The 57,671-nt window shown below is 72.0% G+C and carries 43 protein-coding genes, 1 tRNA gene and 2 pseudogenes (2 of these 46 cut by a window edge); 28 read left to right on the top strand and 18 right to left on the bottom strand.

What is annotated here, in order from left to right; translation table 11 throughout:
- Together GPA10_RS21245 and GPA10_RS21240 are read right to left on the bottom strand one after the other, a co-directional pair.
- Nucleotides 1-1,662 carry the 5' portion of an AMP-dependent synthetase/ligase gene (locus GPA10_RS21245; protein ID WP_157166870.1) on the bottom strand. 162 nt of this gene lie to the left of the window's left edge, so the window shows 1,662 of its 1,824 coding nt (coding positions 1-1,662); it begins with the start codon at nucleotides 1,660-1,662; the stop codon falls past the left edge of the window.
- A gap of 203 nt (nucleotides 1,663-1,865) precedes the next feature.
- On the bottom strand, nucleotides 1,866-3,371 hold the full coding sequence (locus tag GPA10_RS21240; RefSeq protein WP_157166869.1) for an MFS transporter: 1,506 nt from the start codon (nucleotides 3,369-3,371) through the stop codon (nucleotides 1,866-1,868).
- 119 nt (nucleotides 3,372-3,490) lie between these two features.
- On the opposite strand from GPA10_RS21240, the gene GPA10_RS21235 reads away from it, so the two are divergent.
- Nucleotides 3,491-4,474 carry an Lrp/AsnC family transcriptional regulator gene (locus GPA10_RS21235; RefSeq protein ID WP_157166868.1) on the top strand — a complete coding sequence of 328 codons (984 nt, stop codon included), beginning with the start codon at nucleotides 3,491-3,493 and terminating at the stop codon, nucleotides 4,472-4,474.
- A 99-nt stretch (nucleotides 4,475-4,573) separates the two neighbouring features.
- Here the strand turns inward: GPA10_RS21235 and GPA10_RS21230 are convergent, their stop codons facing one another.
- A complete protein-coding gene (locus GPA10_RS21230; protein ID WP_343041175.1) occupies nucleotides 4,574-5,443 on the bottom strand; it encodes a LysR substrate-binding domain-containing protein in 870 nt (289 codons plus the stop codon).
- A gap of 148 nt (nucleotides 5,444-5,591) precedes the next feature.
- Here GPA10_RS21230 and GPA10_RS21225 point away from each other — a divergent pair, with 148 nt between their 5' ends.
- A complete protein-coding gene (locus tag GPA10_RS21225) occupies nucleotides 5,592-6,668 on the top strand; it encodes a bile acid:sodium symporter family protein (RefSeq protein ID WP_343041174.1) in 1,077 nt (358 codons plus the stop codon).
- Here the strand turns inward: GPA10_RS21225 and GPA10_RS21220 are convergent.
- The 5 genes and pseudogenes from GPA10_RS21220 to GPA10_RS21200 all read right to left on the bottom strand — a co-directional run bounded on the left by GPA10_RS21220 (nucleotide 6,604) and on the right by GPA10_RS21200 (nucleotide 11,957).
- Nucleotides 6,604-7,842: a glycoside hydrolase family 183 protein gene (locus tag GPA10_RS21220; RefSeq protein ID WP_343041193.1), complete on the bottom strand. Its 1,239-nt coding sequence runs from the start codon at nucleotides 7,840-7,842 to the stop codon at nucleotides 6,604-6,606. The two genes, GPA10_RS21225 and GPA10_RS21220, sit on opposite strands and share 65 nt — an antisense overlap.
- A gap of 76 nt (nucleotides 7,843-7,918) precedes the next feature.
- On the bottom strand, nucleotides 7,919-9,904 hold the full coding sequence (locus tag GPA10_RS21215; RefSeq protein ID WP_157166867.1) for a sialidase family protein: 1,986 nt from the start codon (nucleotides 9,902-9,904) through the stop codon (nucleotides 7,919-7,921).
- 223 nt (nucleotides 9,905-10,127) lie between these two features.
- Complete coding sequence (fdhD, locus tag GPA10_RS21210; protein ID WP_157166866.1) at nucleotides 10,128-10,994, bottom strand: formate dehydrogenase accessory sulfurtransferase FdhD; 867 nt, start codon at nucleotides 10,992-10,994, stop codon at nucleotides 10,128-10,130.
- 5 nt (nucleotides 10,995-10,999) lie between these two features.
- Nucleotides 11,000-11,146, bottom strand: a pseudogene (locus GPA10_RS21205) (2Fe-2S iron-sulfur cluster-binding protein); the annotation flags it as partial.
- 67 nt (nucleotides 11,147-11,213) lie between these two features.
- Nucleotides 11,214-11,957, bottom strand: a complete 744-nt coding sequence (locus GPA10_RS21200) for a TSUP family transporter (RefSeq protein ID WP_343041173.1) — start codon at nucleotides 11,955-11,957, stop codon at nucleotides 11,214-11,216.
- 227 nt (nucleotides 11,958-12,184) lie between these two features.
- Between GPA10_RS21200 and GPA10_RS21195 the strand changes: the two genes are divergently transcribed.
- From GPA10_RS21195 to GPA10_RS21095, 21 genes are all read left to right on the top strand, one after another.
- The gene (locus tag GPA10_RS21195; RefSeq protein WP_343041172.1) at nucleotides 12,185-13,168 is read left to right on the top strand and encodes a LysR family transcriptional regulator; all 984 of its coding nucleotides are present in this window, start codon (nucleotides 12,185-12,187) and stop codon (nucleotides 13,166-13,168) included.
- Complete coding sequence (locus tag GPA10_RS21190) at nucleotides 13,165-14,535, top strand: OFA family MFS transporter (protein ID WP_157166865.1); 1,371 nt, start codon at nucleotides 13,165-13,167, stop codon at nucleotides 14,533-14,535. The genes GPA10_RS21195 and GPA10_RS21190 overlap by 4 nt, the downstream gene beginning before the upstream one ends.
- Nucleotides 14,507-14,656: an MFS transporter small subunit gene (locus GPA10_RS41750; RefSeq protein WP_198351661.1), complete on the top strand. Its 150-nt coding sequence runs from the start codon at nucleotides 14,507-14,509 to the stop codon at nucleotides 14,654-14,656. Before GPA10_RS21190 ends, GPA10_RS41750 begins: the two co-directional genes overlap by 29 nt.
- A gap of 122 nt (nucleotides 14,657-14,778) precedes the next feature.
- On the top strand, nucleotides 14,779-15,726 hold the full coding sequence (locus tag GPA10_RS21185) for a beta-ketoacyl-ACP synthase III (RefSeq protein WP_058851336.1): 948 nt from the start codon (nucleotides 14,779-14,781) through the stop codon (nucleotides 15,724-15,726).
- A gap of 147 nt (nucleotides 15,727-15,873) precedes the next feature.
- Nucleotides 15,874-16,551: a GntR family transcriptional regulator gene (locus tag GPA10_RS21180; protein ID WP_058851337.1), complete on the top strand. Its 678-nt coding sequence runs from the start codon at nucleotides 15,874-15,876 to the stop codon at nucleotides 16,549-16,551.
- Between the two features lie 276 nt (nucleotides 16,552-16,827).
- A complete protein-coding gene (locus GPA10_RS21175) occupies nucleotides 16,828-18,009 on the top strand; it encodes an ROK family transcriptional regulator (RefSeq protein WP_157166864.1) in 1,182 nt (393 codons plus the stop codon).
- 155 nt (nucleotides 18,010-18,164) lie between these two features.
- Nucleotides 18,165-19,868, top strand: coding sequence for a sugar ABC transporter ATP-binding protein (locus GPA10_RS21170; protein ID WP_157166863.1), 1,704 nt, complete (start codon nucleotides 18,165-18,167; stop codon nucleotides 19,866-19,868).
- The gene (locus tag GPA10_RS21165; protein WP_157166862.1) at nucleotides 19,865-20,884 is read left to right on the top strand and encodes an ABC transporter permease; all 1,020 of its coding nucleotides are present in this window, start codon (nucleotides 19,865-19,867) and stop codon (nucleotides 20,882-20,884) included. The genes GPA10_RS21170 and GPA10_RS21165 overlap by 4 nt, the downstream gene beginning before the upstream one ends.
- A gap of 120 nt (nucleotides 20,885-21,004) precedes the next feature.
- Nucleotides 21,005-22,051 (top strand): substrate-binding domain-containing protein, encoded by a 1,047-nt coding sequence (locus GPA10_RS21160; RefSeq protein WP_157166861.1) that lies wholly within the window; start codon nucleotides 21,005-21,007, stop codon nucleotides 22,049-22,051.
- A 225-nt stretch (nucleotides 22,052-22,276) separates the two neighbouring features.
- A complete protein-coding gene (locus tag GPA10_RS21155) occupies nucleotides 22,277-23,806 on the top strand; it encodes a Gfo/Idh/MocA family protein (RefSeq protein ID WP_157166968.1) in 1,530 nt (509 codons plus the stop codon).
- 12 nt (nucleotides 23,807-23,818) lie between these two features.
- Nucleotides 23,819-24,835 (top strand): sugar phosphate isomerase/epimerase family protein, encoded by a 1,017-nt coding sequence (locus tag GPA10_RS21150; RefSeq protein WP_157166860.1) that lies wholly within the window; start codon nucleotides 23,819-23,821, stop codon nucleotides 24,833-24,835.
- A gap of 255 nt (nucleotides 24,836-25,090) precedes the next feature.
- Entirely contained in the window at nucleotides 25,091-27,574 is a 2,484-nt protein-coding gene (locus GPA10_RS21145) for a PQQ-dependent sugar dehydrogenase (protein ID WP_343041171.1), read from the top strand.
- 15 nt (nucleotides 27,575-27,589) lie between these two features.
- On the top strand, nucleotides 27,590-29,005 hold the full coding sequence (locus GPA10_RS21140; RefSeq protein WP_157166859.1) for a ThuA domain-containing protein: 1,416 nt from the start codon (nucleotides 27,590-27,592) through the stop codon (nucleotides 29,003-29,005).
- Nucleotides 29,006-29,108: 103 nt separating this feature from the next.
- Nucleotides 29,109-30,626 (top strand): inositol-3-phosphate synthase, encoded by a 1,518-nt coding sequence (locus GPA10_RS42585; RefSeq protein WP_343041170.1) that lies wholly within the window; start codon nucleotides 29,109-29,111, stop codon nucleotides 30,624-30,626.
- A gap of 274 nt (nucleotides 30,627-30,900) precedes the next feature.
- The gene (locus GPA10_RS21125; protein WP_246259513.1) at nucleotides 30,901-32,118 is read left to right on the top strand and encodes a UbiA family prenyltransferase; all 1,218 of its coding nucleotides are present in this window, start codon (nucleotides 30,901-30,903) and stop codon (nucleotides 32,116-32,118) included.
- A 209-nt stretch (nucleotides 32,119-32,327) separates the two neighbouring features.
- Nucleotides 32,328-33,296: a sugar phosphate isomerase/epimerase family protein gene (locus tag GPA10_RS21120; protein WP_425505795.1), complete on the top strand. Its 969-nt coding sequence runs from the start codon at nucleotides 32,328-32,330 to the stop codon at nucleotides 33,294-33,296.
- Nucleotides 33,293-34,021 carry an EboA domain-containing protein gene (locus GPA10_RS21115; protein WP_343041169.1) on the top strand — a complete coding sequence of 243 codons (729 nt, stop codon included), beginning with the start codon at nucleotides 33,293-33,295 and terminating at the stop codon, nucleotides 34,019-34,021. Before GPA10_RS21120 ends, GPA10_RS21115 begins: the two co-directional genes overlap by 4 nt.
- On the top strand, nucleotides 34,021-34,869 hold the full coding sequence (locus GPA10_RS21110; protein WP_157166857.1) for a TatD family hydrolase: 849 nt from the start codon (nucleotides 34,021-34,023) through the stop codon (nucleotides 34,867-34,869). Before GPA10_RS21115 ends, GPA10_RS21110 begins: the two co-directional genes overlap by 1 nt.
- 3 nt (nucleotides 34,870-34,872) lie before the next feature.
- Nucleotides 34,873-36,081 (top strand): metabolite traffic protein EboE, encoded by a 1,209-nt coding sequence (gene eboE, locus GPA10_RS21105; protein WP_157166856.1) that lies wholly within the window; start codon nucleotides 34,873-34,875, stop codon nucleotides 36,079-36,081.
- The gene (locus tag GPA10_RS21100; protein ID WP_157166855.1) at nucleotides 36,078-37,478 is read left to right on the top strand and encodes an alkaline phosphatase family protein; all 1,401 of its coding nucleotides are present in this window, start codon (nucleotides 36,078-36,080) and stop codon (nucleotides 37,476-37,478) included. Before eboE ends, GPA10_RS21100 begins: the two co-directional genes overlap by 4 nt.
- Nucleotides 37,479-37,830: 352 nt before the next feature.
- A complete protein-coding gene (locus GPA10_RS21095) occupies nucleotides 37,831-38,901 on the top strand; it encodes a sugar phosphate isomerase/epimerase family protein (RefSeq protein ID WP_246259512.1) in 1,071 nt (356 codons plus the stop codon).
- On the opposite strand, the pseudogene GPA10_RS42580 reads toward GPA10_RS21095, so the two are convergent.
- From GPA10_RS42580 to GPA10_RS21070, 6 genes and pseudogenes are all read right to left on the bottom strand, one after another.
- A pseudogene (locus tag GPA10_RS42580) lies at nucleotides 38,825-39,100 on the bottom strand (MFS transporter); the annotation flags it as partial. The gene GPA10_RS21095 and the pseudogene GPA10_RS42580 sit on opposite strands and share 77 nt — an antisense overlap.
- A 1-nt stretch (nucleotide 39,101) precedes the next feature.
- Entirely contained in the window at nucleotides 39,102-40,490 is a 1,389-nt protein-coding gene (locus GPA10_RS21090) for an OFA family MFS transporter (protein ID WP_157166854.1), read from the bottom strand.
- Between the two features lie 124 nt (nucleotides 40,491-40,614).
- Nucleotides 40,615-42,771 (bottom strand): acetate--CoA ligase family protein, encoded by a 2,157-nt coding sequence (locus GPA10_RS21085; protein ID WP_157166853.1) that lies wholly within the window; start codon nucleotides 42,769-42,771, stop codon nucleotides 40,615-40,617.
- Nucleotides 42,772-44,001: a formyl-CoA transferase gene (frc, locus tag GPA10_RS21080; protein ID WP_343041168.1), complete on the bottom strand. Its 1,230-nt coding sequence runs from the start codon at nucleotides 43,999-44,001 to the stop codon at nucleotides 42,772-42,774. It abuts the gene before it with no gap.
- Between the two features lie 12 nt (nucleotides 44,002-44,013).
- Complete coding sequence (locus tag GPA10_RS21075; RefSeq protein ID WP_157166852.1) at nucleotides 44,014-45,711, bottom strand: thiamine pyrophosphate-binding protein; 1,698 nt, start codon at nucleotides 45,709-45,711, stop codon at nucleotides 44,014-44,016.
- 435 nt (nucleotides 45,712-46,146) lie between these two features.
- Nucleotides 46,147-47,481, bottom strand: a complete 1,335-nt coding sequence (locus GPA10_RS21070) for a DUF2254 domain-containing protein (protein WP_157166851.1) — start codon at nucleotides 47,479-47,481, stop codon at nucleotides 46,147-46,149.
- A 150-nt stretch (nucleotides 47,482-47,631) separates the two neighbouring features.
- On the opposite strand from GPA10_RS21070, the gene GPA10_RS21065 reads away from it, so the two are divergent.
- Nucleotides 47,632-47,719 (top strand) — tRNA-Leu (locus GPA10_RS21065).
- Between the two features lie 14 nt (nucleotides 47,720-47,733).
- Here the strand turns inward: GPA10_RS21065 and GPA10_RS21060 are convergent.
- Complete coding sequence (locus GPA10_RS21060) at nucleotides 47,734-49,002, bottom strand: hypothetical protein (RefSeq protein WP_157166850.1); 1,269 nt, start codon at nucleotides 49,000-49,002, stop codon at nucleotides 47,734-47,736.
- Between the two features lie 115 nt (nucleotides 49,003-49,117).
- Between GPA10_RS21060 and GPA10_RS21055 the strand changes: the two genes are divergently transcribed.
- On the top strand, nucleotides 49,118-50,443 hold the full coding sequence (locus GPA10_RS21055; protein ID WP_246259510.1) for a DUF3987 domain-containing protein: 1,326 nt from the start codon (nucleotides 49,118-49,120) through the stop codon (nucleotides 50,441-50,443).
- Between the two features lie 77 nt (nucleotides 50,444-50,520).
- Here the strand turns inward: GPA10_RS21055 and GPA10_RS21050 are convergent, their stop codons facing one another.
- Nucleotides 50,521-51,165: a class I SAM-dependent methyltransferase gene (locus GPA10_RS21050; RefSeq protein ID WP_157166849.1), complete on the bottom strand. Its 645-nt coding sequence runs from the start codon at nucleotides 51,163-51,165 to the stop codon at nucleotides 50,521-50,523.
- Between the two features lie 69 nt (nucleotides 51,166-51,234).
- Complete coding sequence (locus tag GPA10_RS21045; RefSeq protein WP_157166848.1) at nucleotides 51,235-51,678, bottom strand: glycine-rich domain-containing protein; 444 nt, start codon at nucleotides 51,676-51,678, stop codon at nucleotides 51,235-51,237.
- A 712-nt stretch (nucleotides 51,679-52,390) separates the two neighbouring features.
- On the opposite strand from GPA10_RS21045, the gene GPA10_RS21040 reads away from it, so the two are divergent.
- Nucleotides 52,391-53,164 (top strand): helix-turn-helix domain-containing protein, encoded by a 774-nt coding sequence (locus GPA10_RS21040; RefSeq protein ID WP_157166847.1) that lies wholly within the window; start codon nucleotides 52,391-52,393, stop codon nucleotides 53,162-53,164.
- A 332-nt stretch (nucleotides 53,165-53,496) separates the two neighbouring features.
- Here the strand turns inward: GPA10_RS21040 and GPA10_RS21035 are convergent, their stop codons facing one another.
- Complete coding sequence (locus GPA10_RS21035) at nucleotides 53,497-55,026, bottom strand: glycoside hydrolase family 3 protein (protein WP_157166846.1); 1,530 nt, start codon at nucleotides 55,024-55,026, stop codon at nucleotides 53,497-53,499.
- Nucleotides 55,027-55,527: 501 nt separating this feature from the next.
- Here GPA10_RS21035 and GPA10_RS21030 point away from each other — a divergent pair.
- Nucleotides 55,528-56,550, top strand: a complete 1,023-nt coding sequence (locus tag GPA10_RS21030; protein ID WP_343041167.1) for a zinc-dependent alcohol dehydrogenase — start codon at nucleotides 55,528-55,530, stop codon at nucleotides 56,548-56,550.
- An 81-nt stretch (nucleotides 56,551-56,631) separates the two neighbouring features.
- Nucleotides 56,632-57,671 carry the 5' portion of a Gfo/Idh/MocA family protein gene (locus GPA10_RS43735; RefSeq protein WP_157166845.1) on the top strand. 94 nt of this gene lie beyond the right edge of the window, so the window shows 1,040 of its 1,134 coding nt (coding positions 1-1,040); the start codon lies at nucleotides 56,632-56,634; the stop codon falls past the right edge of the window.

The raw sequence follows: 57,671 nt of genomic DNA, 5'->3' as shown, positions 1-57,671 counted from the left end.
GGCCACCACGGCCCGTCGCACCTCGGTCTCCAGGTCGGGGTCGTGGACGAGGTCGCGTGCGGGCATCGACGGCTTGTTGCGCATGGCGAGCCAGTGTTCGACGGCCTCCGCGTCCAAAGTGACGAGCGCGGCCACGTAGGGCCGGTCGTTGCCGACGACGATGCACTGCGCGACCAGCGGATGGTCCCGCACCCGCTCCTCCAGCCGCACCGGCGAGACGCTCTTGCCGCCGGAGGTCACCAGGATCTCCTTCTTGCGCCCGGTGATGGTGAGATAGCCGTCCTCGTCCAGTGAGCCCAGGTCGCCGGTGGCGAGCCAGCCGTCCCGCAGCGTGGCGTCGGTCGCCTTGGTGTCGTTGAGGTAGCCCTGGAAGACATGGCCGCCGCGCAGCCACACCTCGCCGTCCTCGGCGATGTGCACGGTGGTGCCGGGGATGGCCTGGCCCACGGTGCCGTAGCGGGTGCGCTCGGGCGGATTGGCGGTCGCGGCGGCCGAGGACTCCGTCAGACCGTACCCCTCGAAGATCGTCACGCCCGCGCCCGCGAAGAACAGGCCGAGCCTGCGGTCCATGGCGGAGCCCCCGGACATCGCGTGCCGCACCCGGCCGCCCATGGCCTCGCGGACCTTCGCGTACACGAGCTTGTCGAAGACCTGGTGCTGCATGCGCAGGGCCGTGGAGGGCCCCGGGCCGGTGCCGAAGGCCTTGGCCTCCATGGCGTCGGCGTAGCGCACCGCCGCCTCCACGGCCTTGTCGAAGGGGCCCGTCCTGCCGTCCCGTTCGGCCTTGCGGCGGGCCGCGTTGAAGACCTTCTCGAAGATGTACGGCACGGCGAGCACGAACGTCGGCCGGAACGCCGCCAGGTCGGGGATCAGCGCGGCGGCGTTGAGGCTCGGCTGATGGCCGAACTTCACCCGGGCCCGCACCGCCGCGATCTGCACCATCCGGCCGAAGACGTGCGCGAGCGGCAGGAACAGCAGGGTCGAGGGCTCGTCGCCGCGCCGGCCGCGGAACACCGGCTCCCAGCGCTCGACGAGCGTGTCCACCTCGAACATGAAGTTCGCGTGGCTGAGCACACAGCCCTTGGGGCGCCCCGTGGTGCCCGAGGTGTAGATGACGGTGGCGACGGAGTCCGGCGTCACCGCGCGGCGGTGCCGGTGCACCACCTCGTCGTCCAGGTCGCGCCCGGCCTCGACGAGTTCGCCCACCGCGTCGCCGTCGAGCTGCCAGAGGCGGCGCAGGTGCGGAAGCCGGTCGACGACCGAGCCGATCGTCATCGCGTGGTCCTCGTGCTCGACCATCGCCGCCGTCACCTGCGCGTCGTGCAGCATCCACAGGACCTGGTCCGCAGACGACGTCGGATACACGGGTACGACCTGCGCCCCCACGGTCCACAGGGCGAAGTCGAACAGCGTCCACTCGTAGCGGGTGCGGCACATGATGGCGACGCGGTCGCCGAACCGGACGCCCTGGGCGAGCAGCCCCTTGGCGAGCGCCAGGACATCGTCGCGGAACCCGGCGGAGGTCATGTCCTGCCAGACGCCGTCGTGCTTGCGGCCGAGGACGACGCGGGCCGGGTCCTCGGCGGCATGGTCGAACACGACGTCGGCAAGACCGCCCACCCGTGGCGCCGACGCCATGGGAGGGTTCGTGAACTCGCGCAATGGTGCTCCTTGTGGCGCTCCGCACAGCGCCGGTGACGGTACCCCACCCCGTTCCGGTCCGGGAGGGGGTGGGAAGCGCCCCAACAGGGACGATCGTCACAGGTCAGCGGTCCAAATGCGGCCACAAGGGTAAGGGCGGGACACATTACTGACGGATGAGTAAGTTTCGGTGCCGTAATCTCCACCGAATCTGTACGCGGCAGTTACCCCTGGGGTTGCTTCCCCGGGGTCCGCACGGCGGGCGCCGAGGGTGTCTGACCTGCGACGGGTGCCGATTTGGTCCGGACCATCAGAAGGACCGCGAGGCCCGCCGCGAGCCCCACCGCACCGGCCGTGAGGGAGGCCCCGTTGAGGCCTGCCGCGAACGCCTCCCGCACGTCGTGCCCGGACACCGTGGAGTGCAGTGCGGCGGCCCCGCCCCCGGCCGCCGTGTGCGCCGCGTCGTGGCCGAGGGCGTCCTGCATCCGCGAAGTCAGGACCGTGCCGAACCCGGCCACGCCGAGCGCGTACCCGAGCTGCCGGAAGGTGTTCACCGCGCCGCCCGCCATGCCCGCGTTCTCCTGCGGCACCGCGGCGAGCGCCGCCCCCGCGAGCCCCGGCGAGACCAGGCCCGTACCGATGCCCGCGAGCGTCAGGCCGGGCACCAGGGCGGGCCACGACGACCCGGCGTCGAGGACCGCCGTCGCCAGGCAGCCCGCGCCGATCAGGAGCAGCCCGCCACCGATCACGTACCGCGGGGAAGCCCCGTGCAGCAGCCGCCCGCCGACCGCCGCCACCACGAACGCCGTCGCCGCGAGCGGCAGGAGCACCAGGCTGCCGCGCACCGGGCTCATCCCGAGCACCGTCTGGAGCCAGATCGAGAAGTACGGGATCACACCGAACGCCGCCGCGTTGTACCCGATCGCGCCGAGCAGGATGCCCGTGAACGCGGGCTTGCGCAGCAGCCGCAGATCGATGAGCGGATGCGCGGCACGCCGTTCGACGACCACGAAGGCGATCAGCGCGAGCGCCGCCACCGCGAGCGTCACCCCGGTGCGCGCCGAGGTCCACCCCACGGTCGACGCCCGCACCCCGGCATACGTCAGCGCCCCCGCGAACAGCGCGAACGTCGTGGTGCCCGCCCAGTCCACGCGCCGCGCCGACGACCCCTCGGCCCGCGCGGGCTCCGGTATCACCCGCAGCGTCAGCCACACCGCGGCCACACTCACCGGCAGGTTCACGAAGAAGATCCACCGCCAGCCGGGCCCCGCCGTGAGCAGCCCGCCGACGACCGGGCCGAGGGCCGCCGCGCCGCCGCTGACCGCGCCCCACACGCCGAGCGCCAGCGAGCGCTGCCGCCCCTGGTAGGCGGCGCCGAGCAGCGGCAGCGTCGTCGCGAACATCGCGGCGGCGCCGAGCCCCTGGACGGCGCGCGCCGCCACCAGGACCTCCGCGTTCGACGCGAGCCCGCAGCCGAGCGACGCGAGCGCGAACACCACCGTGCCCGCCACCTGTGTCCGGCGCCGCCCGATGACGTCGGCGGCGGCGCCGACGCCGAGCAGCAGCGCGGCGAGCGCCAGGGCGTAGCCGTCGATGACCCACTGCAGATCGCTCAGCGACGCGTCCAGGGCCCGCGCCATGTCGGGCAGCGCCACCACCACGATCGTCACGTCCAGCAGCAGCATGAAAGTGCCCAGGCACACCGCGGTCAGCGGCCCCCATGTGCGCATGATCGTTCCCCTCTTTCCTCTCGGTTCCGTTCGACGCCGTACGATCCGTCGGGGGCGGACGATCGCGGTGGCCGGCGGGCGGGTACCGTCCGAATCCGACATCAGAAGGGCGGCAGGCGATGGAAAGCCACACCCCGGGCCCGGTGGACGACCTGGATCTGAAGCTGCTCCAGGCCCTGGAGACCGACGGGCGCGCCTCCTTCAGCAGGATCGGCGCGGTGCTCGGTGTCTCCGACCAGACGATCGCCCGCCGCTACCGGCGGCTCACCGCCGAGGGCGGCCTGCGCGTGGTGGGTCTGCGCAACGCCGAGCGCCTCGGCCGCGACCACTGGATGCTGCGGCTGCGCTGCGCGCCCGACTCCGCCACGACCATCGCGAACGCGCTCGCCCGCCGCCCGGACACCTTCTGGGTGGGCCTGACGTCCGGTGGCACCGAAGTGGTCTGCCTGACCCGGCCCCGCACCCCCGGCGACCACGAGGACCTGCTGCTCGGCAAGTTGCCGCGGACGCCGAGCATCGTCGAGATCCGCGCCCACCAGCTCCTGCACACCTTCTTCGGCGGGCCCCGCGGCTGGCTCGGCAAGCTGGCCCCGCTGACCGCGGAGCAGCGCGCGGCCCTGACCCCGGACACCCCGCGGCCCGGCGCGGGACCGGCCCGGATCACACCCCGGGACGAGCCCTTGGTGGCCGCGCTCGAAGCGGACGGCCGTGCCACCTATCCGCAGCTCCAGCGCGCCACCGGCCTGTCCGAGTCCGCCGTGAAGCGGCGCCTCGGGGCGCTCCTCGCCTCGGGAGCGGTCTTCGTCGACATCGAGTACACCCCGGAGATGCTCGGATACCGCAGCGCCGCCGTTCTGTGGATCACGGCCGCGCCGGGCGCGCTGCACTCCGTGGGGCAGGCGCTCGCCGAGCACTTCGAGATCGCCTACGCCGCGGCCACCGCGGGCCCTTCGAACCTCGTCGCGACGGCCGTCGCCGCGGACACGGCGGGCCTGTACGCCTACATCAGCGGGGACCTCGGGCGCCTCGACGGGGTCCAGCACGTGGAGACTGCGCCGTTCCTGCGCCGGGTGAAGCAGTTGACGTACCGGCCGCAGCGCTGACTCGATGGCCGCGGTGCGGCCGGGCCCCGAAGGGGCGCGGGGAACTGCGCGCCCAGCCACGAAGCGCCCGCAGACGGCACCTGGAGCGCGCGGAACCGCTCACCCCCGGCCGCGCTGCAAGCGATCCCCGCCGGTGAGGATCGCCGCCGCGAGGGCGTCGGACGCGCCCCGCGCCGCCGTGTCCCGGTCGCCGTGCCGCAGCACGAAGTCCACCGAGCCGAGCTCGGGCAGCCCCGCCCGGTCGGGGAGCCGCGCAAGACCCGGCGGTACGAGGCCCCGCGAGTGCGCCATCACGCCGAGTCCCGCGCGGGCCGCGGCCACCAGCCCGCTCAGGCTGCCGCTGGTGCAGGCGACACGCCAGGGGCGGCCGTCGCGGTCCAGGGCCTCCATGGCCACCGCGCGGGTGATGCCCGGCGGCGGGTACACGATCAGGGGCACCGGCAGGGCCGGGTCGAGGCGCAGCCGGGGCGCGCCGATCCACACCAGGTCGTCGCGCCACACCAGTTCGCCGCGCGGGTCCTTCGGGCGCCGCTTGGCGAGGACCAGGTCGAGCTTGCCCGCGTCCAGGCGCTCGTGCAGCGTGCCGGAGAGTTCGACGGTCAGCTCCAGGTCCACCTCGGGGTGGCCGCGGCGGAAGGACTCCAGGATGTCGGTCAGCCGGGTGAGGACGAAGTCCTCGGAGGCACCGAAGCGCAGCCGTCCGCCGGGCCGCGCCCCGGTGAAGTACCTCGCCGCCTGCTCGTGCACCTCCAGGATGCGGCGGGCGAATCCGAGCATCGCCTCGCCCGCCTCCGTCAGCTCCACCCGGTGCGTGTCGCGGGCGAACAGCGGCCGGCCCGTCGCGTCCTCCAGACGGCGCACGTGCTGGCTCACCGTCGACTGGCGCAGCCCGAGGCGCCGCGCGGCCTGCGTGAAACTCAGCGTCTGGGCCACCGCGAGGAAGGTGCGGAGCTGACCGGGGTCGTACACACCCCCCACGTTATCGCGCTGCGTGATGACAGTCAGAGCGGTGTACGGGATTCCCGATCGCTCCGGAAGGGAGGAGCATGGAGAGGGCACGTACCGCCTCCAGTCCCGGAAGTCCCCGAACAACCCGCCCCCGAGCGTATGGAGCCCTGTGAAACGCCCGTCCTGGCCGTCCTGGATGCCGATCGACCCGTACATCGCGGCGCTGCTCGGCACCGTGGGTCTCGCCGCGCTCCTGCCCGCCAGGGACACGGCCGCGGATGTGGCGTCCGGAGCCTCGACCGCGGCGGTCGCGTTCCTGTTCTTCCTCTACGGGGCGCGGCTCTCCACCGGCGAGGCGCTCGAAGGACTGCGGCACTGGCGGCTCCACCTCGCCGTGCTGCTCTGCACGTTCACGCTCTTCCCGCTGCTCGGACTCGCGGCCAGGGGCCTGGAGACCACCCTCCTGACGCCGGAGCTCTACAGCGGCCTGCTCTTCCTGACCCTGGTGCCCTCGACGATCCAGTCGTCGATCGCGTTCACCTCCCTGGCGCGCGGCAACGTCCCGGCGGCGATCTGCGCGGGCTCCTTCTCGTCGCTGGCAGGGATCGTGCTCACCCCGCTGCTCGCGGCCGGACTGCTCGGCCACAGCGCGGGCGGGTTCTCCGCGGACTCGCTCCTGAAGATCGTGCTGCAACTGCTCGTGCCGTTCCTCGCCGGGCAGTTCCTGCGCCGCTGGGTGGGCTCCTTCCTCACCCGCCACAAGAAGGTGCTGGGCCTCGTCGACCGGGGCTCGATCCTGCTCGTCGTCTACACCGCGTTCAGCCAGGGCATGGTGCAGGGCATCTGGCACCAGGTCAGCCCGGCGCGGCTCGGCGCGCTGCTCGGCGTCGAGGCGGTGCTTCTCACCGTGATGCTCACGCTGACCTGGTACGGGGCGAAGTGGCTCGGGTTCGGGCGCGCGGACCGGGTGGCCATCCAGTTCGCGGGGTCGAAGAAGTCCCTCGCGGCGGGACTGCCCATGGCCAGCGTCCTGTTCGGGGCCGGGGCCTCGCTCGCCGTGCTGCCCCTGATGCTGTTCCACCAGATGCAGCTGATGGTCTGCGCCGTCATCGCCAAGCGCCGCTCCCGGGAGCCCGCGGCGCCTTCCCCGGAGTCGGAAGTGCTCGCAACCGACCCGCCGCTCAGCCCTCCCGTGCGAACCGCAGCGACACGAACCGCGGCCGGTACAGCTCGACGTTCCGGTTGATGTGCGCCTGCGCGTTCGTGGCCGTCGGGTCGAGCCAGTTGACGTCGTACGACACCACCAGACACCCCGGGCCGCTGACGGCCGGGTGCGCCTGCGGGTTGTAGGGGGCCGCGGCGGCCGTGCCCGAGGGGCCGTCCGCGGTGTCCTTCGGCAGCGGCGGCGCGAACGCCCTGGCGGGCCCGTGCCAGGGCCCGGTGGGGGAGCAGGACCAGTAGGACGTGACCTGCGCCAGGCCCTCGGCGCCCGCGGCCATGGTGAGCAGGACGTAGGTGCCGCCGGTGCGGACCACGGTGAAGGCGCTGCCCACGCCCTTGCGGTCGCCGTTGCCGAGCACCGGGCGCGGCTCGCCCGTACGGGAGAACCCGGAGCCGTTCCAGTACTCCCAGGCGGCGGGGTCGGCGAGGCCCCCGCGCGGGACGCGGGCGACGTAGGCGTGCGAGGTGGGGCGGGCGTTCGCCTGGGCGTCGGTGCCGCCGAAGACATAGGTCCACTCGCCCTCGTCGACGGTCGTCGTGCCGTAGAGGACGCGCCGCGCGGGGTCGGGGACGCCGCGCTGGTCCGAGATCTGCGTGATGCCCTCGACGCGCAGGTCGGGCAGCGAGAGCGTGGCGACCTCGGTGGCGGCGGGCACGCCGTAGATCCACGGTCCGGTGCCGGTGGCCCGGGTCCACAGGAGCACCCGCAGCACGTCCTCGTCACCGCCCGGGAGCCGCGGCTCGACCTTCGCGGCGACCGGCCAGCGCCACTGCCCCGGCGCCGGGTCGGCGAACAGGGGAGTGCGCAGTGTGCGTTCCAGGGAGCCCGAACGGTCCATCACGACGCCGGAGTTGCGCACCATCGGGGCGCTGCCGTCCCGCCAGGCGTGCGGCTGGCCCTGCGGGTTGGGCGGGGGGTTCACCCGGCCGAGGAAGGTGTCGGAGAACAGCCACAGGACCCGTCCGCCGGGCAGCCGCACCGAGTGCGTCCCGTCGCCGCCCGTCCAGTCGTCGGTGCGGGCGCCGTCGTCGCCGTACGAGCCGAACGCGCCGGTGAGGCGCGCGTCCGCGGTCGCGCTCCGCACGGTGGTCGCCGCGCACGCCGGACCGCTCTCCTCGTCGTCGCCGTCGGGGAGAGCGGTCAGGAACACGGCCGCGCAGGCCAGGGCGAGCAGCAGGACGATTACCGTCCGGCGCACGCCCCGGCCGCCCGGCGGGCCGCCCGATGTGGACGGCTCGGCGTAAGGCTGTGTGGCTGCGGACACGCCCGGGACGCTAGTTCCCCGCGCGCACCCGGTCCATGGGGAGCCAGGTGACGGTGTCCCACTTCACAGCGGAGGACGGCCCGTCGTCGGAGCCGAGCCGCTCCACCTCGCCGTCCGACAGGGCCCGCCCGAACACCGCGACGTCGTCGATGGCGCCGTCGAAATGGGCCCTGCTGTCCATGCGCTGCCCGACGTGCACGCCGAACGGGGAGTTGCGGCTGACGCTGCCCGGGACGTCGTCCCGCGACAGCGGGGTGCCGTCGAGGAACAGCGTGAGCCTGCCGTCGCCGCGGCGCAGCGCGAGGTGGTGCCACCGGCCGTCGTTGTGGGCCCCGGTGGTGTCGAGCGACACCGTGCGCGGCGGGCTCCCGCCGTCGCGGGTGGTGATCAGGCCCCGGACGCGGCCGTTGGCCGGTTCGGCGCGCAGCCACACCTGCGGCTGGCTGGTGCCGACGCCGCCCATCCACAGCAGCGGCTGCTCGCCGTCCCGTGCCGAGTAGCGGAACCACAGCGAGGCGGTGAAGTCCTTCGTGCCGAGCGGAAGGCGGGAGCTGTAGGGCAGCCGCACCGCGTCGTCCTCGCCGTCGAAGGCCATCGCCCGGCCGCCGAACACGCCGTCCGTGGTGGTGGCGCCGCCGAGCACCGCCGCGTCCCGCGCGCCGCGCGCCCGGTCGTCGGTGCGCGGGTCGGGGCCGCGGCGCGGCTTCAGCCAGTCCTCCGTGAACCGCGCGAACCGGATCTCGTCGCGGGCGTCGACGGCGCCGCCCTCGTACAGCAGGCCCGCCCGGTCGTCGTCGACGGCCACCAGGTCGGAGTAGCCGGACCAGTCGGTGGTGACGACGGTGCCGCGGTCCACGCTGTCCCAGGTGCGGCCCCCGTCGTAGGAGGAGCGGATCATCATCGTCCGGCGGCGGTCGGGGTCGCCGGGGCAGGCGAGCAGGAGCCGGTTGCCCCACCGCAGCGTCGAGCCCTGCACCTGGGGTGTGTACAGGTCGGGGGCGGCCGAGAACGGGCTGGTGAAGCTCTCGCCGCCGTCGCGGCTCACCGCGTGGTCGCGGTGGCCGAGGTCGGTGCCGTCCTGCTCGCGTCCACTCACATAGACCGAGCCGTCCTGACGCTCGGTCAGCGTCATCTCCGAGGGCTTCTGCCGGAACGTGGCGTCGCGCTCGGAGATCGGGTACGTGTCCGTCGCGCCGATCCGCCAGGTGTCGCCGCCGTCGTCGCTGAGGGCGAGCGCCGCGTGGTTCTCGGTGACGCGGCTGCCGTTCCACGTCTCGGCGTTGACCGTGACGACCAGGCGGCCCTTGTGCCGGCCCTTGGTGAGCTGGATGCCGTGCACGGGTCCGGTCGCGTACCAGGAGTTCCAGCTCTTCGGCAGGATCTCGTCACTCAGGTCCCGCGGCGTCGACCAGGTCTCGCCGTCGTTGTCGCTGTACTGGAGGTGGGGTGTGCGTTCGCACGGCACCTCGCAGTTCTTGCCGTCGGTGCGGCCCGGGTTGTAGGTCTCCGCGAGCAGGATGCGGCCCGTCCTGCGGTCGACGACGGGCGCGGGGTTGCCGTGCGTGTCGCCGCCGCCCTCGTTGATGACCCGCATCGGGCTCCAGGTGCGGCCGCCGTCCTCGCTGCGCTTGAGGACGAGGTCGATGTCACCGGCGTCGCTGCAGTCGTTGACGCGTCCTTCGGCGAAGGCGAGCAGCGTTCCCTTCACCGTCTTCACGATCGCTGGTATCCGGAAGCACGCGTAGCCGGGATCCTGGGAAGCCTTGAACAGGATCTGCTGGTCGAACGGAGCCCTCGGCGCCTCGTTCGCGGCCCGCGCCGTGGAGCCGAGCGCCGGTGGCAGGGCCAGGGCGGCGAGAGCGGCGGCGGTCAGGGCGGCGAGGGAGCGCGGCCGGGGAGCGGTACGTGACCGGAGCGCGGTGCGTGACCGGCGCGCGGCGGGCCGCGGCCGGGAGGGGTACGGCGATCTGAGGCGTACACGGAGTCTCGATGGCATCGTGCGGCCCTTCATGTCGACCGGACATTCGGACATCCCACGTCCAACGTGCGCGTCACCGAAGCTACTTGGGGGCCTTGGAGCAACACAAGAAGCGTGCGCGTAACGGAATCCCGGCCGGGGCCGGGCGCGGACGTGCCCAGATTACGGGATAAGTACGATTTTTCCGGCGTTGACGCGCGACGCGCTTGCCCGGTGTGCCGCGGCCGTGTCCACCAGGGCGTCAGGCCCGCGCAACCGCGGTCCGCAGGGCCACGCGGTGCTCGCCCGCGTACACGTTCATGGAGGAGCCGCGCAGGAACCCGATCAGGGTCAGACCGGTCTCGGCGGCGAGGTCGACGGCGAGGGACGAGGGCGCGGAGACCGCGGCGAGCACCGGGACGCCCGCCATCACGGCCTTCTGCGCCAGCTCGAAGGAGGCGCGCCCGGACACCATCAGGACCGTGCGGGCCAGCGGCAGCCGCCCCTCCTGGAGCGCCCGCCCCACGATCTTGTCGACGGCGTTGTGGCGGCCCACGTCCTCACGGACGTCGATCAGGTCGCCGTCCTCGGTGAACAGGGCCGCCGCGTGCAGCCCGCCGGTCCGGTCGAAGACCCGCTGGGACGCGCGCAGCCGGTCGGGGAGGCGGGCGAGCAGCTCGGGCGTCAGCCGGACCGGGGGAGCGCCGGTGCCGCCGGGGTCGTCGTCGATGGGCCGGCGCGCGGTGGTGCGGACCGCGTCCAGGCTGGCCTTGCCGCACAGCCCGCAGGACGACGTCGTGTAGACGTTGCGCTCCAATGTGATGTCCGGGACGACGACACCGGGAGCGGTGCTCACGTCCACCACGTTGTACGTGTTCGTGCCGTCCGCGGTCGCGCCCGCGCAGTACACGATGTTCCGCAGCTCGTCGGCCGAGCCGAGGACGCCCTCGCTGACGAGGAATCCGGCGGCCAGGGCGAAGTCGTCACCGGGGGTGCGCATGGTGATCGCCAGCGGCTTGCCGTCGAGCCGGATCTCCAGCGGTTCCTCGGCCACGAGCGTGTCGGCGCGCTCGCTGACCGCGCCGTCGCGGATGCGGATGACGCGGCGGCGCTCCGTGACTCGTCCCATGTCGATCAGTCCCGGTTCTGTACGTACCGATGGCCGAAGCGGCCCTTGATGCGGAGGTCGCCGTGGGTCACCGGGTCGTCGTGCTCCGAGGTGACCTCGACGGGTCCATTGTCCTGCACGTGCGGGGTGAGGTTGCGGCCGACTCCGTGGTACGGCCGGCCGGTGGCCCGCGCAACCTCGTGCGGCGGCGTGCTCAACCTCGTACGAAGTAGAGGGCGGTCATGGTCGCGGCGGTGGACAGGACGACGGCGCGCAGCACCCGGGCGGGGAGGCGGCGTGCCAGGTGGGCGCCCGCGTAGCCGCCGGCCATCGCGCCCGTGAGCAGGGCGGCGAAAGAGCGGGCGTGTCCAGGGCGTCCGAGGCGAGCAGGTACAGGGCGGTCGCGCCCGCGTAGACCGCCGCGACCTGCGCGATCCGCATCGGGTGTCCGGCCGCCGGGTCGAGGCCGAGGCCGATGCCCCACACGGCCGGCATCATGATGCCTACGGCTCCGCCGAAGTATCCGCCGTACAGGGCGAGGGCGAACTGCCCCGCGAGGAGGGTCCGGGGCCCCATGCCCACCGGGCGGCCCAGGGCCCTGCCCAGCGCGTCGGACAGGCGCCGCCCGCAGCCGAGAAGCAGCGTCGCGAACGCGAGGAGCCACGGCACCGCGGCGTCGAACGAGGCCGCGGGAAGGACCAGGAGCAGCCCCGCCCCGAGTCCGCCGCCGAGCACGCTCACCCCGGTCAGCGCCCGCGTCGACGCCCCGCCCACCGGGGCCAGTTCACGCCGGAGGACCCACGCCCCGGCCACCGCGGCGGGGACGAGCGCGACGGTCGACGACGCGTTCGCCGTCACCGGCGGCACCCCCGCCGCGACCAGCGCGGGCAGCGCCACGAACGTGCCGCCCCCGCCCAAGGCGTTCAGGCCGCCCGCGGCGGCCCCGGCGAGCGCGGTGACGAGGACCCACAGCGTGTCGGACATCTGTCGAGCATCGGCCCGTGCCGGGTACACCCACAATGCGTGATCCGTGTACCCGGCTTGAGGCGGCGCCTTGGGCTGCTGCGTGTGTCCGGCCCGAGGTCGCGCCTTGGGCTGCTGCGTGTGTCCGGCCCGAGGTCGCGCCTTGGGCTGCTGCGTGTGTCCGGCCCGAGGTCGCGCCTTGGGCTGCTGCGTGTGCCCGGCCCGAGGTCGCGCCCTAGGCTGCTGCGGTGCGCTACGACCTGGACGATCTCCGCCTGTTCCTCGGCATCGTCGCCGAGGGGACCATCACGGGCGGCGCCCGCCGGATGCATCTGAGCCTGCCGTCGGCCAGCGCCAGGGTGCGCGCCCTGGAGCACCACGCCGGTGTGGAACTCCTGATCCGCGGCAGACGGGGCGTGCGGCCCACCCCGGCCGGGGCGACGCTCGCGCGGCACGCCCGCGACGTGCTCGACCGGACGGCGCGGCTCGACAGCGCCGTCGCGAGCTACACCCGGCCCCCCGCCGCCCCGCTGACCCTGCTGTGCGGCGGCTCCGCCCGCTACCGCCTGGTGCCGCAGGCCCTCGTCACCTTCCTGCGGGCGCACCCCGACGTCGACGTCACGGTGTCCGAGCGGCGCACCCCGGGGACGCTGCGGCTGCTCGCGGACGCCGAGGCCGACCTGGGCGTCGTGGTCGACGCCGAGGCGCGGGACCGCGGCCTGGTCACGGAGGTGCTCGGAGACGACTCGCTCGTGGTGATCGGGCAGGCGGGCGGCGCGCTCGCCGGGCGGAGCGGCCTGACGTACAGCGAGGTCGCCGAACACCCCCTCGTCGGCCTCGACAGCGGCTCCTCACTGCGCCGCTGGATCGAGAAGCACCTCGGCCCGGGCGCCCCCGTCGCACGCCACCGCACCACCGTGGCCGACCTCAACGTCCTCGTCGCCCTCGCCGCGGCAGGCGTCGGGCTCGCCGTCGTACCGCGCCGCGCCGTCGACCCGGACCACCCCCTCGACGTGTGCGAGCTGCGGGAACCCTGGGCGCGCCGCCGCCATCTGCTCGCCCGGGGCGCCAAGGAGGGACCACCGGCTCCGGCCGTCGAGGCCCTCGCGGAGCACCTGCGGCGGGCCGGGGCGCAGCCGTCGGCACCCCGTACATCGCATACCGTCGACAAATCCGCCGTGTCCGACCCCTTCCCAACGGCCGTCCGGCGTTCCTACCGTTCGGGATCATGAGGCCCCCCGTAGCGCCACCCGGCTGGAGCCGATGGCTCGTACCCCCCGCCGCCCTGTCGGTGCATCTCTCGATCGGCCAGGCCTATGCCTGGAGCGTCTTCAAGCCGCCCCTCGAATCCGCCCTCGACCTCAGCGGCACCCAGAGCGCGCTGCCGTTCCAGCTCGGCATCGTGATGCTCGGCCTGTCCGCCGCTTTCGGCGGCACCCTCGTGGAGCGCAACGGTCCGCGCTGGGCGATGTCCGTCGCGCTCGTCTGCTTCACCTCCGGCTTCCTGCTCGCCGCGCTCGGCGCCGAGACCCGCCAGTACTGGCTGATCGTGTTCGGCTACGGGTTCGTCGGCGGCATCGGGCTCGGCATCGGCTACATCTCCCCGGTGTCCACCCTCATCAAGTGGTTCCCCGACCGCCCCGGCATGGCCACCGGCATCGCGATCATGGGCTTCGGGGGCGGCGCGCTGATCGCCTCGCCGTGGTCCGCGCGGATGCTGGAGACGTTCGGCGCGGACTCCTCCGGCATCGCGCTCGCGTTCCTGGTGCACGGCCTGTCGTACGCGGTGTTCATGGCGCTCGGCGTGGTGCTCGTGCGGGTGCCGGGGCCAAGTCCGGGTCCGGGGGCGGGGGCGGAAGGGACGGCCGAGGCACCCGGCGGGCCAGGGGTGCCGGCGGCCTCCGGCACCGGCCCGCAGGTCTCGGCCCGGCAGGCCGTGCGCACCCCCCAGTTCTGGTGCCTGTGGGTGGTCCTGTGCATGAACGTGACCGCGGGCATCGGCATCCTGGAGAAGGCCGCGCCGATGATCACCGACTTCTTCGCGGACACCTCCACCCCCGTCTCGGCGTCGGCCGCGGCGGGCTTCGTCGCGCTCCTGTCGGCCGCGAACATGGCGGGCCGCATCGGCTGGTCGTCCGCGTCCGACCTCGTCGGCCGGAAGAACGTGTACCGCCTCTACCTGGGCGCGGGCGCCCTGATGTATCTCCTGATCGCCCTGTTCGGCGACCAGTCGAAACCGCTCTTCGTCGTCTGCGCCCTGATCCTCCTCTCCTTCTACGGCGGTGGCTTCGCGACGGTCCCCGCCTATCTGAAGGACCTGTTCGGCACCTACCAGGTCGGCGCGATCCACGGGCGGCTGCTCACCGCGTGGTCGCTCGCCGGCGTCCTCGGCCCGCTGATCGTCAACTGGGTGGCCGACCGCCAGGAGGACGCGGGCAAGCACGGCCCCGGCCTCTACGGGGTCTCCCTGTCCATCATGATCGGCCTGCTGGTCGTCGGCTTCGTCGCCAACGAGCTGATACGCCCCGTGCACCCGCGCCACCACGTCCGCGCCAGTAAGGAGCCCGCCGATGACGCCACCGCCTCCCCGGCCCGGTGACCGGGCGGCCCCGCCGCGCCGCCGCCCGCTGATCGTCGGGGCCTGGCTGTGGGTGGGAGCACCCCTCGCCTACGGCCTCTACGAACTCGTACACAAGGCCAGACAGCTCTTCACCGGGTGACGCGATGTGGTGAAGCATCCAAACCAGACGCCCCAATACTGTCGCTTCACGTCACCTCGTACCCGTGAGTCGCTGAGCAGACTGGACGGTCACGCACGTCCGGCACCACGAGGGGAACGTCCATGCCCGGCTCACGCATCGCCGCCGTCGGCCACTACCAGCCTGCCAAGGTGCTCACCAACGAGGACCTGGCGGACATGGTCGACACCAGCGACGAGTGGATCCGCTCCCGGGTCGGCATCCGCACCCGCCACCTCGCGGGGCCCGACGAGCCCGTCGACGAGCTGGCCGCGCACGCGGCGGCCAAGGCGCTCGCCGCCGCCGGCCGTGCGCCCGCCTCCGTCGACCTCGTCGTCGTCGCCACGTCGACGGCCGTCGACCGCTCGCCGAACATGGCCGCCCGGGTCGCCGCCCGCCTCGGCCTCGGCTCGCCCGCCGCGATGGACGTCAACGTCGTGTGCGCGGGCTTCACACACGCGCTCGCCACCGCCGACCACGCCGTACGGGCCGGGGCGGCGAGCCGGGCCCTGGTGATCGGCGCGGACAAGATGTCCGCCGTCGTGGACTGGTCCGACCGCTCCACCTGCGTGCTCGTCGGCGACGGCGCGGGCGCGGCGGTCGTGGAGCCGTGCGGGGACGGCGAGGAGGCCGGGATCAGCCCGGTGCTGTGGGGCTCCGTACCGGAGATGGGGCACGCCGTGCGCATCGAGGGGGAGCCCGCGCGGTTCGCGCAGGAGGGGCAGAGCGTCTACCGCTGGGCCACCACCCAGCTGCCCCCGCTGGCCCGCGCCGCCTGCGAGCGGGCGGGGCTCGTCCCCGCGGACCTCGCCGCCGTCGTGCTGCACCAGGCGAACCTGCGCATCGTCGAGCCGCTCGCGGAGCGCATCGGCGCCGTGAACGCCGTCGTCGCCCGCGATGTCGTCGAGTCCGGCAACACCTCGGCCGCCTCGGTGCCGCTCGCCCTGTCCAAGCTGGTGGAGCGGGGCGAGATCAGCAAGGGCGACCCCGTGCTGCTCTTCGGCTTCGGCGGCAATCTGTCGTACGCGGGACAGGTCGTGCGCTGTCCGTGACGCGGTACCGCCGACGGGATGGTCAACTCCCCCTGGCACCGGCCTTGGTGCTCGGTAAACTGTAGACAAAAGCCAATTCGACTCCGGCTGTCGTCGCCTCTGGCTGTCGCCGTCCAGGAGCTGTCGTCGCCCAGGAGGGGGACCGCGATGTTGTCCACAGGACTGCCGCTGGGCACGGTGCCCAAGCTGGAGCGGCCGGGGCCGCTGCGCGAACGGGTCTACGAGGCGCTGCTCGAACTCATCACCACCCGGGCGCTGCGCCCCGGCCAGCACCTGGTCGAGAGCGAGCTGGCCGGGCATCTCGGGGTGTCGCGGCAGCCGGTCCGTGAGGCGCTGCAACGCCTCAACACCGAGGGCTGGGTCGATCTGCGCCCCGCGCAGGGCGCGTTCGTGCACGAGCCGACGGAGGAGGAGGCGGACCAGTTGCTCACGGTCCGCACCCTCCTGGAGGCCGAGGCCGCGCGCCTCGCCGCCGCGCACGCGGGGACGGCCGGGATCGCCGCCCTCGAAGAGCTGTGCGCCAAGGGCGAGTCGGCCGTGGCCGACGGCGACGTCGACCTCGTCGTGGCCACGAACGCGGCGTTCCACGCCAAGGTCATGGAACTCGCCGGCAACGTCGTCCTCGCCGAACTGGCCGGTCAGGTCGACCGGCGCGTGCGGTGGTACTACACGCCGGTGGCCCGGCAGCGCGGCATCCAGTCGTGGATCGAACACCGTGACCTCATCGCCGCGATCGTCGCCCGCGACGGGGCGCGGGCGACGGAGGTCATGCGGGCGCACACGGAGCACACGCGGAAGACGTACCACGAACGGGAGCAGGGCTGACCCTGTTTCAGCCCGTCCGGCGTTTGAGGACGAGGCGCGAAGCGCCGATTCTTTCGGGGGGCCGGGGGCGGAGCCCCCGGTTTCGGTGAAGGGGCGGGCCTGGGGCGCCCCGCGAAGGTCCGCCCTCCACACCTTTGTCCTGTGACTGGAGAAAGTGGTGGGCAATTCGCGCTCAACTTCTTCCCAGTCCCGGCACGCGCTGCTACGTTCCCCTCCAAAGCCCAGCGAACACACACGGGATTCGGCCGAAGAGGCGGGGAGGGGCGCGTGAGACGCATGACTGCTCGACCCGCCAACGCGCACCAGGCGCGACTGCTGCGGCTGCTGCGCGACGGAGGCCCCAACTCCCGTGCCCAACTGGGCGACCAGGTCGACCTCTCCCGGTCCAAACTGGCCGTGGAGGTGGACCGCCTCCTGGAGACCGGACTCGTGGTCGCCGACGGCCTCGCCGCGTCCCGCGGCGGCCGCCGCTCCCACAACATCCGCCTGGCCCCGGCCCTCCGCTTCCTCGGCGTGGACATCGGCGCGACCTCGATCGACGTCGCCGTCACCAACGCCGAGCTGGAGGTGCTCGGGCACATCAACCAGCCCATGGACGTGCGCGAGGGCCCCGTGGCCGTTTTCGAGCAGGTCCTGGCCATGGCCGCCAAGCTGCGGGCCTCCGGCCTCGCGGAGGGCTTCGACGGCGCCGGCATCGGCGTACCGGGTCCCGTCCGCTTCCCGGAGGGTGTCCCGGTGGCGCCGCCGATCATGCCCGGCTGGGACGGCTTTCCCGTACGGGAGGCGCTCAGCCAGGACCTCGGCTGCCCGGTCATGGTCGACAACGACGTGAACCTGATGGCGATGGGGGAGCAGCACGCGGGCGTGGCCCGCTCCGTGGGCGACTTCCTCTGCGTCAAGATCGGCACCGGCATCGGCTGCGGCATCGTCGTCGGCGGCGACGTGTACCGCGGTACGACCGGCAGCGCCGGCGACATCGGCCACATCCAGGTCGAACCGGAAGGACGCCCCTGCGCCTGCGGCAACAAGGGCTGCCTGGAGGCGTACTTCAGCGGTGCCGCGCTCGCCCGCGACGCCGAGGAGGCCGCCCGGCACGGGGGGTCCCCGGAGCTCTCCACCCGCTTCGAGGGCTCGGGACGGCTCACCGCCGTCGACGTCGCCGGGGCGGCGGCCGCCGGTGACGCCGTCGCGCTCGACCTGATCCGCGCCGGTGGCAACCGCACCGGCCAGGTCATCGCGGGCCTCGTCAGCTTCTTCAACCCCGGTCTCGTGGTGATCGGCGGCGGGGTCACCGGCCTCGGCCACACGCTGCTCGCCGCGATCCGCACTCAGGTCTACCGCCAGTCGCTGCCCCTCGCGACCGGCAACCTCCCCATCGTCCTCGGCGAACTGGGGCCCACCGCCGGAGTCATCGGCGGCGCCCGGCTCATCAGCGACCACCTGTTCTCACCGGCTTAGCAGCCCGTACCCCTATCCGTACTCGTACCCGTACTCGTACCCGTACCCGTACTCGTACGGAGAGGCCCCGGCACCATGATCAGCTTTGTCATGCCCTTAACAAAGGTCATGTCCTGGAAAGAGCCTGTCCGGCCGCACCCCCCGAGGGAACCGTCATGGCACCAGAACCACCCCTGCTCACCATGTCCGGCATCACCAAGTCGTTCCCGGGCGTCCGCGCGCTCGACGGCGTCGACCTGCACGTCCAGGCCGGCGAGGTGCACTGCCTGCTCGGCCAGAACGGCGCCGGCAAGTCCACGCTCATCAAGGTCCTCGCCGGCGCCCACCAGCCCGACGGCGGCACCATCGCCTGGCGCGGCGACAAGGTCACGCTGCGCTCCCCGATCGCCGCCATGCGCCTCGGCATCGCCACCATCTATCAGGAACTCGACCTGGTGGAGGGACTGTCCGTCGCCGAGAACGTCTTCCTCGGGCACGAGCCCACGACGGCCGGCTTCATGGTGCGCGGCCGCGCGGCGCGCACGGCGACCGGGGCGCTCCTGAAGCGGCTCGGGCACGGGGAGATCGACCCGGCGCGGCTCGTCGGCGACCTCTCCGCGGCCCAGCAGCAGATCGTGTCCATGGCGCGGGCGCTCTCCCACGAGGTGCGGCTCATCGTGATGGACGAGCCGTCCGCCGCGCTCGACCCGGACGAGGTCGACAACCTCTTCCGTATCGTCGCCGATCTGACGGCCGACGGTGTCGCCGTCGTCCACATCTCCCACCGCCTGGAGGAGATCCGGCGCATCGGCGACCGCGTCACCGTGCTCAAGGACGGACGTGCCGTCGCCGTCGGTCTCCCCGCCGACTCCACCCCGACGCGCGAGGTCATCGCGCTCATGACGGGACGCAACGTCGAGTACGTCTTCCCCGAGCGGGCGGAACCCGCGGCGACACCCTCCGGTGCGGGGCCGTCCGATGCCGGGCCGTCCGGTGCCGGGCCGTCCGGTGCCGGGCTGTCCGGTGCGGGGCTGTCCGGTGCGGGGCCGGCCGACGTGGCGCCGCCCGTCCAGCCCGTGCCGCCCGTCCTCGCCGTGCAAGGCCTCGCCAGAGACGGCGAGTTCGAGCCGCTGGACCTCGAACTGCGGCCCGGTGAGATCGTCGGCCTCGCCGGACTCGTCGGCTCCGGGCGCTCCGAGATCCTGGAGACCATCTTCGGCGCCCGCAAGCCGACGCGCGGCCGCGTCAGCCTGGACGGCAGGGTGCTGCGCCCCGGCAGCGTGCGCGCCGCCGTCCGCGCCGGGATCGGTCTCGCCCCCGAGGAGCGCAAGGCACAGGCCCTGCTGATGCTGGAGTCCGTCACCCGCAACGTGTCGGTGTCCTCCCTGTCCCGCTTCTCGTACGGGGGATGGGTGGACCGGGGCAAGGAGCTGCGGGCCGCCCGCGAGGCCACCCGGGAGCTGTCGCTGCGCCCCGACAACCCCGCCGTGCCCGTGCGCACCCTCTCCGGCGGCAACCAGCAGAAGGCCGTCCTCGCCCGCTGGCTGCTGCGCGGCTGCCGCGTCCTGCTCCTCGACGAGCCGACGCGCGGCGTCGACGTCGGCGCCCGCGCCGAGCTGTACACCGTCATCCGGCGGCTCGCCGACGAGGGCCTCGCCGTGCTGCTCGTGTCCAGCGAGGTGCCGGAGGTCCTCGGTCTCGCCGACCGCGTCCTCGTCCTGCGCGAGGGACGCGTCGTGCACACCGCGCCCGCCCGCGACCTCGACGAACACCGCGTGCTCGACCTCGTCCTCGCCTCCGCCAAGGACGGTCCCGACGGCCCCGACCTCATCGAGGGCCCCCGCGGCCCCGCCACCACGGAAGGAGGCCCGGCGTCATGACGCAGCCCGCATCGCCCGCCCGGCCCGTCACCGAGAAGAGCCCGCCGGCCGACGGCGCCCCGAGCCCGTGGCGCTCGCTTCTCGCCCGGGTCGACGTGCGGACGCTCTCCCTGCTCGGCGTCCTCGCCGTCCTCGTCGTCATCGGCGGCGTCACCGAGCCCGACGCGTTCCTCGACACCGACAACCTCCAGCTGATCCTCACCCAGGCGTCCGTCATCGGCGTCGTCACCGTCGGCATGACCTTCGTCATCATCTCCGGCGGCATCGACCTGTCGGTCGGCGCGATCGTCGCGCTCGCCTCCGTGTGGGCGACGACGGTCGCCACCCAGGAGTACGGCTTCGCGGGCATCCTCTTCACCGCCGTCGTCGTCGGACTCGGCTGCGGCCTGGTCAACGGCCTGCTCATCGCGTACGGCGGCATGGTGCCGTTCATCGCGACGCTCGCCATGCTCGCCTCGGGCCGCGGCCTCGCCCTGGAGATCACCGACGGCAAGACGCAGATGGTCACCGTGGACGGCGTCCTGAAGCTCGGCGAGCGCGACTCCTACGTCCTCGGCATCCCGCCGCTCGTCCTCGTCCTCGCCGCCGTCACCGTCGTCGGCTGGCTGCTGCTCAACCGCACCACGTTCGGGCGGCGTTCCGTCGCCGTCGGCGGCAACGCGGAGGCCGCGCGCCTGGCCGGGATCGACGTCCGCCGACAGCGGCTGTACCTGTATCTGCTCTCCGGCCTGTGCTGCGGCATCGCCGCCTTCCTGCTGATCATCCTGTCCGGGTCCGGTCAGAACACCAACGGCAATCTGTACGAACTCGACGCCATCGCCGCCGCGATCATCGGCGGCACCCTGCTCAGCGGCGGACGCGGCACCATCACCGGCTCCGTGCTCGGCGTCCTGATCTTCACCACGATCACCAACATCTTCGCGCTCAACAACCTGGAGACCGCCGTCCAGCAGATCGCCAAGGGCGCGATCATCGTGGCCGCGGTCCTGGTCCAGCGGCGCACGGCCACCGCCTGAGGCGCGAGCGACACCACCTGAGGCGCGAGCGACACCACCTGAGGCGCGAGCGACACCACCTGAGGCGCGAGCAACACCACCTGAGGCGTACGTACGGCCATCACCTAAGGGGTCCATGTCATGCCAGAGTTCACGAGCCGCAGAGGACTGCTCTTCGGGGCGGCAGCCGTGTCCGCGGGAGCCGTGCTGACCGGCTGCACCAGCAACGAGTCCAAGGACGAGGGGGACACGTCCGGCGACAACAAGCAGGCCGTCGCCGACGACAAGCCCGGCAAGCGGGTCACCATCGGCTTCGCGGGCCCGCAGGCCGACCACGGCTGGCTCAACGCCATCAACGACCAGGCGAAGTCGCGGGCGAAGAAGTACCAGGACGTCACCCTGGAGGCCACCGAGGGCTCCAACGACACCGCCGCGCAGATCGGCCAGGTCGAGACCCTCATCAACAAGAAGGTCGACGTCCTCGTCATCCTGCCCGCCGACGGCAAGGCGCTCACCCAGGTCGGCCTGAAGGCCATGAAGGCGGGCATCCCCGTCGTCAACCTCGACCGGATCTTCGCCTCCGCGCAGGCCTACCGCTGCTGGATCGGCGGCGACAACTACGGCATGGGCCTCAACGCCGGGCGCTACATCGGCGAGAAGCTGAAGGACAAGAAGAACGCGAAGGTCGTCGAGCTGGCCGGACTCGACAACCTGGAACTGACCAAGCAGCGCACGAAGGGCTTCGACGACGCCCTGAAGAACTACGCGAACATCGAGAAGGTCGCCCGGCAGGCCGCCGAGTTCACCGTGGAGTCCGGGCAGTCCAAGATGTCCCAGCTCCTCCAGGCCCAGAAGGGCTTCGACGCCCTGTGGAACCACGACGACGACCAGGGCGTGGGTGCCCTGCGCGCCATCGAGCAGGCGGGCCGCGACGACTTCATGATGGTCGGCGGCGCCGGGGCGCTCTCCGCCTTCCAGGAGATCAAGCAGGACCGGGGCGTCCTGAAGGCCACCGTCCTGTACCCGCCGACGATGGCCGCCTCCGCGATCGACCTTGCCCGCGCGCTCGGCCAGGGCAAGGGCGTCAGCGGCATGGCCGAGTTCGAGATCCCGGCGTCCCTGACGCTCTACTCGGCCGTCGTCGACAAGGACAACGTCGATCAGTACATGTCCACCGGCTTCAAGTGACGCGGTCCGCCGCGCACAGGGCACGGGAGCGCTTCCGTGCCCGGCGCACCGGGCCGAGCGAGTTGAGTCGACGTGTCGACGAGGAGGAGTTACCGCATGAGTGAGACGGAGCACGAGGGCGGGGCCGGTGCCGGGGCCTGGGCCGGGGGGCCCGGGGGCGAGCCCGGGGCCGGTGCCGCGGGCACGCCCGGTGCCGGGTCCGGTTCCGCGGGCGGTCCCGGTGCCATGGGCGTCCCCGGTCCCGCTGGCGGCCCCGATGCCGGGTCCGAGGGCCGTGTCGCCGCTGGTCCGGGGGGTGAGCCGCGTCCGGCGGGGGCGGGGTCCGTGGCGGGTGCCGGAGCCGGGCCGCGGCCCGAGGGTGCCGGGGCGGGGCGCGCGGCGCGGCGGGCCGTCGGCGTGGGCATGGTCGGCTACGCGTTCATGGGCGCCGCCCACTCCCAGGGCTGGCGGACCGTGGGGCGCGTCTTCGAGCTGCCGGTCGACGCGCGGCTCACCGCGGTGTGCGGCCGTGACGGCGCCGCCGTGCGCGCCGCCGCCGACCGGCTCGGCTGGGCCTCCGCCGAGACCGACTGGCGGGCCCTCGTCGCCCGGGACGACATCGACCTCGTCGACATCTGCACCCCCGGCGACAGCCACGCGGAGATCGCCGTGGCCGCCCTCGACGCGGGCAAGCACGTGCTCTGCGAGAAGCCGCTCGCCAACACCGTGGCGGAGGCCGAGGCGATGGCCGCGGCCGCCGCACGGGCCGCCGCCCGCGGCCAGGTCGCGATGGTCGGCTTCAACTACCGCCGTGTGCCCGCGCTCGCGCTCGCCCGCCGCATGGTCGCCGAGGGTCGCATCGGCACGCTCCGGCACGTCCGTCTCAGCTACCTCCAGGACTGGCTCGTCGACCCCTCCTTCCCGCTGACGTGGCGGCTGCGCAAGGACCGCGCGGGCTCCGGGGCGCTCGGCGACCTCGGCGCGCACATCGTGGACCTCGCGCAGTTCCTGACGGGCGAGGGCATCGCGGGCGTGTCGGCGCTCACGGAGACCTTCGTACGGGAACGCCCGCTCCTCGACGCGGGCGCCGGTGCGGTCTCCGCGGCGGGCGGGGCCGGAGCGGGGCGCGTACGCGCCGGGACCGGGCAGGTCACCGTCGACGACGCGGCCCTCTTCACGGCACGCTTCCCCTCCGGGGCGCTCGCCACCTTCGAGGCCACCCGTTTCGCGGCGGGCCGCAAGAACGCCCTCCGCGTCGAACTCAACGGCTCCGACGGCTCCCTCGCCTTCGACCTGGAGCGGCTGAACGAGCTGTCGTTCCACGACCACACCGAACCCGCCGTCTCGTCCGGCTTCCGCCGCATCCTCGTCACCGAACCCGGCCACCCCTACCTGGAGGCCTGGTGGCCGCCCGGCCACGGACTCGGCTACGAGCACACCTTCGTGCACCAGGCCCGCGACCTGCTCCACGCCGTCGCCACGGGCAGCACACCCGAGCCCTCCTTCGCGGACGGGCTCTCCGTGCAGCGGGTGCTCGCCGCGGTGGAGAAGAGCGCCGCGGAGAACGCCGTCTACACGCCCGTGGAGACGTCCGCGCCCGCGTCCGGCGACGCATCCGCGCCCACATCCGTGCCCGCGCCCGGCGGCCCGCCCACCGGCGCGTCGGCAGTTCCGTCGGCAGGTCCGTCCGCCGGTAGGCCCGCCAGTACGCCCGCCGGTCCGGCCACCGGCACCCCCGCCCACGCCGCGCCCGACGCCGGCACCACAGCGGTCTGAGGAGGCCCCCCGATGCCCCGCTCGTTCACCCTCTTCACCGGCCAGTGGGCGGACCTGCCCCTGGAGGAGGTCTGCGCCCTGGCCCGCGACTTCGGCTACGACGGCCTGGAACTCGCCTGCTGGGGCGACCACTTCGAGGTCGACAAGGCCCTCGCCGACCCCGCGTACGTCGACGGGCGGCACGCGCTGCTCGACAAGTACGGCCTGAAGTGCTGGGCCATCTCCAACCACCTGGTCGGCCAGGCGGTCTGCGACGCGATCATCGACGAGCGCCACCAGGCGATCCTGCCCGCCCGCATCTGGGGCGACGGCGACGCGGAAGGCGTACGCCGGCGCGCCGCCGCCGAGATGGCGGACACCGCGCGGGCCGCCGCGAGGTTCGGCGTGGACACCGTCGTCGGCTTCACGGGATCGTCGATCTGGCACCTGGTGGCGATGTTCCCGCCCGCCCCGGAGTCGATGATCGAGCGTGGCTACGAGGACTTCGCCGAGCGCTGGAACCCGATCCTCGACGTCTTCGACGAGCAGGGCGTCCGGTTCGCGCACGAAGTGCACCCCTCGGAGATCGCCTACGACTACTGGACCACGCACAAGGCCCTCCAAGCCGTCGGGCACCGGCCCGCCTTCGGCCTGAACTTCGACCCCTCCCACTTCGTGTGGCAGGACCTCGACCCCGTCGGCTTCCTGCTCGACTTCAAGGACCGCGTCTACCACGTCGACTGCAAGGAGGCCCGGCGCCGCCTCGACGGGCGCAACGGGCGGCTGGGCTCCCACCTGCCGTGGGGCGACCCGCGCCGCGGCTGGGACTTCGTCTCGGCGGGACACGGAGACGTCCCCTGGGAGGACGTGTTCCGGGTGCTGCGCTCCATCGGCTACGAAGGCCCCGTGTCGGTGGAGTGGGAGGACGCGGGGATGGACCGCCTCCAGGGCGCGCCGGAGGCCCTGCGGCACCTGAAGACGTACGACTTCGAGCCCCCGACGGCCTCGTTCGACGCGGCGTTCGGCGGCGACAAACAGCCCGGCGAGTAGCCCACCGCTGCCTGCCGCGGAGCACACGGGTGGTGCTCCGCGGCACCCCCGCGCTGCCAGCGACCCAGCCGTACCCAGGTTTGTCCACCCGCGGGAAGAAGTCCAACTAAAGCGTTGTGCAAGGTCTTTCGGCCACGGACAAACCTGGTTACCGTCCCTGATGTGTACAGGACATAGACCCCTCCCGGGGTGACGGCGCACCCCGGGCGCCAGCCACGCACCTCCACAGCGAACGGCCCCCGACCGGAGGACCCCGTGCACAGACTCCGCCCACCCCACCGCAGAGGCCTCGCCCTGCTCACCGGAACCCTGCTCACCGCCGCCACCCTCACCTTCGCCGCACCCCAGGCCGGCGCGCGGGCCGAACCGCAGGCCCGCCCCCAGACCGCCCCCGGAACCGCCGCGCAGCCGAAGGCAGAGAACTTCCAGCAGGTCACCCTCGCCAAGGGCGAGCCGGAGACGGGCGAGCCCATGACGCTCGCCGTGCTCCCCGACCGCTCGGTCCTGCACACCTCCCGCGACGGTACGGTCCGCCTGACGAACGCCGCCGGCGAGACCAAGGTCGCCGGGAAGATCCCGGTCTACTCCCACGACGAGGAGGGCCTCCAGGGAGTGGCCGTCGACCCGGGCTTCAGGAAGAACCGGGCCGTCTACCTCTACTACGCCCCGCCCCTGAGCACTCCCGCGGGCGACGCCCCCAACGAGGGCACGGCGGCCGAATTCAAGAAGTTCGACGGCGTGAACCGGCTGTCCCGCTTCGTCCTGAAGGCCGACGGCACCCTGGACACCGCCGGTGAGAAGAAGGTCATCGACGTCCCCGCGAGCCGCGGCATCTGCTGCCACGTCGGCGGCGACATCGACTTCGACAAGGCGGGCAACCTCTACCTGTCGACGGGCGACGACTCCAACCCCTTCGCCTCCGACGGCTTCACCCCGATCGACGAACGCGCGAACCGCAACCCGGCGTACGACGCCCAGCGCTCCTCCGCCAACACCAACGACCTGCGCGGCAAGATCCTGCGCATCAAGGTGAGGCAGGACGGCTCGTACTCCGTACCGCAGGGCAACCTCTTCGCCAAGGGCACCGCCAGGACCCGCCCCGAGATCTACGCCATGGGCTTCCGCAACCCCTTCCGGATGAGCGTCGACAAGCCCACCGGCATCGTCTACGTCGGCGACTACGGGCCCGACGCGGGCGCCGCAGACCCCAAGCGCGGCCCCGCGGGCCAGGTCGAGTTCGCCCGCGTCACCAAGCCCGGCAACTACGGCTGGCCGTACTGCACCGGCAAGAACGACGCGTACGTCGACTACGACTTCGCCACCAAGACCTCCGGCGCCGCCTTCAACTGTGCCGCTCCGAAGAACACCTCGCCGCGCAACACCGGTCTGACCGACCTGCCCGCGGCGCAGCCCGCCTGGATCCCCTACGACGGCGGTTCCGTCCCCGAGTTCGGCAGCGGCTCGGAGTCGCCGATGGGCGGCCCGGTCTACCGCTACGACGCGAACCTGAACTCCCCGGTCAAGTTCCCGCAGGCCTACGACGGGGACTTCTTCGCCGGTGAGTTCGGCCGCCGCTGGATCAAGCGCATCGACCAGGGCACCGACGGCACCGTGAAGTCCATCAACGCCTTCCCGTGGGCGGGCACCCAGGTCATGGACATGGAGTTCGGCCCGGACGGCGCCCTGTACGTCCTCGACTACGGCACCGGCTACTTCAACGGTGACCAGAACTCCGCCCTGTACCGCATCGAGAACGCGACCGGCGGGCACTCTCCGGTCGTGGAGGCATCGGCGTCCGTCACCAGCGGCCAGGCTCCCCTGGAGACCCAGTTCACCGCCAAGGGAACCGACGCGGACGGTGACTCCCTCACGTACGCCTGGAACTTCGGCGACGGCACCACGTCCACCGAGCAGAACCCCGCGCACACCTACGGCAAGAACGGCACGTACACCGCGACCGTCACCGCCAAGGACCCCTCCGGCCGCAGCGGCACCTCCAGCGCCCACATCACCGTCGGCAACACCGCTCCCACCGTCAAGCTGGAACTCCCCGGTGACGGGCAGCTGTTCACCTTCGGTGACAAGGTGCCCTTCAAGGTCACCGTGAGCGACCCCGAGGACGGGCCCGTCGACTGTTCCAAGGTCAAGGTCACCCACATCCTCGGCCACGACAGCCACGGCCACCCGGTGACCTCCGCCAACGGCTGCGAGGGCACCCTGCAGACCTCCGCGGACGGCGAGCACGACCCGAACGCCAACATCTTCGGAGTCTTCGACGCCGAGTACACCGACAAGGGCGCGAACGGCCAGCCCGCGCTGACCACCCACGACCAGAGCGTCACCCAGACCCGGCACCGCCAGGGCGAGCACTACGGCGACTCCAAGGGCGTGTCCGTCATCAACCACACCCCGGCGCACGGCGGCAGGACCGTCGGCGACATCCACAACGGCGACTGGGTCTCCTTCAAGCCGTACATCCTGAGCAACGCCACGAAGCTGACCGCACGTGTCGCCTCCGCGGGGTCGGGCGGCACCCTGGAGATCCGCAGCGGCTCCGCCGACGGCACGCTCCTCGGCAGCGCCAAGGTCGACCCCACCGGATCGTGGGAGACGTACACCGACGTCAGCACCCCCATCGCCGGAGCCCCCGCCGGGACCACGACGCTCTTCCTCGTCTTCAAGGGCTCGGGCACCGGAGCGCTCTACGACGTCGACGACTTCACCTTCACCACCGGCTGAGGAAGGGAGCACCCCATGCGCGCGACAGCACGGCTGTACACCGCGACGGCGGCGGCCGCCCTCCTGATCGGCTGCGTGTCCGGACCGGCGGCGTCCGATCCGGAGACCAGGGGCCAGGGCAAGGGGGCCGAGTCTGCGGGCCAGGGCAAGGAGAAGGCGGGCGAACGCGTCCTCGTGTTCTCCAGGACCACCGGGTTCCGCCACGACTCCATCCCCGCAGGCATCGCCGCCGTACGGGACCTGGGCGTCACCCACGGCTTCACGGTCGACGCCACTGAGAACGCCGCCGCCTTCACCGCCAAGAACCTCGCCCGGTACGACGCCGTCGTCTGGCTCTCGACCACCGGCGACGTCCTGAACGGGCGGCAGCAGTCCGCCTTCGAGCAGTACATCCGCGCGGGCGGCGGCTACGTCGGCGTGCACGCCGCCGCCGACACCGAGTACGACTGGCCCTTCTACGGCCGCCTCGCCGGCGCCTGGTTCCAGTCGCACCCGGCGATCCAGCCCGCCGACGTCCGGGTCGAGGACCACGCCCATCCCGCCACCGCCCACCTCGGGGCCGTGTGGAAGCGCACCGACGAGTGGTACGACTACCGCTCCAACCCGCGCGACCGCGGCCGCGTCCTCGCCTCCCTCGACGAGTCCTCCTACAGCGGCGGCTCGATGGGCGGCGACCATCCGATCGCCTGGTGCCAGGGCTCCGTCGACGGCACCCCCGGCCGCTCCTTCTACACCGGCGGCGGGCACACCGAGGAGTCCTTCACCGACCCGGCCTTCCGCCGCCACCTCGGCGGCGGCATCCGCTACGCGACGGGCACCGTCCAGGCCGACTGCCGCCCCGAACAGGGCTACAAGCCGCTGTTCGACGGCAGCGCGGAGTCCCTCGCCCGGTGGAAGCAGGCAGGCCCGGGATCCTTCGCACGCAAGGACGACGGGACCATCACGTCCGTGGGAGGCATGGGCCTGCTCTGGTACGCGCCCCAGCAGTTCGGCGCGTACTCCCTGAAGCTCGACTGGAGGATGACGGGAACCGACAAGGACGACAACTCCGGGATCTTCGTGGGCTTCCCGCCCTCCGACGACCCCTGGACGGCGGTGGACCACGGCTACGAGATCCAGATCGACGCCACCGACGTCCCCGAGAAGACCACCGGCTCGGTCTACGGCTTCAAGTCCGCCGACCTCGCCGCCCGCGACCGGGCCCTGAACCCGCCGGGGGAGTGGAACACCTATGAACTCCGCGTCGAGGGCGAGCGCCTGCAGATCTGGCTCAACGGCGTGAAGATCAACGACTTCACCAACACCGATCCGGCGCGGAGCCTGCGGGACGGCCACATCGGCATCCAGAACCACGGTGCCGACGACCAGGTCACCTTCCGCGACATCCGGGTGAAGGAACTGGCCGCCACCGAGGAGGTGGGCGGCCGATAGACGGCGGTGGGCGGAGGACGCCGGACCTCCGCCCACCGTCCTGCCCGCCGCGCACCGCAGCGCACGGGCGCCGACCGCATGTGCGTCACGACAGGAGGCAGCCGTGTCCACCGAACCCCCTTCCCCCACCGGGGGCCCGCACGTTTCCGGCACCGGCCCCACCGGGGTGTGGCTGATCGGAGCCCGCGGCTCCGTCGCCACGACAGCCGTCGCGGGCTGCGCGGCGATGGCGGCGGGGCTGCACCCGCCCACCGGCCTGGTCACCGAGACCCCGCCTTTCTCCGGCTCCGCACTCCCGCCCCTCTCCTCCCTCGTCTTCGGCGGACACGACACCCTGGAGTGCCCGCTGCCCAAGCGCGCCGAACAGCTCGCCGCCGGCGGCGTCCTGCCGCACGGCCTGCCCGCCGCCGTGCACGCCGAACTCGCCGCCGCCGACGCCGAGATCCGCACCGGCGGGCCGCTGCCCGGCGACACCCGCAGCGACGAGGAACTCATCGCCGCCTTCGCCGCCGAGATACGCGACTTCGCCCACCGCCACCACCTCGCCCGCGTAGTCGTCATCAACGTCGCCTCCACCGAACCAACCCCCACTCCGCCCCTCACCCTGCCTCTCGACGCCAACCCGTCTCCCGGGCCCGGGCCCACTCCTGGGCCTGGCCCCACTCCTAGGCCTGGCTCCGCTCTCGACTCCGACCTGGCTCCCGGGTCGGGCCCCGCTCCTGGCCCTGCCCCCGCTTTCGGGTCCGCCTCAGACGCTGCCTCCGGTTCCGGCCTCGGCCCCGCCCGAGGCGCCGTCCCTGCGTCCGGGTCGGGGCCCGGCTTCGGCTCTGCCTCTGGGCACGGTTCCGGCTCTGGGCCCGGCTCCGCCTCGGGGCCCGGCTCCAGCCCCGCCTCCGGGCCCGGCCCCGTCCCCGCCCCGGGTACCGCGCCTGGAGCCGCCCCAGGCTCCGGAGACCGGCTGCCGCCCAGCTCCCTCTATGCCGCAGCCGCCCTGCGCGCCGGCGCCTCCTACGCCAACTTCACCCCCTCCACCGGCCTGCACCACCCCGCCCTCGCGGCCCTCGCCGCCGACGCCGGGCTGCCCTTCGCCGGACGTGACGGCAAGACCGGCCAGACCCTCCTCCGCTCCGTGCTGGGGCCGATGTTCGCCCAGCGCGCCCTGGCTGTCCGCGCCTGGTCCGGCACCAACCTCCTCGGCGGCGGCGACGGCGCCGCCCTCGCCGACCCCGCCGCGGCCGCCGCCAAGAACGCGGGCAAGGAACGCGTCCTCGCCGACACCCTCGGCACCGTCCCCGAAGGGGAGGTCCACATCGACGACGTCCCCGCCCTCGGCGACTGGAAGACCGCCTGGGACCACATCGCCTTCGACGGTTTCCTCGGCACCCGCATGACCCTCCAGACCACCTGGCAGGGCTGCGACTCGGCGCTCGCCGCCCCCCTGATCCTCGACCTGGCCCGCCTCCTCGCCCGCGCCCACGAAACCGGCCTCACCGGCCCGCGCCCCGAACTCGCCTTCTACTTCAAGGACCCCGACCCCGGCGCCTCCTCCGCCCTGCCCGACCAACACCTCGCCCTCCTCGCCTTCGCCGCCCGCCTCCGGGAGCAGGGGGTGGAGGCATGAGGGGGCGTCGCCCCGGCCCGCCGGGACCTGCCGTCGGTCCGGTGGTGGGCGGCCCCGTCCCCTTGGCCGTCGGACCCGTTCGGCGCAGGGGTGCCCTGGGCTTGCCGGGCGCCGACTCCGGTGCGCGGGGAGCCGTTCCCGGTGGGCGGGGAGCCGTTCCCGGTGCGCGGGGAGCTGTCCCCGGTGCGCGGGGAGCCGTCCCTGGGCCATGGGGGCTCCGCCCCGGGCGGACGACGCACCCGGGCTCCGTGTCGCCGCGACTCGGGGAGGCCGCATGAACCTCCGCGCCTGGGCCGAACTCCTGCGTCTCCCCGCCCTGTTCACCGTCCCCGGTGACGCCCTCGCGGGCGCCGCGGCAACCGGTCTGCGCCCCGGCCGGGGCACCTTGCTCGCCATCGGTTCCTCCCTCTGCCTGTACGAAGCCGGCATGGCCCTCAACGACTGGGCCGACCGCGCCGAGGACGCCGTGGACCGCCCCCAACGCCCCATCCCCTCCGGGCGCGTCACCCCGGCGGCGGCACTCACGGCCGCCGTGGCCCTCACCGCCGGAGGCCTGGCCCTGGCCGCCCGCGCGGGCCGCCCCGCCCTGGCGACCGCCACCGCCCTGGCAGGCACCGTCTGGGCCTACGACCTGGGCCTGAAACACACCCCCGCGGGCCCCGCCACCATGGCCGCGGCACGCGGCCTCGACCTGCTCCTCGGAGCCGTGGCCACGAACACCACCACGAGGACGCCCCCACGGCCGAGCAAACCCGCACCCACATCCGCCCCGCCCTCGACGGCCCCGCACCCGTCCCAGCCACCCCAGCCGGGCCCGCACCCGCCCCGGACGGACCTGCGCTCGCCCCAGCCGGGCCCACACCCACCCCAGCCAGGCCCGGACCGACTGCTGCCCCCAAGCACGGCCGTCCACGGCACAGGCGCCTACAGCACGGGCACGCACAGCACGGGCACGCATAGCACGAGTGCCCGGAGCACGGGCACGCACAGCACGAGCGCCCGCAGCACGGACGCCCACAGCTCGGGCGCCCTCCGCCACACCGCCGCAGCAGCGGCCCGCGCCGCCCTGCCCGCCGCGGCCACCCTCGCCGCGCACACCCTGGCCGTGACCGCCGTCTCCCGCAACGAGACGCAGGGCGGTTCCACCCGAGCGCCCCTGGGTGCCCTCGTCACGACCCTGGCCCTCGGCCGCGCCGTGGCGTCCGCCCCCTGGCCCCCGGCAGACCGGCGCACCGTGTCCGCCGCCGTCCTGCCGGGCACCACCGTCGCCCTCACCACGGCCTACGCGGGCACCGCCGCCCGGCCCTATCTCCACGCGACCCTGAATCCCTCACCTCCTCTGACGCAACGTGCCGTAGGCGGCGGCATCCGTGCCCTGATTCCTCTGCAGGCCGCCCTTGCCGCCCGCTCCGGCTCCCTCGGCGCCGCCCTGGTCACCGCGGCTCTCGCTCCCGCTGCCCGCCGCTTCGCACGCAAGGTGAGTGTCACGTGAGCGACGACGGCGGCGTGGCGCCGCCCGCGGGGGACCCGGGCACTCAGGCCCGGACGGCAGGTGCGGCCACGGAGAGGACTGTCCCCGCGACCGTGCCGGCGGATACCGCAGCCGTGCCGGCGGGCACCGCAGCCGTGGCGTCGGGCACCGTGGCCGCGTCCCCGGAAGCCCCCGGCCGCGAGCGGGTCGGCCAGGCACCGGGCGCGAACATCCCGGTACCCGCGAGGCCCCCCGCCCCGGGGGGCGCGGTCGCACCGGCGGGCCCCGCCTTCCCCGCCGCCCCCCTCCGCTTCGGCTACGGCACCAACGGCCTCACCGACCTGCGCCTCGACGACGCCCTCGGGCTGCTCGCCGACCTCGGCTACTCCGGTGTCGGACTGACCCTCGACCACATGCACCTCGACCCCCTCGCGCCCGACCTCGCCGCCCGCACCCGTCACGTGGCCCGGCGCCTGGACCGGCTCGGGCTCACCGTCACCGTCGAGACCGGCGCCCGCTACATCCTCGACCCCCGCCGCAAACACGGCCCCTCCCTCCTCGACCCCGACCCCGAACACCGCGCCCGGCGCGTACGTCTGCTCGTCCGCGCGGTCCAGGTCGCGGCCGACCTGGGCGCCCACGCCCTGCACTGCTTCAGCGGCATCACCCCCGAAGGCACCACCGAGGCCACCGCCTGGCAACGCCTCACCGACGCGCTCACCCCCGTCCTCGACGCCGCGTCCGGCGCCCACGTGCCGCTGGCCGTCGAACCCGAACCCGGCCATCTCCTCGCCACCCTCGCCGACTTCCACCACCTCCGCGGTCTCCTCGGCGACCCCGAGCCCCTCGGCCTCACCCTCGACATCGGGCACTGCCAGTGCCTGGAACCACAGTCGCCCGCCGACTGCGTCCGCGCCGCCGCGCCCTGGCTCCGGCACGTCCAGATCGAGGACATGCGCCGGGGCGTCCATGAACATCTTCCCTTCGGTGACGGCGAGATCGACTTCCCTCCCGTCCTGAGCGCCCTGTCCGCCACCGGCTACCAAGGGCTGACCGTCGTGGAACTGCCCCGCCACTCCCACGCGGGCCCCCGACTCGCCGCCCATTCCCTCGAGTTCCTGCGTCGAGCCGACCGTCACCGTCCAGCCGCGACCCCGGTCCCGGCCGATGGCACGGCGCCCCAGGGAGGACCCTCGTGACCGCCCCCTCCGTCGCCGAGCTCCACTCGCGCCTCGAAGCCGTCCTCGGCGGTGCCGCCCGCGCCTGGCTCGACCAGGCCACCGCCGAGGCCACCGTGGGCCCCGCCACCGACACCGGCCAGTCCGCCCACCTCCCCTCCCCAGGTCTCGCCGCCCCCGTGTGGGAGCTGCGCTTCGCCGAAGCCGGCCGCCGTTGCGGACCCGACCACGCCGACGCAGCCCGGCTCGTCCTCCTGCACGCCGCCCGCGCCGACACCGCCACCCTGATCAGGCTGTACGAACAGGGCACCGCCGCCGAACGCCGCGCCGTCCTGACCGCCCTGCCGCACCTGGTACCGGGCCCCGAAGCGCTGCCGTTGGTCGAGGACGCGCTCCGCACCAACGACACCCGGCTCGTCGCCACCGCCCTCGGCCCCTACGCGGCCACGCACCTGCCCCCGCACGACTGGCGTCACGCCGTCCTCAAGTGCCTGTTCACCGGGGTGCCCGTGGACTCCGTCGCCGACCTCGCCCGGCGTTCGCACGGCGACATCGAACTGGCCCGCATGCTCGGCGACTACGCCGCAGAGCGCACCGCCGCCGGCCGCACCGTCCCCGGCGATCTGTACCGGGTCCTCGCCCTGACCGACGCGCCGGACCCACCGGGCCCGGCCGCCACCCCTCCCGGCGTGCCCCAGCGCCACGCCGACCCCCTGACGTCCACCGGTGAGGAGCAGGAGTCCTGATGCGCATCTTCGACCCCCACATCCACATGACGTCCCGCACCACCGACGACTACGAGGCGATGTACGCCGCCGGTGTCCGCGCCGTCGTCGAGCCCGCCTTCTGGCTCGGCCAGCCCCGCACCTCGCCCGCCTCCTTCGTCGACTACTTCGACTCGCTCCTCGGCTGGGAACCCTTCCGCGCCGCCCAGTACGGCATCGCCCACCACTGCACCATCGCGCTGAACCCCAAGGAGGCGAACGACCCGCGGTGCGCACCCGTCCTCGACGTGCTGCCCCGCTACCTCGTCAAGGACAACGTCGTCGCCGTGGGGGAGATCGGCTACGACTCCATGACGCCCGCCGAGGACCACGCGCTCGCCGCCCAGCTGGGACTCGCCGCCGACCACGAACTGCCCGCCCTCGTCCACACCCCGCACCGGGACAAGCTGACAGGGCTGCGCCGCACCCTCGACGTCGTTCGCGAGTCCCCGCTGCCCCTGGAACGCGTCCTGATCGACCATCTCAACGAGACCACCGTCAAGGAGGCCAAGGACGCCGGGTGCTGGCTCGGATTCTCGGTCTACCCGGACACGAAGATGGACGAGGAGCGGATGGTCGCGATCCTGCGGGAGTACGGCCCCGATCAGGTCCTCGTCAACTCCGCGGCCGACTGGGGAAAGAGCGACCCGCTCAAGACCCGCAAGGTCGGCGACGCCATGCTGGACGCGGGATTCTCCGACGACGACGTCGACCGCGTCCTCTGGCGCAACCCCGTGGCCTTCTACGGGCTCAGCGGCCGCCTCGTCCTCGACGTCACCGACGCCGGACCGACGCACGAAGGCAACTCCATCCTGCGCGGCGGTGAGTGACCCATGCGCTTCCGGCACCCGGACGGCTCCACCGTCCACCTCGCCTACTGCACCAACGTCCACCCCGCCGAGACCCTCGACGGCGTGCTCGCCCAACTGCGGGACCACTGCGAGCCCGTCCGCAAACGGCTCGGCCGCGACCGCATCGGCATAGGCCTGTGGCTCGCCAAGGACGCCGCCCACGCGCTGGTCACCGACCTGGCCGCACTGCGCGGACTGCGCACCGAACTCGACCGGCGCGGCCTGGAGGTCGTCACACTCAACGGCTTCCCGTATGAGGGGTTCGGCGCCGAACAGGTCAAGTACCGCGTGTACAAACCGGACTGGGCCGACGCCGAGCGACTCGACCACACATCCGCCCTGGCCCGCGTCCTCGTCCAGCTGCTGCCGGACGACGTCACCGAGGGCACCATCTCCACGCTGCCGCTCGCCTGGCGAACCGCCTTCGACGCCGACCGCGCCGAGCAGGCCCACTCCGCCCTGCGGACGCTGGCACACCGCCTGGACGCCCTCGCCGAACTCACCGGCAAGTCCGTCCGCGTGGGCCTTGAACCCGAACCGGGCTGCACCGTCGAGACCACCGGCGACGCCATCGCCCCCCTCACCGCCGTCGGACACCACCGCATCGGCGTCTGCGTCGACACCTGCCACCTCGCCACCTCCTTCGAAGACCCCGCGACCGCCCTCGACGCACTCGGGACCGCCGGCATCCCCATCGTCAAGTCCCAGCTCTCCGCCGCCCTGCACGCCGAACACCCCCATCTGCCGGAAGTCCGCGCGGCACTCGCCGCCTTCGACGAACCCCGCTTCCTGCACCAGACCCGCACCCTGACCGGGGCACCCGGCGGCGCGGGCACCACCGGAACCCTCGTCGCCACCGCCCTGCGCGGCACCGACGACCTGGGCGAGGCCCTGACCCGCCGGACCCTGCCCGACTCGGCCCCCTGGCGGTCCCACTTCCACGTCCCCCTGCACGCGTCCCCCGCCGCGCCGCTCACCTCCACGCTCCCCGTCCTCAAGGACACCCTCACCCGGCTCGTCGGCGGCCCGCACCCGCGCACCCACCACCTCGAAGTCGAGACGTACACCTGGCAGGCCCTCCCGCCCGAGCTGCGCCCGCGCGCCCGCCCCCAGCTCGCCGACGGCATCGCCGCCGAACTCATCCTCGCCCGTGACCTCCTGACGGAACTCGGTCTGAAGGAACTGCCATGACACCTCCCGCCCAGGACCGTCCGACCCCGCTGCTCGTCCTCGACGTCGTCGGCCTCACCCCCCAGCTGCTCGACCACATGCCCCACCTCACGGCCCTCGCCCGGTCCGGTTCCCGCGCCCACCTCGGCACCGTCCTGCCAGCCGTCACCTGCGCCGCCCAGTCCACATTCCTCACCGGCACCACCCCCGCCGAACACGGCATCGTCGGCAACGGCTGGTACTTCCGCGAGCTCGGTGACGTACTGCTGTGGCGCCAGCACAACGGGCTCGTCGCCGGTGACAAGCTGTGGGACGCCGCCCGCCGCGCGCATCCCGGCTACACCGTCGCCAACATCTGCTGGTGGTACGCCATGGGCGCCGACACCGACTTCACCGTGACACCCAGGCCCGTCTACTACGCCGACGGCCGCAAGGAGCCCGACTGCTACACCCGACCCCCGGCCCTGCACGACGAACTCACCGCCAAGCTCGGCACGTTCCCCCTCTTCCACTTCTGGGGCCCTGGCGCCGACATCGTCTCCAGCCGCTGGATCGTGGACGCCACCCGCCACATCATCGGCACCCGCAGGCCTGACCTCGCCCTGTGCTACCTCCCTCATCTCGACTACGACCTGCAACGCTTCGGCCCCGACGACCCGCGCTCGCACCAGGCCGCCGCCGACCTGGACGCCACCCTCGCCCCACTCCTCGATCAGGCGAAGGCGGAGGGCCGTGTCGTCGTCGCCCTGTCCGAGTACGGCATCACCCGGGTGAGCCGGCCCGTGGACATCAACCGGGCGCTGCGCCGGGCCGGACTCCTCGAAGTGCACACCCAGGACGGCATGGAGTACCTCGACCCGATGGCGTCCCGCGCCTTCGCCGTCGCCGACCACCAGATCGCCCACGTCTACGTACGCAAACCGGAGGACCTGGCGGCCGCCCGCGCCGCGCTCGCGGACCTGCCGGGGATCGACCAGCTCCTCGACGACGAGGGCAAGAAGGCCCACCACCTGGACCACCCCCGCGCCGGGGAACTCGTCGCGGTCGCGGAGCCGGACGCCTGGTTCACGTACTACTACTGGCTCGACGACGCCCGCGCACCCGACTTCGCGCAGCTCGTCGAGATCCACCGCAAACCCGGCTACGACCCGGTCGAGCTCTTCATGGACCCCGAGGACCCCTATGTCCGCGTCAAGGCCGCGGGCGCCCTGGCCCGCAAGAAGCTCGGCATGCGCTACCGCATGGCGGTCGTGCCCCTCGACCCGTCACCTATTCGTGGCAGCCATGGCCGCCTCCCCGCGAGCGACGACCTCGATTCCGGACCGCTCATCCTGTGCTCCACCCCCCGAGCCGTCGACGGCCGCGTCGCGGCCACGGATGTGAAATCACTGCTGCTCCGGCTCGCCGGGCTGCACTGACTCCCGTCGAGCCCGCGGTACGCACGGACCCGACTCCACACGAGTCGGGTGCCGTGCCCCGCCATGCCCGGACCCGCATTCCGTCGAGCCCGGCCGATATCCACTGAACCAGACCAGGCCCGGCCCGCCATCAGGGTTTGTCCCCGGCTCCACCCCGATCCGTTCCTCGAACGGATCCCCGACCCACCCCCGAGTCCAGCCCCTTCGCAAGCCCACCCCTTTGCAGGCCCACCCCCTTTCCGTGCCCGCCCTCTCCTTCTCCGAGACCCCTTCCTTCTCCGAGTCCGCCCCTCTTCCCGAGTCCGCCCCTTTTCCGAGTCCGAATCTCCGAGTCCGACCCCAGGGAGAACCCATGAGCCGCAAGCACACGCCGGACGACCCCGAACTCGCCCAGAGACTCAGCCGGCGCGGCATGATCGGCGTCGCCGCGGGTGCCACCGCCGCGGCGCTCGTCGGCACCGCGGCCGCCGCGGGCCCCGCGTCCGCGACGACCGGCGCCGCCCCGCAGCCGACGGGCAAGGGGCGCGGCCGCCCCGTACTGCCGCCGGGCCGTCTCGGCATCCAGCTCTACAGCCTCCGCGACAAGGTCTCCACCGCCGGGTTCGCGACCGTCTTCGCCGAGCTGGAGCGTTACGGATACGACGAGATCGAGTTCGCCGGATACACCCAGGGCGCCGCGGGCCCCATCACTCTCGCCCAGTTGAAGAGGCTCGCGCACCACCACGGACTGCACCCGATCGGGAGCCACGTCGGCTACTACGACAACGGCAACCCGAACGCGTACACCTTCGCGCAGAACCTCACCAAGGTCCTGGACGACGCGGAGGCACTGGGCCTGAAGCACATCGGCACCGCGGCCGGGCCCTTCCGCCACGGCACGACCGTCGACGCCTGGAAGCGGGCAGCGGAGGACTTCAACACGTACGGCGAAGCGGCCCGCGCACGCGGCATGAAGTTCTACCAGCACAACCACGCCGAGGAGTTCTCCTTCGCCACGGACAAGCCGGACGTGCGGCTCTACGACGTCCTGCTCGCGGAGACCGATCCGGACCATGTGTTCCTGGAGATGGACGTCTACTGGGCGTACTCGGCGCAGTTCCGCTTCGGCAAGCAGGTGGACGGCACACCGCGTCCCTTCGACCCGCTGGACTACGTTCTGAAGCAGCCGCACCGCTACCCGTTGTTCCACGTGAAGGACGGCATCCGGGACGACTCCGCCCGTGACGGCTACCGCATGGTGGACGTGGGCGACGGCGACATCGACTACAAGAGGTTCCTGTCGAAGGTGACCGCGCGCACCCATGGAGGGCGCCGCTACCACCACTGGCAGACCGAGCACGACAACAGGTGTTCGACGACGTCCAGTGGTGTGCAGCGGACAGGGTGTGCTCGGCGGCTCCGTAGGCGTACTCGAAGACACTGATGGCGATCATGGCCAGCCAGGGCAGGACCACCATCGTCCAGCGGGGGCGGCCGAGGATGTCCCGGTCGCTCTCACCGATGCGGTAGACGCGGCCGCGCGCGTCCGTGACTTCCCTGAAGCGCGGGTGGGACGAGAACTGAGGATGTGACGCGTCCGCGCGGCCGGACGCGCCACGTGCGGCGAAGGGCTCCGCCGTCATATCAAGCCATCTCCTCACCGAGAGGTTGCGGATTGGGTGTGATGTTCTTGGCTCGCGGTCTTCCCGGCTGAGAAAGGAAGAGCGCAATGAATCCGGCGAACAACGAGATGGATCCGGCCAGGGTGAATGCCCCGGTGTGACCCCAGTGGCTCACCACCACGGACCCCAGGCCGGAGCCGAGCAGACCGGAGACCAGCTTGGAGCTGTAGACCAGGCCGTAGTTGGAGGCGTTGTTGTTCTCACCGAAGTAGTCCGCGGTCATGGCCGCGAACATCGGGAAGATGGCGCCCCCGCCGAATCCGGAGATACTGGAGAAGATCAGGAACATGGGGAGGTTCCCGATGTCGGCGGCCCACAGAATTCCGTACTGCGCGAGACCGAGGACGACGCAGACGAAGATCAGGCAGCGTTTTCGCCCGTAGCGGTCCGAGAGCCAGCCGATGACGCCGCGGCCGGTGCCGTTCACGACGGCCTTGAGCGACATCGCCGTGGCGACGACACCGCCGGCGAAACCGGCTTCCTCGCCGATGTCCACCTGGAACGCGATGCCGAAGATGTTCACGCCCGAAGTGCACAGCAGACAGAACCACATCAGCGCCACGCGGCCGGTCTGCCAGGCCTCCTTGGGCGTGTACTGCCGTACCGCGGGCGGATTCATCCGCAGCGCGCGGCGGGCCCGCGGGTCGCTCGGCGGCCGCAGCGGGTCCACCGCCGCGGGCCACCAGTTCTTCGGCGGGTCCTGGAAGAAACAGCCCGCCGCGGCGACCGTCGCGGCCAGGAGGAGACCGGCGCCGACAAGGACCCAGCGGAAATTCGTGAGGTCCATGTAGCCGGTGAAGAGGAAGACGAACGGCACCGAACCGTAGGCGAATCCACCATTGACGAAACCTGTCTTGCCGCCCTTCCGCTCCGGATACCACTTGCCCACCATGTTCACGCAGGTCGCGTACACCATTCCCGCGCCCGTGCCGCTGAACATGCCGAAGCCGATATAGGCGACGACGACATGCGGCGCGAAGGCCAGGGACAAGTAGCCCAAAAGCGTGCCGAACGCGCCGAACATCATGGCCCAGCGCGCGGGAAGTCTGCCGCTCTCCCGCAGTCTGCCCGTCGGGAAGGCCACCGCGGCCTGGAAGAACACCCAGACCCCCAGCATCCAGAAGATGTGCAGACTGCTCCAGGAATGCGCGGTGTGCAGCGTGTCCTCGGCGGACGCGAAAGCGTATTCGGCGGAACTGATGCCCATCATGCCGACCCACGGCAGAATGACCATCCATTTCCGCTTGCGGCCCATGATGTCGATGTCGGTCTCGCCGACCCGGTACACCCGGCCGCCCGCGTCCCTCACCTCCCGGTAGGGGACGGCTGTGCGCAGTTCTGTTGTCGTCATGTCGCTCAAGCACCCCTTGCGTCGAAAAGATCCTGGCCGGCGCCCCCTGTCCACTTCCTTTCGCGTGCGCACGGGTTCCGGGGACGGCCGGCGCGCACCGCCGGCCGGCCCGTACCGGCTCACCTCATCGATCGCCCCCGAGGAGCCCCGCGGCGCGCGCCCACCGGTACTTCGCACCGAGCACCGCCACGGGCTGTTCCGTCGTGTACGGATAGGCCACGACACCCCGCTCGAACAGGTACCGGCAGGCCTCCTCCACCTCGACGTCACCCGCGAGCGACGCGACGACCGGCTTGTCGATGCCGCGGGCGCGGAACTCCTCGATCACGCGGGCCGTTGATTCGGCGAAGACCATGGGAGGGGTGACGATGGTGTGCCAGTAGCCCAGCACGAGCGCGTGGACACGCGCATCCTCCAGGCCGAGCCGGATCGTCGCCTCGTACGTCGAGGGGGGCTCGCCGCCGGTGATGTCGACGGGGTTGCCCGCGGCGCCGAACGGCGGGATGAACGCACGGAAGGACGCGTCCAGGTCGGCCGGTATCTCCATGAGCCGCAGGCCGTTGTCGGTCACCGCGTCGGAGAGCAGCACGCCCGAGCCGCCCGCCCCGGTGATGATGACGACGTTGTCGCCCTTCGGCGTCGGCAGGACCGGCAGCGCACGCGCGTACTCCAGCATCTCCCGCAGCCCCGGGGCCCGGACGACCCCGGCCTGCCGCAGGATGTCGTCGTAGACGGCGTCGTCCCCCGCCAGCGCGCCGGTGTGGGAGCCCGCGGCCCTGGCGCCCGCTGCGGTGCGCCCCGCCTTGAGGACCACGACGGGCTTCTTCGGCACGGTGGCGCGCGCCGCCTCGACGAACGCCCGGCCGTCCTTGAGGTCCTCCAGGTGCATCGCGACGCAACGCGTGTCGGCGTCCTCGCCGAACCAGGTGAGGAAGTCGTCCTCGTCGAGGTCGGACTTGTTGCCGAGTCCGACGATCGCCGAGACCCCCGTGTTCGTGGCGCGGGCGAAGCCGAGGATCGCCATGCCGATGCCACCGGACTGCGAGGTGAGCGCCACCGGGCCCTTGACGTCGTAGGGCGTGCAGAACGTGGCGCACAGGCCCTGCCACGTCGCGTAGTAGCCGTAGATGTTCGGCCCGAGCAGCCGCACACCGTGCCGTTCCCCGATCGCCACCAGCTCGTCCTGGAGGCCCTGTTCACCGGTCTCCGCGAAGCCGGAGGGGATGAGCACCGCGTTCGGGACGCCCTTGCGGCCGACCTCCTCCAGCGCGCTCGCGACGAACTTGGCAGGGATGGCGAAGACCGCCACATCCACCTCGCCGGGGATGTCCGTGACGCTCTTGTACGCCTTGCGGCCCTCGATGTCGTCGGCCCGCGGGTTCACCGGATGGATCTCTCCGGAGAAGCCGCCGTCGATGAGATTGCGCATCACCGAATTGCCGATCTTGCCCGGCTCGTTGGAGGCACCGATCACGGCGACGGAGCGGGGCCGCATCAGGCGCCGCATCGAAGCGAGGATCTCCGCGCGCGTGTACGTGCGCCGCGGTGCCGGAGCCCGGTCGGCGAGGAGGACGCGGACGTCCGCGGCGAGCGCCCCCCGCGGGGTCGCCACGACCGGGTTGAGGTCGACCTCCGCGATTTCCGGGAACTCGGTGACCAGCTGCGACACCCGGCGTATCTGCTCGGCGACGGCCCCCCGGTCGACACCCGGCGCGCCCCGGACGCCCCGCAGCACCTGAGCCGCCCGGATCGAGTCGAGCATGGACAGTGCCTCGTCCGCGTCGACGGGCGCGAGCCGGAACGTGACGTCCTTGTGGACCTCGACGAGCACTCCGCCGAGTCCGAAGGCGACGACCTTTCCGAACGTCGGATCGGTGACCGCGCCCACGATCACCTCCTGCGCGGCGGGCCCCGACGGCAGCAACTCCTGCACCTGCACGCCCTCGATGTGCGCCACGGGCGCGTACGCGCGGGCCGCGGCGACGATCCGGTGGAACGCGGCACGCACGTCCGCGGCGCCCGCCACGCCCACGACCACGCCGCCCGCCTCGGTCTTGTGCAGGATGTCCGGCGAGACGATCTTCATGACCACGGGCCCGTCGAAGCGTGCCGCGCGGGCCACCGCCTCCTCGACGTCCCGCGCGAGTTCCTCGCCGGGCACGGCGATGCCGTACGCGTCCGCGAGGACCTTCGCCTCCGGCGCCGTCAGCGCGGTCCGTCCGTCGGCGCGCACGGCGTCGAGCAGGGCGCGCACCCGCTCCTTGCGGTCCTCGGCAGGCAATCAGATCACTCCGTCCGTCTTGAGCAGGCGCAGCTCCTCGCCGCCGAGGCCGAGCTCGCCCATGAACACCTCTTCGTTGTGCTCGCCGAGCAGCGGCGAGCCGACCACGTCGACGGGGGAGTCGGAGAGCTTGAGGGGCGACCCCACGGTTGTGAAGGAGCCGCGCTCGGGGTGCGCCACCTCGACGACCATCCCGTCGGCCGCCAGCGAGGCGTCCTCGAGGATCTCCTTGGTGGACAGGATCGGGCCGCACGGGATGTCGTGGGCGTTGAGCCGCTCCAGGACCTCCCACTTGGGCAGCGTCGAGGACCACTCCTCGATGAGCTGGAACATCTTGCCGAGCTTCGGGAGCCGTGCCTCCGGGGTGGCCCACTCGGGGTCCTCGGCCAGCTCCGGGCGGCCGATGAGCTCGGAGAGGGGCTTCCAGCCCACGGGCTGCACGATGACGTACACGTAGTCGTTGGGGCCACCCGGGGCGCACTTGACGGCCCATCCGGGCTGCCCGCCGCCCGAGGCGTTGCCGGAGCGCGGCACGGCGTCCCCGAAGTCCTCGTTCGGGTACTCGGCGAGCGGCCCGTGGGCGAGGCGCTGCTGGTCGCGCAGCTTGACGCGGCACAGGTTGAGCACGGCGTGCTGCATGGCGACGTTGACGCGCTGCCCACGTCCCGTGGTCTCCCTCTGGAAGAGGGCGGCCAGGATGCCCGCGACGACGTGGATGCCCGTCCCGGAGTCGCCGATCTGCGCACCGGTGGCGAGCGGCGGACCGTCCTCGAACCCGGTGGTCGACATGGAGCCGCCCATGGCCTGCGCCACGACTTCGTAGGCCTTGAAGTTGGTGTACGGCCCCTCTCCGAAGCCCTTGATCGAGGCGTAGACGATGCGCGGGTTGATCTCCCGGATGCGCTCCCAGGTGAAGCCCATGCGGTCCACGGCGCCCGGCCCGAAGTTCTCGACCAGCACGTCGGAGCGGCGGATCAGCTCCGTGAGGAGTTCCTTGCCGCGTTCCGTCTTGGTGTTGAGGGTGATGCTCCGCTTGTTGCAGTTGAGCATCGTGAAGTACAGCGAGTCCACACCGGGCACATCGCGCAGCTGCTTGCGCGTGATGTCTCCGGAGGGCGCCTCCAGCTTCACCACGTCCGCTCCGAGCCAGCCGAGCAGCTGGGTGGCGGAGGGCCCGGACTGGACGTGGGTCATGTCCAGGACGCGGATTCCTTCGAGAGCCTTGGTCACGGCCGTGTCACCTCACTTGTACATCGTCTGGTTCATGGTTCCGGGGGCGTACGCGTCCGGGTCGACCCACACGTTGACGAGCGAGGGCTTGCCGGACTCACGGGCGCGGCGCAGGGCGGGGCCGATGTCGGCGGGGTCGCGGACCTCCTCGCCGTGGCCGCCGAGCATCCGGGCGAACTCGTCGTAGTGGACGTCGCCGAGGGTGTTGCCGACCCGCTCGCGCTCCTCGCCGTACTTGGCCCGCTGGCCGTAGCGGATCTGGTTCATCGAGGAGTTGTTGCCGACGATGCCGACGAAGGGCAGGTCGTAGCGGACGAGCGTCTCGAAGTCCCAGCCCGTGAGACTGAAGGCGCCGTCTCCGAAGAGGGCCACCACCTCCTTGTCGGGCCGGGCCTGCTTGGCGGCGAGCACGAAGGGGATGCCGACGCCGAGCGTGCCGAGCGGTCCGGGGTCCATCCAGTGGCCCGGCGCCTTGGGCTGCACGACCTGCCCGGAGAAGGTCACGATGTCGCCGCCGTCGCCGATGTACACGGAGTCCTCGGTGAGGAAGTCGTTGATCTCACTCACCAGGCGGTACGGGTGGATGGGGGAGGCGTCGGAGCGCAGGCTCGGCAGCCGCTTCTCCAGCGCCGTCCGCTCGGCGGCCCGCAGCTCGTCCAGCCACTCCTTGCGCCGCGCCGCACCGCCGTTCAGGCGCCCGGACGCGGCCTCGGTCACCGACTTCAGGATCAGCCCAGCGTCCCCGACGATGCCGAGGTCGATGTCGCGGTTCTTGCCGACGGTGCGGTAGTCGAGGTCGATCTGGACGACCGTCGCCTCCGGAGAGAGCCTTCTGCCGTACCCCATGCGGAAGTCGAAGGGCGTACCGACGACGACGATCACATCGGCATGGGAGAAGGCGTACCGCCGTGAGAGCTGGAAGTGGTGCGGGTCCCCGGGCGGCAGCGTGCCGCGGCCCGCGCCGTTCATGTAGGCGGGCACATTGAGGGCGCGGACGAGTTCGACCGCCGCCGCCGTGCCCCGGGTCGTCCACACCTGGCTGCCGAGAAGGACGGCCGGTTTCTCCGCGTGCACGAGCAGATCGGCGAGCTTCTCGACGGCCTCGGGGTCGCCGGCCGAGCGCGTCGAGGCCCGGTAGTGCCCCGCGCGCGGCACGCGGGCCCTCTCCACGGGGACCTCGGCGTCGAGCACGTCGCGGGGGATCTCCAGGAAGGAGGGCCCGGGAGCGCCGTGATAGCACTCGCGGAACGCCATCGACACCATGTCGGCCGCGCGTGCCGTGTCGGGGACGGTCGCCGCGAACTTGGTGATGGGCGTCATCATGTCGACGTGCGGCAGGTCCTGAAGTGACCCCATCTTGTGCTGGGCGTGGGCTCCTTGGCCGCCGATGAGCAGCATCGGGGACTCCGCGCGGAAGGCGTTCGCGACGCCCGTGACGGCGTCGGTGGTGCCGGGCCCGGCCGTCACCACGGCACACCCGGGCTTGCCGGTGATCCGCGCGTACCCGTCGGCGGCGTGTGCGGCGACCTGCTCGTGGCGTACGTCGACGACGTCGATGCCCTCGTCGACGCAGCCGTCGTAGATGTCGATGATGTGGCCGCCGCAGAGGGTGTAGATGACCTCCACGCCCTCGGCCTTGAGGGCCTTGGCGACCAGGTGTCCGCCGGAGATGAGGGTATGTGTGTCGCTGCTGCTGCTGTCGTCGGGCATGGCGAAGTTCCTGTCCCTTCGTAGGGGGGCGGTGCGCTTCGTAGGCGTTGATCCGGCTGTGCGGTGGATTCGGCTGTGCCGTTGGTTCGGCTGTGCGGGGGGATCCGGCTGTGCCGTTGGTTCAGCTGCGCCAATCGGTTCAGCTGCACTGAGGGGCCTTCGCAGCACATTGCATACAGTCGACGAATACTGTATGAAACCCGTTATCCCTCATCCGGTGGATGCTGTTCAAGGGGTGCAGGGCGTTTTCCGGACATGCGTCGGAAGGGCCATGTACCGGCATCGGGCGAGGGAACTCCGCGCGGTATGCGGCATCCTGATGCCGCGGGCGGAGGTCGCGGTGGACCGTTCCGCCGGAAGGTTTGTCGCAATCACTCCCTCGGCGGCAGGGCGCGAGAGGGCGCGACCGTGTGCGGCAGGGCACCCCTGGTCGCGTCAGCCGATGCCCTGCCGGTCGGGCAGCAGCGCGAAGGCGCGGTCCGCCGCCTCCGGCACCAGGCGTTCCACGGCCTGCTCCAGGAGCGCCCGGTGCCGGAGCAGCGGAGCCCGGCGGGCTTCGGGCGCGAGCAGGAGCAGATCGTCGAGCCCGGCGAGCATGCGCCGGGTGACCTGGGGGTGGTCCGCGGCGCAGCAGCGGATCTCGGTGAGGCCGAGGTCCACGAGGTCCCGCCAGTCGGGCACGGGCTGAACCAGGCGCACGTCTCCGCGCCGGTCGCGATGGCGCAGCGCGCCCAGGGGGTAACCGGCGACGGCCGCCAGGAACTGCACGATGCGGTCCAGTGCCTGCACGGCGGTCGTCGGGTCGTTGACGGAGGTGGACAGGGCCCGCAGGGCGATGTCGGACAGTTGGCGCAGCCCGAAGCCGAGGTCCTGGTGGAAGGTGCGTTCCACGCCGACATGCACCGTGTACCGCAGGGCGCGGCGGCCGGGCGACGGTCCGCCGTGCACCGCGAACACCGGCGTGCCCGGCACCACGAAGTCCCCGATGCGGGGCAGCAGCCGCAGGACGACGCCCTGGCGCCGGGCCGCCCGCACGGCTCGCGCGATGTTGATGTCACGCAGCACACCGGCCCGGCCCTCGTGAGTGATCCGTGCCGTCTCGGGCCCGAGCTGTCCATGATCTGGTGCGTGCTCCGCCGGATGTCGCACGGCCACCCGCAGCGACTCGCGGGCGATGCGGTCGATGACGAAGCCGATGCGCATCATCCGCAGCGTGCCGTTCACGTACGCGATGAAAAGGAGCAGGCTCAGGAGGACCATCAGGAAGGCGAGCACGGCCTCGACCAGCGGCACGTTCGACACCAGGCGGGGGTCCTGCTCGCTCTCGAACGACGTCAGCGTCATCAGCGAGAACAGGAACGTCGCGAGGAAGACCGTCAGGGTGAGCTTCGTGATCCGGGAGCGGACGTAGAGCCGTACCACCCGGGGGCTGAACTGGCCGCTGGCCATCTGCACGGCGACCAGCGAGATGCTGAAGACGACACCGATGAAGGTCATCATCGCCGACCCGATGGTGCTGATGACCACCTTCACGTCCTCGGCGAGCCGGTTCAGGTCCGCGAGGGTGTCGTACTCCTGCTCGTCCTGGAGCAGCCGCACCAGCGCGGTGTCCAGCTCCGCGGCACCCCACCACAGCAGGAGCGCGCCGACCAGCCCCGCTGTCGGCGCGAACCACATCGTGTCCCGCAGATGCTCACGCAGCGGGGACAGCATCCGGGGTCGGCGGACCCGCCCGTCACTCGGCGCACCCGTAAGCAAACCGTCACTCATGGTGAAACCCTAGGTGCGTCCGCGCGGGAACGCGGGCGGCGCGCGGCTGCCCGCCCGACCACAGGGATACGCAGGTGAAAGGCACTCCGAAACCTTGGTATTGTTGTCTTCGTCGCCGCGGGGAACACCCCGCAGGGCGGCAGACGCCTAGTCCGGGTGGCGGAATGGCAGACGCGCTAGCTTGAGGTGCTAGTGCCCTTTATCGGGCGTGGGGGTTCAAGTCCCCCCTCGGACACCAGCAAGAACAGCCCCTCAGCAGGGGCTTTCTTCATTTCCGGGCAGTGGCGTGACCAACGGCCCAGAGAGTTTCCTGGTCAGATCAGGGATGACAGATCGATTCGGGCCGCACTGGACGCGGCCAGCTTCTTGGCTCCCTCGGCGCGGCGCCTGCCGTAGCGCGTCATGGTGTAGCCCGGCGAGTGGTGCCAGGCGTTGGCGGAGACTCTCTATCGGGTTCTCGTGGTTGTCGAGATCGTTTGTGATCTTCGAGGCCCGCCAGTCGTGCAGCCGGAAGCCGTCCGGCAGCTTCATCCGCGCACGGGCTGTGCGCCAGCGGGCAGAGACCTTCTCCGGATCCTGCGGCCCTCCCGCCGTGCGCCCCTTCTGGAGCTTGAAGCCGTCGCGGGCGAACACCAGGCCGTGCTCCACCCACAGTGCCCCCAGCCGTTCCTTCTGGGCCTGCTGGCGCCCCCGCTGCCATTTGAGGACGTTCATCAGGGCCTGGTCGACATAGATGATCGCGTGGTCGTCTCCGTCCTTGGTGAGCTTGCGCAGCCGGTAGGTGTTGCCTTCCTCGACCACGACCCAGGCCAGTTCGATGGCGCAGTCGTCCCAGTGGATGAGGTCCCACATCCATCCCAGGGTTTCGCTGCGGCGGCAGGAGGTGGCCGCGTAGGACGTCCACAGCGGAGCATCCCGCAGGCAGTGATGCGTCAGGCCGCCGTCACAGGCCCGGTTGCCACACGGCTCCCAGATCTGGCCCAGGAAATGCGCCGTCTCCTGATCATTGAGCGTCGGGAAGTCGGGCTGAGCCGCCTTGATCTGCCGCTCCGTGGGCGGATGGGCGGCGTGGGCCGGGTTGACCGTCAGGAGCTTCCTGGGGCCGGTGACGGAGTCCAGAGCGGCCGAGATGATGTTGTGGACGTGACGGACGCTCTTGGGGCCCAGGGGCTTGTTGTCGTTGGCCTCGATGGGCTTGGCCTCCAGGAGCCGGTACAGGTCGTCCAGGCGCTCGTCGGTCACCTCCACTACCTTCACCGTTCCTATGTGGGGCTTGATGTGCAGCCGGGTCTTCGGCTCGTAGCCTTCCCTGGTGGTGTCCTCGCCCCGGTGCTTGGCGAGCCAGGAGTCCATGGGCTGGCTCATGGTCATGTCGGAGCGGGGGGTGAGCGTTCCCGCTTCGTGATCACTGAGCCAGTGGCGCAGCGCCCGTTCCGCTTCCGTCTTGGTCTTGTAGTCGCGGCCTATCCAGTAGCGCTCCTTCGTGCCTGTCGCCGGGTTGAAGTGGAGCGGGGTACGCACCCCTCGCAGGTGTTGAGTCTGCCCTTACGCGGGATCTCCACCGGAGTCCCCCGAGCTTGTTTCCGCGCTTCGTCACGTGGGTTGGTTGCCTTCCTTCTAGCCGAATGGACCTGCCTTGCGGGCGTTCGAGAAGATCGCCCCGTACCTGGAAACGGACCCGCTGGGGGTCTACGTGGCCGCCCTGTCGATGTGGTCGGCCGCCATCGGCGGCACGGTCAAGGTCTCGTCCCGGGGCTCTGCCCGGCCGGTACTGCTGTGGTCGGCCCTAGTGGCCGGTACGGGCGGGGGCAAGGGGACCGCGCTGCGTGCTGCCCTGCATGTCCTGGACGCGCCTGTGGGCCGCTTCCTGGCCACGCACACCACGTCCGGGATCACATCCGGGGCGAGCATGGTCAATCACCTGTGGGAGCAGCAGGAAGCGACCGCCGAGTCAGAGCACGGGCGGGACGTGCGGACTCTGGTGGTCGAAGAGGAATGGTCGGAAGTGCTGCGCAGGGTCAGGCGGGATGCGTCGTTCACGACCAAGCTCCGGGCAGCGTGGGACGGGGCCACGCTGCGCAACACCACCAAGGAAGAGGCTCAGGAAGTCCGGGACCCGGCCATGGTTCTGCACTGCCACGTCACCCCCTCCGACTGGAGCAAGTACGTGGGGGAGTTGGAAGCGGCCGGGGGCTCGTACAACCGCATTCTTCCCTTCCTGCTCGGCACCGTGCCCATGCTCGATGACGACCGGGTGAGTCTGCCCAGGGTTGATGGACACGAACTGTCGGACGCCTACGGGTGGGCGACCGCCCGGCCACGTGCGATCACACTTGGGGAAGACGCCCGTCCCCTGTGGCGGATCGTGCGCCGGTACGCGCGCATCCTGGGCGAGACCCTGCCCGAAGAGCAGGCCGTGTTCATCGAGCGCACCGCAGAGCGGACGCTCAGGGTCGCGGCCTGCCTGGCCGCCTCCGACTGCTCCCAGACCATCACGGAAGAGATCCTGTCGGCCGCCTTCAGCCTGGTTCGCCGCTCCGTGCGTGACGCGGTGCGGATCAGCAAGGGGGCCGATGCCTCGAAGGTGAGGCGTGAGCCGCTCAGCCTGGCGGCCAAGGTCCGGGCACGGATCGACATGCACGGCGGCCGGGCCACCTCGTCTCAGGTCCTCCCGTACGTCGGGGCATCGGCCGCTGAGGTCAAGGAACTGCCCGGCATCGTCGTCACGCAGGAACGGAACGGGGTCGGCCGTCCGGCCGTCGTGTTCACGCTCGCCGACGACAGTTCCTGTGACGCTCCGTCCACCGTGACCCTCCAGCCGGCGAAGCGGACAGAAACGGACCGTAATGGGAATGGGGGCGCCGTTGTTTCGATGGACGCGTACCGCCCGGCGCCCACACCCGCCGCTGAACCGAAGCGCCCGGAACCGATCGACGCCAACCCCTTCCCAGCACTCCTCTAACCAATCAAAGAAGCGCCCCGGCCTCCTGGCCGGGGCGTTCTTACTTGCTGTGAGGGGAAGGGACCGACCCACGTCCCTCATGTCTCGGCGCGCACAACCAACGTCCCTTCGCCTTCACTGTCTGGAGGGTCGATGATCCCTGCCGTGACGTGGGTGAAGCGGGCCGACTCCAACAGGGCTGCCCACTCATGCGGGGAGTAGTCCCAACGCGAAACCGTCCGCGCCTCTCGGAGCGGTTGCCTCGGTCGCGGGTCAGCACTCGGCGGCCTGTGCGAGAACGCGAACACTCCACCAGCGGACAGGGCTTGACGTACCAACGGCAGAAGCGTTGCCGGATCTGTGAACCACGCGGGCCCGAAGATCGACAGCACCACGTCGAAGTTGTCGGGGCGGTCGGTCAGGAACTCCGTCGCCTCGGCCGTCTGGAAGGTGAGGCCGGGGACGGTACCCCAGCGTGCTTCCGCCTTGGCTCGTTGGCTGGGTGCGACGTCGATACCGACACACTGAGCCCCCAGCATCGCGAGATGGGCAAGGTTGCAGCCGGTACCGCATCCCAGTTCCAGCACCCGGCGCCCGCATACCGGGCCGAGTAGGGACTCGTCGGGGCCGTGGTCGGGGTACTGGGTCCAGTTGACCCACGTTGTGGCGCCAGCGGCGTTCACGTCCCTTCTGGGGGTTCTGCCTGCGGCGTACCGTTCCCACGCAGCGGTGACCGCCTCCATGCCATTCCTTTCACGCCTAGTGGCTCCCCCCGGTGAGAAGGGGGAGCCACCGGCCTTCACTCGGCTCTGTCAGGTGACAGGGCTATCCGTACAGCAGGCGTGGCACTGGTTACAGTCCGCTGCCTTGGCGTTCCACAGCTCCTGGTCGATGACGAATCCGGCATCCCTGATGGCCTGGATCGTGGCCTTGAGGACGTAGGGCTGACTGACCTTCTCTTCGGGGAGGTGCGGAACGTGGTGGATGTACTGTCCCGCGTGCTTGAGGCAGAAGGCCGTGTAGTTGATCGTGTCGAGCACGAACGTGTGAACACCGAAGTCCACGAGTCGTGCCGGGCCCATGTCCACGTCGCGGCGTTCGGCGGACGCGACCAAGTAGGCGATCGTCTGGCCGAAGGTACGTACGGCCAGTTCGCGGTCCATGTCGTGGTCGCGCATGATGAGCCGTACTTGGCGTTCCCAGACCTCCGGCGTTACACAGGTCCGGGGGTCTCGTGTTTCGAGTGCTGTTGCCATGGTGCGTCTCCTCCTGTCGGAGTGGTGCACTGCACTTGCTGACCCGATCGGCCGACTCCGCTTCACGGTTGCGTGCGACCGACCGGGCGTTGTACCCCGCTCCCCACCGGGAGGCTTCACCGGTCGGGACCGGGAACTCACGGATACGTCCAGGGAAGCTTTCCGACAGCCGCCATGACCAGGAGAACGACGCACGTCCCCCAAGTCAGCAGGAGGAAGACCCCGCCCCAGAACGCGCCGTCATGAGCGCCCTTCCAGCCCCGCAACCGGCTCATCTTCCGCCCCTGATGGCCGCAAGGCCGCGCACGTTGCGGTTGTGCCTGGCCAGGGCAGCGAGCTGAATCTCTTCCCGGTGACTGGCTGCCCGGACAGCGACGGTCCGGGTAGACCAGCGAAGTCCGGACGGTCGTTTCAGGGTCACCAAGGACCCTCGCTGCTCGTGGACAACGCCAACCAACTGGCTGGCCCTGTCGAACACCGGGGCACCAGACTTCCACTCCGTCGACCGACTCATCCTGTCCGCCCTCCCTTCATGGCCCTGGGGTTGCCGAGCGTGGGACATCCAGCGGAGCCTCCTCCGCTTCAACGTCACGTTGCGATGCTTCCCGAGGACCCCGAGTCATCGCGACGTCATGCGGGGCGTCGGAGCGGCGTCCCCCACAAGGCGTCAACTCGGTGTCATTGCGCGGGCGTCAGTACTAGCGTGGATCTCATGACAGCCACGGTGTCAGTCCCGAATGACACACTGCGTGCGGTACGACTCTCCATGCGCATGAGCCAGGAAGAATTCGCAAAGGCCCTGCGCAGGGCAGGTGACGACCTGAACGAGCCAAACGACGCCAGCAAACGCCTGGTACAGCGCTGGGAAGGCGGCCAAAGCAAATCTCCCCGTGCGGCCTGCATTCGAGCCCTGGAGCATGTCACGGGACGACGTATCGAAGACCTCGGGTTCACACTGTCTGTCATGGCACGCGTGCACGACGATGGAGCAGGGGGGCACGACATGGAGTCGGCATCCGAAGGTGTGGCTGTCGCGGCGGGAGACGTGGGAACGGCCACGGAGTCCGCAGGACAGTACGGCGGGGTGTGGCTCTCCCGATACGAGTACTTCTCGTCGGGCCGCGACAGCGCCTATGACGGCAAGCACTACGTAGTGATCGTTCAGACCGGCAACCACCTTACGGCCCGGAGCCTGCCCGGAGCGAGCGGCAACCCCGACAGCCCTCTGTCCCTTGACCTCACTCTCGATCGGTCGGTGGTGACGGGCACGTGGACGGAGCAAACCGCTTCCGACGGCTACTACCAAGGCGCTCGCTATCACGGAGCGATTCAGATGCTGGTGGAGCCGACGGGGCGTCGCATGGCCGGAAAGTGGGTCGGGTTCGGCAAGGACTTCGACGTCAACACCGGTCCCTGGGAACTGCGGCTCATGGACCCGTCCACGAGCAAGGCCACACTGGAGCGGTACAGCCGCCCTCCTGAGTAGACGTTGGCAACGTGACCAACGCATGACCAACAGCGGCCGGGAGCGGGCAGAAACAGCAGGTGAGGGCGACCAACCTCCACAGGTCCGAAGGGCACTCGGAGAGTGCATCGTCGCAGGTCAACAAACAAATGAGCTGGTGCCCGAGAGGAGAGTTCAAGTCCCCCCTCGGACACGAACAACGGCCCCGCGATTGTCGCGGGGCCGTTCGCGTTGCTGGAGCACCGCCCGGGTCAGGCGGGGGTCACTACCCTGGCCCGGGTCACTGCGCCGGGCCAGAGGCACTGCGCCGGGCCGGAGGCACTGCGCCGGGCCAGGGCCGGGGCGGCGGTCTCTCAGGCGCCGCCCACCAGCATCTCCGCCGCAGCGATCCCGGACACCCGCGTCGCCCCGTGGGTGATCATGTGGACGGCGCCGAGTGTCACGCCGGTGGGGACGCCCATTTCGACGACCAGGGCGTCGGGGCGGGTGCGCAGGAGGCGGGTCAGGGTGTCTGACATCCAGCGGTGGCGGGCCGCGTCGCGGACGACGAGGACCAGGGCCCTGCCGTTCGCCGGGCCGAGGACCACGCGGTCGAGGACCTCGTCCGTGCCGCCGTGGTCGGCCAGCTCGGGCTGGGTCAGGCGAGCGGACGTGGTGTCGGGGCGCAGGTCGCGCAGCGGGTCCGCGACGCCCCAGGGGGTGCCGCCGTCGACGGCGGGATTCATCACCGGCGACAGCTCCACCACATGCGGAGCCGCCGTGAGCGGCAGCGGGGACCCCGTCGCGTCCGGGCGGCGGTGCACCCGCACGGCGCGGCGCGCCGCGACCAGGCCGATGTCCGAGCGGTCGCCCGCCCTGGCCACCGCCCGGGACCGCCCGCCCGACCAGGCGGCGAACTCGCGCACGCGCCGGCTCGCCTCCGCGAGCCGCTCCTCCGGCAGCCGCCCGTCGAGCACCGCCTTCACCAGGGCGCCCGCGAGCAGCTCCACGGTCGACTGCTCGGCGCTGTCGCCGCCCACGCACACCGCGTCCACGCCGCCCGCGACCGCACGGACCGTCGCCCCGTCGATGCCGTACCGGTCGGTGACCGCGCCCATCTCGATGCCGTCCGTGACCACCATGCCGTCGAAGCCGAGCTCGCCGCGCAGCAGATCGTTCAGGACGCGCGGGCTGAGCGTCGCGGGCAGGGCCGGGTCGTAGGCGGGGACCAGGAGGTGCGCCGTCATGATGGCGCGTACCCCCGCCTCCATGGCGGCGATGAAGGGCGGCAGAGCGGTGCGCGCGATCTCCGCGGCGGTGCCCTTGACCTGCGGTAGGCCGAAGTGCGGGTCCACGGAGGTGTCGCCGTGGCCGGGGAAGTGCTTGGCGCACGCGGCGACGCCGGACGCCTGCAGGCCGCGGATCCAGGCCGCCGTGTGCCGGGAGACGACGTCCGTGCGGGAGCCGAAGGAGCGTACGCCGATGACGGGATTCAGCGGGTTGGAGTTCACGTCGGCGCTCGGCGCGTAGTTCAGGGAGACACCGGCGGCGTGCAGTTCGCGCCCGATGTCACGGGCGACGCTCTCGGTCAGGTCGACGTCGTCGACGGCGCCGAGCGCCAGGTTGCCGGGGCGGGACGCGCCCGTCCAGGCCTCCATGCGGGTCACGTCACCGGCCTCCTCGTCGATGGCGACGATCAGGTCGGGGTTCTCGGCGCGCAACGACGTGGTGAGCGCGGCGACTTGCTCGGGCTCGACGATGTTCCGGCCGAAGAGGACCACCGCGCCGAGCCCGTCGGCGATCCTGCGGCGCAGCCAGTCCGGCGCCTCGGTCTTGCCCACGAACCCCGGCTGGAGCACGGAGTTGGCGAGCTGCTCCAGCTGCGGGTGACTGCTCGAGACCATGCCGGGACCTCCGAGGGGCGCGGTGGGTGGGAGACCGGATTGGGGGGCCGGTCGGTGGACTGGAGCCCGCCTTCGGCGGTGGTCGGGCCGCCGGGCGACTTGGTACAGGCCAATCGGATGTTGGCTTAGACCAATTGGAGCTGTCAAGGAGTGCGAACCGGCAGGAAACGGAGGATGAAGCGGCAGATGAGAGGGGGACGTTGCAACAGTCGCAACGTTCTGGGGCCGGTGGGGACAGATGGGCGCCGCGGGTTTCACGCAGCGGCAAGCGTCCCCCCGCCCCCCAATGCCCCCACCCGGGCGCCATTCCAGCCACCCCACCCCACCACCCCCCGAGGCCACCTTGTACGACGCCCCTTCGCGCGATGGAATTCCCGGGAGCGGGGCGGGCACGGCGGAGCGGGGCAGGCCACGGTGGGACGGGGCAGGCGCGGCGCGGGCCCGAGGGCTCCGTGAGCGGCGGCACGGCCCGACCAGGGCCCCGGGTGAAGGAGGTACACCGTGCGGCGGTACGAACTCGTCGGCAGGCGCGACATCAAGCTGGTCAGCGACGCCCCGGTGCCCGAGCCCGGTCCGGGCCAGGTCCTCGTGCGGGTGCGTTCGTGCAGCGTCTGCAACCGCAGCGACCTCGCGTACTACCACTATTACGGGCTCAGGGAGCACTGCGCGACCGGCTGTTACGGCCATGAGATAGCGGGTGTGGTGGAGGCGACCGGGGCCGGTGTGACCCGGGTCGCGCCCGGTCAGCGCGTCTTCGTGCGCACCCCGCTCACCACCGGGTACGCGGAGTACGCCCTGGCCAGGGAGATCTCCGTCGGGGCGCTCCCCGAGGGCATCCCCTTCGAGCAGGGTTCCACCCTCCAGCTCCTGCCGCTCGCGGTGCACGCCACGCGCGGCGTCGGCCTCGGCGACCGGGTGATCGTCATCGGTCAGGGCCCCGTCGGCCAGATGGCGCTGCGCATGGCGCTGCGGCGCGGCGCGGCCCACGTCACCGTCGCCGACCTCGACGAGTGGCGGCTCGAACGCTCGCAGCGCGCGGGCGCCCACGCCGTGCACCGCGTCGACGGCAGCGCGGACCGCCTCGCGGCCCTGGGACGGCTGTTCGCCGAGCAGGGCGAGGAGTACGACGTCGCGATCGACGCCGTCGGCACACCCACCACCCTCAACGCCTGTGTCGGCCTCGTACGTCAGAACGGCCTGGTCGTCATGCTCGGCACGCACCATGTGGACACGCACGTCACCGTCGACCTCGTGACCTGGGAACGCAAGGGCCTGCGGGTGCACAGCTCCGCCGAGCCCGTGGACACCGCGCGCGCCGAGGCGCTCGCCGTCGCCGAACGCCTCCTGCGCCACGGCGCGGAGACGCTGCGGCTGCCCGATCTGCACACCCACACGTACGCACTCGAAGAACTCCCGAAGGCCATGGAGCAGTTGTCGGCGAGCAGGTCCCTCTACCCGGACGCGGAACGCGCCCCCTACGAGGGGCCGCCGCCCGGGACACTGAAGGTGGCGATCGTGCCGTGAGGAGGCGAGGACGGTGAGGTGGCGAGAACGATGAGGTGGCAGGGGTAATGAGATGGCAGGGGCGATGAGGAGGCGAGGACGGTGAGGTGGGCCGTCGCCGGGTACGGCGACGTCGTGGAGCGGCGGGTACTGCCCGCGCTGTGGGCGCTCGGGCAGGAACCCGTGCGTGTCTGGGGCCGCGACGGGCGCCGGGCCGCGCGCGTCGCCGCCCGCCACGAGGTGCCGTACGGGACCGATGACGAGGAGTCCCTGACCCGCGGCGTGGACGCGGTGTACGTGGCCACGCCCGTCGTGCGCCATGTGCCCCTGGTGCGGCGGGTGCTGGCCGAGGGGCTGCCCGTGCTGGTGGAGAAGCCACTGGCCGGCGGGTTGCTGACGGAAGCGGTGCCCGAGACCGACGGCGGCCCGTGCGCGGGCGTCGCGTACTACCGCAGGCTCGCGCCCGCCGTACGCCGCCTGCGGCGGGAACTGGCCGGGGGCGCGCCGGACCACGTCGAGGTGCGCTTCCGGTGCGCGTTCGACCCCGGGCCCGCGCATCCGATGCGGTGGCGCACGGACCCCGCCCTGTCCGGGGGCGGAGTGCTCGCCGACGCCGCGAGCCACCGGATCGACCTGCTGCACCTGCTGTTCGGGCGGGCGGACGAGGTGCGGGCCCGGCTCGGCCGCCGCTTCCCCGCGGGCGCGGAGCGGTCGGCCGACGTGGAACTGCGGTGGGCGTCGGGCCTGCGGGCGCGGGTGCTCGCCGAGTGGAGCGACGCGCCCCCCGTGGACGTCTTCGAGGTGAGCGGCGGCGGCCGTGTCTGCACGCTCGCCCGGCTCGACTCCGGTCATCTGCGGTGCGGCGCGACGGTGCGGGGGGCGAGGGAGGAGGCGGAATGGCTGCTGCCGCCCGCGCTCAATCCCCATCAGCCGCTCGTCGCGGACTTCCTGGAGGCGGTCGCCGACGGCAGGCCACCGGTGTGCCCCCTGTCGCAGGGGCGCCTGGTGGACGAGGTCCTCGTGGCCGCGGAGCGGTCGTCGGCGGCGGACGGCGCCCCCGTCCGGCTGCCCCCTGCCGACCGGGGAGCCACCCCGGGGCCGAACCCCGACGACGCCCTCGACGGCACCGACGACGCCCTCGA

The sequence above is a fragment of the Streptomyces typhae genome, from assembly GCF_009755605.1.
GTDB classification, from domain to species: Bacteria; Actinomycetota; Actinomycetes; order Streptomycetales; family Streptomycetaceae; genus Streptomyces; species Streptomyces typhae.
The sequence above is the reverse complement of the archived record's forward strand: the minus strand, read 5'-3'. Positions and strand labels throughout refer to the sequence as shown.

Bases quoted from the DNA above. Each gene is read 5' to 3' on its own strand.
- GPA10_RS21240 (WP_157166869.1), bottom strand. From the start codon at position 3,371: ATGCGCACATGGGGGCCGCTGACCGCGGTGTGCCTGGGCACTTTCATG.
- GPA10_RS21235 (WP_157166868.1), top strand. From the start codon at position 3,491: ATGGAAAGCCACACCCCGGGCCCGGTGGACGACCTGGATCTGAAGCTG.
- GPA10_RS21215 (WP_157166867.1), bottom strand. From the start codon at position 9,904: ATGCCATCGAGACTCCGTGTACGCCTCAGATCGCCGTACCCCTCCCGG.
- fdhD (WP_157166866.1), bottom strand. From the start codon at position 10,994: ATGGGACGAGTCACGGAGCGCCGCCGCGTCATCCGCATCCGCGACGGC.
- GPA10_RS21200 (WP_343041173.1), bottom strand. From the start codon at position 11,957: ATGTCCGACACGCTGTGGGTCCTCGTCACCGCGCTCGCCGGGGCCGCC.
- GPA10_RS21190 (WP_157166865.1), top strand. From the start codon at position 13,165: ATGAGGCCCCCCGTAGCGCCACCCGGCTGGAGCCGATGGCTCGTACCC.
- GPA10_RS41750 (WP_198351661.1), top strand. From the start codon at position 14,507: ATGACGCCACCGCCTCCCCGGCCCGGTGACCGGGCGGCCCCGCCGCGC.
- GPA10_RS21185 (WP_058851336.1), top strand. From the start codon at position 14,779: ATGCCCGGCTCACGCATCGCCGCCGTCGGCCACTACCAGCCTGCCAAG.
- GPA10_RS21180 (WP_058851337.1), top strand. From the start codon at position 15,874: ATGTTGTCCACAGGACTGCCGCTGGGCACGGTGCCCAAGCTGGAGCGG.
- GPA10_RS21175 (WP_157166864.1), top strand. From the start codon at position 16,828: ATGACTGCTCGACCCGCCAACGCGCACCAGGCGCGACTGCTGCGGCTG.
- GPA10_RS21170 (WP_157166863.1), top strand. From the start codon at position 18,165: ATGGCACCAGAACCACCCCTGCTCACCATGTCCGGCATCACCAAGTCG.
- GPA10_RS21165 (WP_157166862.1), top strand. From the start codon at position 19,865: ATGACGCAGCCCGCATCGCCCGCCCGGCCCGTCACCGAGAAGAGCCCG.
- GPA10_RS21160 (WP_157166861.1), top strand. From the start codon at position 21,005: ATGCCAGAGTTCACGAGCCGCAGAGGACTGCTCTTCGGGGCGGCAGCC.
- GPA10_RS21155 (WP_157166968.1), top strand. From the start codon at position 22,277: ATGGGCGTCCCCGGTCCCGCTGGCGGCCCCGATGCCGGGTCCGAGGGC.
- GPA10_RS21150 (WP_157166860.1), top strand. From the start codon at position 23,819: ATGCCCCGCTCGTTCACCCTCTTCACCGGCCAGTGGGCGGACCTGCCC.
- GPA10_RS21140 (WP_157166859.1), top strand. From the start codon at position 27,590: ATGCGCGCGACAGCACGGCTGTACACCGCGACGGCGGCGGCCGCCCTC.
- GPA10_RS21125 (WP_246259513.1), top strand. From the start codon at position 30,901: ATGAACCTCCGCGCCTGGGCCGAACTCCTGCGTCTCCCCGCCCTGTTC.
- GPA10_RS21110 (WP_157166857.1), top strand. From the start codon at position 34,021: ATGCGCATCTTCGACCCCCACATCCACATGACGTCCCGCACCACCGAC.
- eboE (WP_157166856.1), top strand. From the start codon at position 34,873: ATGCGCTTCCGGCACCCGGACGGCTCCACCGTCCACCTCGCCTACTGC.
- GPA10_RS21100 (WP_157166855.1), top strand. From the start codon at position 36,078: ATGACACCTCCCGCCCAGGACCGTCCGACCCCGCTGCTCGTCCTCGAC.
- GPA10_RS21095 (WP_246259512.1), top strand. From the start codon at position 37,831: ATGAGCCGCAAGCACACGCCGGACGACCCCGAACTCGCCCAGAGACTC.
- GPA10_RS21090 (WP_157166854.1), bottom strand. From the start codon at position 40,490: ATGACGACAACAGAACTGCGCACAGCCGTCCCCTACCGGGAGGTGAGG.
- GPA10_RS21075 (WP_157166852.1), bottom strand. From the start codon at position 45,711: ATGCCCGACGACAGCAGCAGCAGCGACACACATACCCTCATCTCCGGC.
- GPA10_RS21070 (WP_157166851.1), bottom strand. From the start codon at position 47,481: ATGAGTGACGGTTTGCTTACGGGTGCGCCGAGTGACGGGCGGGTCCGC.
- GPA10_RS21050 (WP_157166849.1), bottom strand. From the start codon at position 51,165: ATGGAGGCGGTCACCGCTGCGTGGGAACGGTACGCCGCAGGCAGAACC.
- GPA10_RS21045 (WP_157166848.1), bottom strand. From the start codon at position 51,678: ATGGCAACAGCACTCGAAACACGAGACCCCCGGACCTGTGTAACGCCG.
- GPA10_RS21040 (WP_157166847.1), top strand. From the start codon at position 52,391: ATGACAGCCACGGTGTCAGTCCCGAATGACACACTGCGTGCGGTACGA.
- GPA10_RS21035 (WP_157166846.1), bottom strand. From the start codon at position 55,026: ATGGTCTCGAGCAGTCACCCGCAGCTGGAGCAGCTCGCCAACTCCGTG.